Annotated in this window: 46 protein-coding genes, 2 pseudogenes and 1 riboswitch; of the genes and pseudogenes, 29 read left to right on the top strand and 19 right to left on the bottom strand. The window is 72.7% G+C overall.

Going from position 1 to position 49,704, the window contains the following annotated elements:
- Positions 1-210: 210 nt before the first annotated feature.
- The 5 genes from ACFVTC_RS00675 to ACFVTC_RS00655 all read right to left on the bottom strand — a co-directional run bounded on the left by ACFVTC_RS00675 (position 211) and on the right by ACFVTC_RS00655 (position 3,951).
- The gene (locus ACFVTC_RS00675; RefSeq protein WP_390122487.1) at positions 211-885 is read right to left on the bottom strand and encodes an urease accessory protein UreF; all 675 of its coding nucleotides are present in this window, start codon (positions 883-885) and stop codon (positions 211-213) included.
- Positions 885-2,606, bottom strand: a complete 1,722-nt coding sequence (locus ACFVTC_RS00670; RefSeq protein WP_390122485.1) for an urease subunit alpha — start codon at positions 2,604-2,606, stop codon at positions 885-887. Before ACFVTC_RS00670 ends, ACFVTC_RS00675 begins: the two co-directional genes overlap by 1 nt.
- On the bottom strand, positions 2,599-2,910 hold the full coding sequence (locus ACFVTC_RS00665) for an urease subunit beta (RefSeq protein ID WP_168526983.1): 312 nt from the start codon (positions 2,908-2,910) through the stop codon (positions 2,599-2,601). The genes ACFVTC_RS00670 and ACFVTC_RS00665 overlap by 8 nt, the downstream gene beginning before the upstream one ends.
- Before the next feature lie 16 nt (positions 2,911-2,926).
- Entirely contained in the window at positions 2,927-3,229 is a 303-nt protein-coding gene (locus ACFVTC_RS00660) for an urease subunit gamma (RefSeq protein WP_101408483.1), read from the bottom strand.
- 443 nt (positions 3,230-3,672) lie between these two features.
- Positions 3,673-3,951 carry a type II toxin-antitoxin system Phd/YefM family antitoxin gene (locus ACFVTC_RS00655; RefSeq protein WP_390122480.1) on the bottom strand — a complete coding sequence of 93 codons (279 nt, stop codon included), beginning with the start codon at positions 3,949-3,951 and terminating at the stop codon, positions 3,673-3,675.
- 344 nt (positions 3,952-4,295) lie between these two features.
- Here ACFVTC_RS00655 and ACFVTC_RS00650 point away from each other — a divergent pair, with 344 nt between their 5' ends.
- The 3 genes from ACFVTC_RS00650 to ACFVTC_RS00640 all read left to right on the top strand — a co-directional run bounded on the left by ACFVTC_RS00650 (position 4,296) and on the right by ACFVTC_RS00640 (position 6,273).
- Positions 4,296-4,952 (top strand): ATP-dependent Clp protease proteolytic subunit, encoded by a 657-nt coding sequence (locus tag ACFVTC_RS00650; RefSeq protein WP_390122478.1) that lies wholly within the window; start codon positions 4,296-4,298, stop codon positions 4,950-4,952.
- A gap of 7 nt (positions 4,953-4,959) precedes the next feature.
- The gene (locus tag ACFVTC_RS00645; protein ID WP_390122477.1) at positions 4,960-5,265 is read left to right on the top strand and encodes a hypothetical protein; all 306 of its coding nucleotides are present in this window, start codon (positions 4,960-4,962) and stop codon (positions 5,263-5,265) included.
- A 345-nt stretch (positions 5,266-5,610) separates the two neighbouring features.
- Positions 5,611-5,796: riboswitch (cyclic di-AMP (ydaO/yuaA leader) on the top strand.
- A 3-nt stretch (positions 5,797-5,799) separates the two neighbouring features.
- Positions 5,800-6,273 (top strand): C40 family peptidase, encoded by a 474-nt coding sequence (locus tag ACFVTC_RS00640; RefSeq protein WP_390122475.1) that lies wholly within the window; start codon positions 5,800-5,802, stop codon positions 6,271-6,273.
- A gap of 59 nt (positions 6,274-6,332) precedes the next feature.
- On the opposite strand, the gene ACFVTC_RS00635 is transcribed toward ACFVTC_RS00640, so the two are convergent.
- Positions 6,333-7,004 carry a LysE family translocator gene (locus ACFVTC_RS00635; protein ID WP_390122473.1) on the bottom strand — a complete coding sequence of 224 codons (672 nt, stop codon included), beginning with the start codon at positions 7,002-7,004 and terminating at the stop codon, positions 6,333-6,335.
- A gap of 117 nt (positions 7,005-7,121) precedes the next feature.
- Here ACFVTC_RS00635 and ACFVTC_RS00630 point away from each other — a divergent pair, with 117 nt between their 5' ends.
- Complete coding sequence (locus ACFVTC_RS00630; RefSeq protein ID WP_390122471.1) at positions 7,122-8,033, top strand: LysR family transcriptional regulator; 912 nt, start codon at positions 7,122-7,124, stop codon at positions 8,031-8,033.
- A 35-nt stretch (positions 8,034-8,068) separates the two neighbouring features.
- Here the strand turns inward: ACFVTC_RS00630 and ACFVTC_RS00625 are convergent, their stop codons facing one another.
- Complete coding sequence (locus ACFVTC_RS00625) at positions 8,069-8,527, bottom strand: ATP-binding protein (RefSeq protein WP_390122469.1); 459 nt, start codon at positions 8,525-8,527, stop codon at positions 8,069-8,071.
- Positions 8,528-8,739: 212 nt separating this feature from the next.
- Between ACFVTC_RS00625 and ACFVTC_RS00620 the strand changes: the two genes are divergently transcribed.
- Both ACFVTC_RS00620 and ACFVTC_RS00615 read left to right on the top strand, forming a co-directional pair.
- Positions 8,740-9,597 carry a helix-turn-helix domain-containing protein gene (locus ACFVTC_RS00620; RefSeq protein ID WP_390122467.1) on the top strand — a complete coding sequence of 286 codons (858 nt, stop codon included), beginning with the start codon at positions 8,740-8,742 and terminating at the stop codon, positions 9,595-9,597.
- 12 nt (positions 9,598-9,609) lie between these two features.
- A complete protein-coding gene (locus ACFVTC_RS00615) occupies positions 9,610-9,834 on the top strand; it encodes a DUF397 domain-containing protein (RefSeq protein ID WP_390122465.1) in 225 nt (74 codons plus the stop codon).
- A gap of 12 nt (positions 9,835-9,846) precedes the next feature.
- On the opposite strand, the gene ACFVTC_RS00610 is transcribed toward ACFVTC_RS00615, so the two are convergent.
- Positions 9,847-10,980, bottom strand: coding sequence for an 8-amino-7-oxononanoate synthase (locus ACFVTC_RS00610; RefSeq protein ID WP_390122463.1), 1,134 nt, complete (start codon positions 10,978-10,980; stop codon positions 9,847-9,849).
- A 163-nt stretch (positions 10,981-11,143) separates the two neighbouring features.
- On the opposite strand from ACFVTC_RS00610, the gene bioB reads away from it, so the two are divergent.
- The 4 genes from bioB (at position 11,144) to ACFVTC_RS00590 (ending at position 15,124) form a co-directional block, all read left to right on the top strand.
- Positions 11,144-12,367 (top strand): biotin synthase BioB, encoded by a 1,224-nt coding sequence (gene bioB, locus ACFVTC_RS00605; RefSeq protein WP_390122461.1) that lies wholly within the window; start codon positions 11,144-11,146, stop codon positions 12,365-12,367.
- Positions 12,360-13,640, top strand: a complete 1,281-nt coding sequence (locus tag ACFVTC_RS00600; RefSeq protein WP_390122459.1) for an adenosylmethionine--8-amino-7-oxononanoate transaminase — start codon at positions 12,360-12,362, stop codon at positions 13,638-13,640. The genes bioB and ACFVTC_RS00600 overlap by 8 nt, the downstream gene beginning before the upstream one ends.
- A 1-nt stretch (position 13,641) precedes the next feature.
- Positions 13,642-14,352 (top strand): dethiobiotin synthase, encoded by a 711-nt coding sequence (bioD, locus tag ACFVTC_RS00595; protein ID WP_390122457.1) that lies wholly within the window; start codon positions 13,642-13,644, stop codon positions 14,350-14,352.
- A 73-nt stretch (positions 14,353-14,425) separates the two neighbouring features.
- On the top strand, positions 14,426-15,124 hold the full coding sequence (locus ACFVTC_RS00590) for a class I SAM-dependent methyltransferase (protein WP_390122456.1): 699 nt from the start codon (positions 14,426-14,428) through the stop codon (positions 15,122-15,124).
- A gap of 113 nt (positions 15,125-15,237) precedes the next feature.
- Here ACFVTC_RS00590 and ACFVTC_RS00585 read toward each other — a convergent pair whose 3' ends face one another.
- Together ACFVTC_RS00585 and ACFVTC_RS00580 are read right to left on the bottom strand one after the other, a co-directional pair.
- Complete coding sequence (locus ACFVTC_RS00585) at positions 15,238-15,612, bottom strand: fic family toxin-antitoxin system, toxin component (protein ID WP_390122454.1); 375 nt, start codon at positions 15,610-15,612, stop codon at positions 15,238-15,240.
- Positions 15,613-15,616: 4 nt separating this feature from the next.
- Positions 15,617-15,880 carry a toxin-antitoxin system HicB family antitoxin gene (locus tag ACFVTC_RS00580; RefSeq protein WP_168526998.1) on the bottom strand — a complete coding sequence of 88 codons (264 nt, stop codon included), beginning with the start codon at positions 15,878-15,880 and terminating at the stop codon, positions 15,617-15,619.
- A 148-nt stretch (positions 15,881-16,028) separates the two neighbouring features.
- Between ACFVTC_RS00580 and ACFVTC_RS00575 the strand changes: the two genes are divergently transcribed.
- The 9 genes from ACFVTC_RS00575 to mug all read left to right on the top strand — a co-directional run bounded on the left by ACFVTC_RS00575 (position 16,029) and on the right by mug (position 26,869).
- Positions 16,029-16,994 carry an ABC transporter ATP-binding protein gene (locus tag ACFVTC_RS00575; protein WP_390122452.1) on the top strand — a complete coding sequence of 322 codons (966 nt, stop codon included), beginning with the start codon at positions 16,029-16,031 and terminating at the stop codon, positions 16,992-16,994.
- A 7-nt stretch (positions 16,995-17,001) separates the two neighbouring features.
- Positions 17,002-19,569: an FtsX-like permease family protein gene (locus tag ACFVTC_RS00570; protein WP_390122450.1), complete on the top strand. Its 2,568-nt coding sequence runs from the start codon at positions 17,002-17,004 to the stop codon at positions 19,567-19,569.
- 58 nt (positions 19,570-19,627) lie between these two features.
- The gene (locus tag ACFVTC_RS00565) at positions 19,628-20,518 is read left to right on the top strand and encodes an LLM class F420-dependent oxidoreductase (protein ID WP_390122448.1); all 891 of its coding nucleotides are present in this window, start codon (positions 19,628-19,630) and stop codon (positions 20,516-20,518) included.
- 294 nt (positions 20,519-20,812) lie between these two features.
- Positions 20,813-21,238, top strand: a complete 426-nt coding sequence (locus ACFVTC_RS00560) for a GNAT family N-acetyltransferase (RefSeq protein ID WP_390122446.1) — start codon at positions 20,813-20,815, stop codon at positions 21,236-21,238.
- 206 nt (positions 21,239-21,444) lie between these two features.
- Entirely contained in the window at positions 21,445-22,773 is a 1,329-nt protein-coding gene (locus tag ACFVTC_RS00555; RefSeq protein ID WP_390122444.1) for a hemolysin family protein, read from the top strand.
- The gene (locus tag ACFVTC_RS00550) at positions 22,770-23,783 is read left to right on the top strand and encodes a hemolysin family protein (protein ID WP_390122442.1); all 1,014 of its coding nucleotides are present in this window, start codon (positions 22,770-22,772) and stop codon (positions 23,781-23,783) included. The genes ACFVTC_RS00555 and ACFVTC_RS00550 overlap by 4 nt, the downstream gene beginning before the upstream one ends.
- A 220-nt stretch (positions 23,784-24,003) precedes the next feature.
- A complete protein-coding gene (locus ACFVTC_RS00545) occupies positions 24,004-24,786 on the top strand; it encodes an SGNH/GDSL hydrolase family protein (RefSeq protein WP_390122440.1) in 783 nt (260 codons plus the stop codon).
- 86 nt (positions 24,787-24,872) lie between these two features.
- Positions 24,873-26,315 carry an adenylosuccinate lyase gene (gene purB / locus ACFVTC_RS00540; RefSeq protein WP_390122437.1) on the top strand — a complete coding sequence of 481 codons (1,443 nt, stop codon included), beginning with the start codon at positions 24,873-24,875 and terminating at the stop codon, positions 26,313-26,315.
- Positions 26,312-26,869 (top strand): G/U mismatch-specific DNA glycosylase, encoded by a 558-nt coding sequence (gene mug / locus ACFVTC_RS00535; protein WP_390123714.1) that lies wholly within the window; start codon positions 26,312-26,314, stop codon positions 26,867-26,869. The genes purB and mug overlap by 4 nt, the downstream gene beginning before the upstream one ends.
- Before the next feature lie 110 nt (positions 26,870-26,979).
- On the opposite strand, the gene ACFVTC_RS00530 is transcribed toward mug, so the two are convergent.
- Positions 26,980-27,705 (bottom strand): ABC transporter permease, encoded by a 726-nt coding sequence (locus tag ACFVTC_RS00530; protein ID WP_390122435.1) that lies wholly within the window; start codon positions 27,703-27,705, stop codon positions 26,980-26,982.
- Positions 27,706-27,707: 2 nt separating this feature from the next.
- Positions 27,708-28,643, bottom strand: a complete 936-nt coding sequence (locus ACFVTC_RS00525) for an ABC transporter ATP-binding protein (protein ID WP_390122433.1) — start codon at positions 28,641-28,643, stop codon at positions 27,708-27,710.
- Between the two features lie 108 nt (positions 28,644-28,751).
- Between ACFVTC_RS00525 and ACFVTC_RS00520 the strand changes: the two genes are divergently transcribed.
- The 3 genes from ACFVTC_RS00520 (at position 28,752) to ACFVTC_RS00510 (ending at position 31,944) form a co-directional block, all read left to right on the top strand.
- The gene (locus tag ACFVTC_RS00520; protein WP_390122431.1) at positions 28,752-29,900 is read left to right on the top strand and encodes a sensor histidine kinase; all 1,149 of its coding nucleotides are present in this window, start codon (positions 28,752-28,754) and stop codon (positions 29,898-29,900) included.
- Between the two features lie 124 nt (positions 29,901-30,024).
- On the top strand, positions 30,025-30,687 hold the full coding sequence (locus ACFVTC_RS00515) for a response regulator (RefSeq protein ID WP_390122429.1): 663 nt from the start codon (positions 30,025-30,027) through the stop codon (positions 30,685-30,687).
- A 99-nt stretch (positions 30,688-30,786) separates the two neighbouring features.
- Entirely contained in the window at positions 30,787-31,944 is a 1,158-nt protein-coding gene (locus tag ACFVTC_RS00510) for an ROK family transcriptional regulator (RefSeq protein WP_390122427.1), read from the top strand.
- A 156-nt stretch (positions 31,945-32,100) separates the two neighbouring features.
- On the opposite strand, the gene ACFVTC_RS00505 is transcribed toward ACFVTC_RS00510, so the two are convergent.
- Together ACFVTC_RS00505 and ACFVTC_RS00500 are read right to left on the bottom strand one after the other, a co-directional pair.
- Positions 32,101-32,862, bottom strand: a complete 762-nt coding sequence (locus ACFVTC_RS00505) for a GntR family transcriptional regulator (RefSeq protein ID WP_390122425.1) — start codon at positions 32,860-32,862, stop codon at positions 32,101-32,103.
- Between the two features lie 250 nt (positions 32,863-33,112).
- The gene (locus ACFVTC_RS00500; protein WP_390122423.1) at positions 33,113-33,997 is read right to left on the bottom strand and encodes an RNA polymerase sigma-70 factor; all 885 of its coding nucleotides are present in this window, start codon (positions 33,995-33,997) and stop codon (positions 33,113-33,115) included.
- Positions 33,998-34,256: 259 nt separating this feature from the next.
- Between ACFVTC_RS00500 and ACFVTC_RS00495 the strand changes: the two genes are divergently transcribed.
- A complete protein-coding gene (locus ACFVTC_RS00495; RefSeq protein WP_390122421.1) occupies positions 34,257-35,087 on the top strand; it encodes an alpha/beta fold hydrolase in 831 nt (276 codons plus the stop codon).
- A gap of 120 nt (positions 35,088-35,207) precedes the next feature.
- Here ACFVTC_RS00495 and ACFVTC_RS00490 read toward each other — a convergent pair.
- Positions 35,208-35,993, bottom strand: a pseudogene (locus ACFVTC_RS00490) (DMT family transporter); the annotation flags it as partial.
- Between the two features lie 47 nt (positions 35,994-36,040).
- Between ACFVTC_RS00490 and ACFVTC_RS00485 the strand changes: the two are divergent.
- The 3 genes and pseudogenes from ACFVTC_RS00485 to ACFVTC_RS00475 all read left to right on the top strand — a co-directional run bounded on the left by ACFVTC_RS00485 (position 36,041) and on the right by ACFVTC_RS00475 (position 41,250).
- Positions 36,041-37,546: a PLP-dependent aminotransferase family protein gene (locus ACFVTC_RS00485; protein WP_390122419.1), complete on the top strand. Its 1,506-nt coding sequence runs from the start codon at positions 36,041-36,043 to the stop codon at positions 37,544-37,546.
- Positions 37,547-37,779: 233 nt separating this feature from the next.
- A pseudogene (locus tag ACFVTC_RS00480) lies at positions 37,780-39,379 on the top strand (alkaline phosphatase D family protein).
- Between the two features lie 389 nt (positions 39,380-39,768).
- A complete protein-coding gene (locus ACFVTC_RS00475) occupies positions 39,769-41,250 on the top strand; it encodes a GNAT family N-acetyltransferase (RefSeq protein ID WP_390122418.1) in 1,482 nt (493 codons plus the stop codon).
- Positions 41,251-41,338: 88 nt separating this feature from the next.
- Here ACFVTC_RS00475 and ACFVTC_RS00470 read toward each other — a convergent pair whose 3' ends face one another.
- Complete coding sequence (locus tag ACFVTC_RS00470; RefSeq protein WP_390122416.1) at positions 41,339-42,814, bottom strand: trans-sulfuration enzyme family protein; 1,476 nt, start codon at positions 42,812-42,814, stop codon at positions 41,339-41,341.
- 81 nt (positions 42,815-42,895) lie between these two features.
- Between ACFVTC_RS00470 and ACFVTC_RS00465 the strand changes: the two genes are divergently transcribed.
- Together ACFVTC_RS00465 and ACFVTC_RS00460 are read left to right on the top strand one after the other, a co-directional pair.
- The gene (locus tag ACFVTC_RS00465) at positions 42,896-43,402 is read left to right on the top strand and encodes an Lrp/AsnC family transcriptional regulator (RefSeq protein ID WP_390122414.1); all 507 of its coding nucleotides are present in this window, start codon (positions 42,896-42,898) and stop codon (positions 43,400-43,402) included.
- 63 nt (positions 43,403-43,465) lie between these two features.
- On the top strand, positions 43,466-45,157 hold the full coding sequence (locus tag ACFVTC_RS00460; protein ID WP_390122412.1) for a DUF885 domain-containing protein: 1,692 nt from the start codon (positions 43,466-43,468) through the stop codon (positions 45,155-45,157).
- A 120-nt stretch (positions 45,158-45,277) separates the two neighbouring features.
- On the opposite strand, the gene ACFVTC_RS00455 is transcribed toward ACFVTC_RS00460, so the two are convergent.
- Complete coding sequence (locus tag ACFVTC_RS00455; protein WP_390123712.1) at positions 45,278-45,799, bottom strand: rhodanese-like domain-containing protein; 522 nt, start codon at positions 45,797-45,799, stop codon at positions 45,278-45,280.
- Between the two features lie 130 nt (positions 45,800-45,929).
- Between ACFVTC_RS00455 and ACFVTC_RS00450 the strand changes: the two genes are divergently transcribed.
- Entirely contained in the window at positions 45,930-46,376 is a 447-nt protein-coding gene (locus tag ACFVTC_RS00450; protein ID WP_390122410.1) for an Lrp/AsnC family transcriptional regulator, read from the top strand.
- A gap of 9 nt (positions 46,377-46,385) precedes the next feature.
- Here ACFVTC_RS00450 and ACFVTC_RS00445 read toward each other — a convergent pair whose 3' ends face one another.
- Together ACFVTC_RS00445 and ACFVTC_RS00440 are read right to left on the bottom strand one after the other, a co-directional pair.
- Entirely contained in the window at positions 46,386-49,388 is a 3,003-nt protein-coding gene (locus ACFVTC_RS00445; RefSeq protein WP_390122408.1) for an AAA family ATPase, read from the bottom strand.
- Positions 49,385-49,704 (bottom strand): hypothetical protein (locus tag ACFVTC_RS00440; protein ID WP_390122406.1); only part of this gene is annotated, 320 nt, incomplete at its 5' end. The genes ACFVTC_RS00440 and ACFVTC_RS00445, both read right to left, overlap by 4 nt.

Raw genomic sequence — 49,704 nt, 5'->3', positions numbered from 1 at the left:
TGCTGGGGGGGGGGGGGGGTCGGGGGGGGGGGGGGGTGGGTGGGGGGGGGGGGGTGGGGGGGGGGGGGGGGGGGGGGGGTTGGGCGGGGGGGGGGGGGGGGTTGGGGGGGGGGGGGGGGGGGGGGGGGGGGGGGGGGGGCCCCCCCCCCCCCCCGGGGCAGGGCCACCAACGCCCACCCCCACTCCCACCCCACCCCCACCCCCACCCCCCTACGACGCGAACAACCGCACAGCCCAAGCGGCATGCGCCTCCGCACTGATCTCCAGCAGCGGAGCACCCCCCGCGGGCAACGCGTCGACGCCGTCGGCCACCACGCGCCGCGCCACCTCGGCCGCCCGCTGAGCGACCAGGTCCAACTCCGGCGCCAGCCGGGCCAGTACCGCCGTCGCATCGAAGGGATCCAGGCTGAGCAGCCGCACGGTCGCCGTCGCCGGCCCGCTGACACTCTCGTACACGGAGCAGTACGCCGCGTCCTGGGGCCCGAGTCCGGCGCCCCGTGCCGCCACCCCGAGCACCACGGGCTGATGCGCCCCCTTGGGGAACTTCCCCGCCAGCGCGTCGAGTTCCTCGGACGGCCAAGCCGCCCGCGCCGCCCGCATCAACTGCCGTCCGAGCCGCCGCGCGGCCCCGCGCAGGGCGGGCGACGGCGTCCGGGCGTCCGCGGCCGCGTCCAGTGCAACCGGGTCGACGCCGAGCGCCGCCGCCGCGGCGAGGGCGGCCGACACCAGCCCCGTCGTGTGCAACCGCCCGCGGCAGAAGTCCTCCAGGCTCGCCGCCCCGCTGATCCGCCCGGCTTCGACCGCCGCCTCGGCCCCGCCGGAGTGGGCGTGCCCTCCGGCGGGGAAGCGGCCGTCCGCCAGGACGAGAAGTGCCGCGCGGGACATCAGAAGAGGAAGTAACGCTGGGCCATGGGCAGTTCCGCGACCGGTGTCGCCTCGACGAGCTCTCCGTCGATGTGCACGGCGAAACTGTCGGGATCGACCTGTACGCGCGGCCGGGCGTCGTTCTCCCGCATGTCGGCCTTGGTCACCCCCCGGGTCGAGTCGATCGCCATGAACCTCTTGCTCAGCGAGAGCCGTTCCGGCAGCCCGTCCTCGATCGCGAGCGGTGCCACGAAGTTGAACGAGTTCGCGGCGGGCGCCCGTCCGATCGCCCCGAACATCGGCCGGGGCAGAATCGGCTGCGGCGTCGGAATGGACGCGTTGGCGTCGCCCATCTGCGCGTACGCGATCTGCCCGCCCTTGATGACGAGGTGCGGCTTGACGCCGAAGAACGCGGGCTCCCACAGCACGAGGTCGGCGAGCTTGCCGGTCTCGACGGAGCCGATCTCGCGGGCGAGTCCCTGCGCGAGCGCCGGGTTGATCGTGTATTTGGCGACATAGCGACGTACACGGTGGTTGTCCGCGTGTCCGTCGCCCGGCAGGGACCCGCGTCGGCGCTTCATCACATGGGCCGTCTGCCAGGTTCGCAGGACGACCTCGCCGACCCGGCCCATCGCCTGCGAGTCGGAGGAGATGATCGAGATCGCGCCGAGGTCGTGCAGGATGTCCTCGGCTCCGATGGTGGACGGCCGGATACGCGACTCGGCGAAGGCCAGGTCCTCGGGAACGGCCGCGTTGAGGTGGTGGCAGACCATCAGCATGTCGAGGTGTTCCTCGGCGGTGTTGACGGTGTACGGCCGGGTCGGGTTGGTGGAGCTGGGCAGCACGTGCGGCTCGGAGACCACTGTCATGATGTCCGGTGCGTGGCCGCCGCCGGCACCCTCGGTGTGGTACGCGTGGATGCCCCGGCCGCCGATCGCGGCGAGCGTGTCGCCCACGAACCCCGCCTCGTTCAGCGTGTCGGTGTGGATGGCGACCTGGATGCCGGTGCGGTCGGCGACGGTCAGCGCGGCGTCGATGACGGCGGGCGTGGACCCCCAGTCCTCGTGCAGCTTCAGTCCGAGTGCGCCACCGCGGATCTGCGAGAGCATCGCGTCGTGCGAGACGGTGTTGCCCTTGCCGAGCAGTCCGAAGTTGAGCGGATACCCCTCCATCGATTCCAGCATCCGGGCCAGATGCCAGGGGCCGGGGGTGACGGTGGTGGCCTTGGAACCCTCGGCGGGACCGGTGCCGCCGCCCACCAGGGTCGTGATGCCGGAGGCGAGTGCCTCGTCGGCGATCTGGGGGCAGATCAGGTGGACGTGCGCGTCGATGGCGCCCGCGGTGACGATCCGTCCGTTGCCCGCGATGATCTCGGTCTCAGGACCGATGACGAGGTCGGGGTGGACGCCGTCCATGGTGTCGGGGTTGCCGGCCTTGCCGATGCCGGTGATCCGGCCGTCGCGGATGCCCAGGTCGGCCTTGACGATCCCCCAGTGGTCGATGATCACCACGCCCGTGATGACGGTGTCCGGAGTGCCTTCCGCGCGTGTGGCGCGCGACTGGCCCATGGACTCCCGGATGACCTTGCCCCCGCCGAACACGGCCTCGTCTCCGGCGCGCCCCGGGCCGCCGGAGCGGTCCTCCTCGATCTCGACGAGCAGGTCCGTGTCGGCGAGGCGGATGCGGTCGCCGGTGGTGGGGCCGAACAGATCGGCGTAAGCGCCGCGGGAGAGATCAGGCATCGAGGGCACCTCCGGTCTCACCGCGCAGGCCGGGTACGACACGGGCACCGGCGAGCGGTACGAGTTCGACGTCGACGGGAATCCCCGGCTCGAAGCGCACGGCGGTGCCGGCGGCGACGTTGAGCCGCTTGCCGCGCGCGGCGGCGCGGTCGAACTCCAGGCCGGGGTTGGCCTCGGCGAAGTGGTAGTGGGAGCCGACCTGGACGGGTCGGTCGGCCGCGTTGAGGACGGTCAGCCGGGTGACCTCGCGGCCTTCGTTGAAGGTGACGGGCCCCTCGGCGAAGAGGATCTCTCCGGGAATCACGGTGTTCGCTCCCCCGTCAGACGATCGGGTCGTGGACGGTGACGAGTTTGGTGCCGTCCGGGAAGGTCGCCTCGACCTGGACGTCGTGGATCATTTCGGGGATGCCCTCCATGACGTCGTCGCGGGTGAGGATCTTGCGTCCGGAGGACATCAGCTCGGCCACGGTGCGGCCGTCCCGGGCGCCTTCGAGGATGTGCGACGTGATGAGGGCGACGGCCTCGGGGTGGTTCAGTCTCAGTCCGCGGGCCCGGCGCTTCTCGGCCACGTCGGCGGCCACGTGGATCAGCAGCCTCTCTTGCTCGTGCGGGGTCAGTTGCATGGCGTCCCACCTCACAGTCCTCGCTCCGGACCGTGCGGGGTCCGGTGGCCGCAGCCACCAAAACCCCTGGTGGCATGGATGCGCACGCTAGTTGGCCGTCGTTTCGTGGACGTTAACCGGCCTGTGGTCCACATCTGCCGTCGCGCGGGGCGACCCCCGGACCCGCCCGGGGTCCGGTGACCGGTGGACCCCGCCGATCTTCACTCGGAGCGCGCGCCTCGGCGGAGCGGCGCGCCGGGTCACGGCAGGCGCCGGGCCGCTCGGTGTTCCGGGCTCCGGTCCGCCCCGCGACCGACGGACGGCCGCCTCGAGGGCCGGCCCGGTCCGCGGCGGACACCTTCCGGAGCCGGGACCGTATACGGCGCGCCCCCTCGGCCCGCGCGGGTCGACACCGCGTACGGCGTACGGCTGTCGGCCGGCGTGCGCCCCCGATCGCCCTTCCTCTACGAGACGTTGGGTCCCTGATGCTCCGCGGCGATCCCGAAGCGCCGGTGCTCCCGCGGCGCGGACGTGGCCTCGCGGACGCGGGAGAGGGAGCTGACCACCTGTTCCCCGGCGGACTCCCGCAGCTCTTCGAGCCGCTCCAGGTCGGCGGCGGAGACGAGGGCGACGAGCGGCTTCCCGTGACGCGTCACGACGACACGCTCGCCCCCGTACACCACCCGGTTGATCAGGTCGGCGAGCTCAGCCCTGGCTTGCGTCACCGGAATCTCGTAGGCCATGCCCACCAGCTTAGACCGGACCCCTGACACTCTCCCGAAACGGACGATGTCCACCGGTTCTGCCGAGAACGACGTCCGCCGACGCGACGCCCCCGTCCCACGTCCGGCCCGGATCGCCGGCGCCGCGCCCGTCCCGGATCGCCGGCGCCGTATTCGCGGAGCGTCTCCCACCCGTTCTCCCCTCTTCTCCCTCTTCTCCCTCTTCTCCGTCTTCTCCGCCTTCTCCGTCTTCTCCGCCGGAGCTTTTTCGCTGTCGGCCGATTCCCTCGACACGATCTGTACGTCCTGTACATTTTTCACAAGGAGCGACCGCACAGGGGAGTCGCCCGGAGGAGGCGCCAGACATGTACGAACCGTCCGCCCGCCACGCCCCGCCCGGGTTCACCGAGCGCACGATCACGGGACACCGGACCCTCGATCCGTACTCCGAACTGCTCGGCGATCGGATCGTGTTCCTCGGGACGAAGATCGACGACACGTCCGCGAACGACGTGACGGCCCGGTTCATGCACCTCGAACACCAGGCCCCGGAGCGGGACATCTCGCTCTACGTCAACTCCCCCGGCGGCTCGTTCACCGCGATGACGGCCATCTACGACACGATGCGCTTCGTCTCCTGCGACGTGGAGACCGTGTGCCTGGGGCAGGCCGCGTCGGTCGCCGCCGTCCTGCTGGCCGGCGGCACCCCGGGCAAACGGTTCGCCCTGCCGGGAGCCCGGATGTCGATCCGTCAGCCCCCGCTCCCCCGACCGGTACAGGGCCGGGCGAGCGATCTGGTCCTCCAGGCAGCGGAGTTGACCCGCACTCGAAGGCTGCTGGAGGACATGCTCGTCCGGCACACGGGGCAAAATCCCGAACAAGTCGCCGCCGACATCGAGCGGGACACGATTCTGGACGCGCAGGCCGCGCTGGCGTACGGGCTGGTGGACGGGATCATCCCGAGCCGCAAGAACTCGCGCACCGCGCCCGGTGCGAGGAACGCCACACCCGACGCGAGGTGATCCGCCGATGGTGCCCGAACTGCCTCCGCTGCCCGCACTGACGCACGCCGAGGCCGAGCTGATAGACCGCTACCTCGACGTGGTCGACCTGGTCGGCCGCATCAACCCGGCCCGGCCGGGAGACACCTATCGCGGGCTGCGCGCCGCCCAGGCACTCGTGGGCAAGGCGACCGCGCTGCGGGACGCCTTGGCCCTGATGCACCAGCGGGGCGAGAGCGAGGTGCACGCGCCGACCCTCGCGCAGGCCCTGCGCGTCCTCGACGGCGAGCGGCGGACCGCCCGCGTCACCCTGCCGCCCGACTCCGGCGGTTGAGGCATCCAGAACCGGGCCGCCGCTCACACCGATCCGTGGAGCGCCCGGCCCGCGTTTCAAACGGACCAGTCGACGTACCCCCCAACGGCGTAGACGCGCGTCCTTTCGGGTGGCCCCGAAAGTTGCGCAACACGCGTAGCCAAAAGGCGGAATGAAGCCTTCCGGTGCTGGTAAGAGCGTTGCCGACGTCCCCAACACCCCTCGAACAGAGGAGTGTCCACCCGAACGGGTGAGTGGTGAGTAACCCCACAAATCATCGGTTCCGCTCGGATTTTCCGACATCCATGCGTGAAGATCCCTTCCGACGACAAGCCCCCGCCACACCGGCGGGGCGGTCCGGGCGGACGCCGAGTCCTGCCGCCGCCCGGATGACCGGTCGACAGATGTGCATCGGCAGGAGTGGAGGACCCAGCAAGACGGGCCGCCGGAGAGATCCGGGCGGTCCTTGGGGTGAAGCCGCGTAAGCGGCCGGGCTACTTCGCCAGCCCGAATCCGACAGGTCATCCTTCACAGGCGGTTGACGAAGGGTTGCGCATGACTGCGCTCAATCGTGTCCCGTCGCTGCTGACCCGGGCCGGTACGGCCTCGGCTCTGACCATCGCCGCCGTGGGCGGCAGCCTGGTGGTCCCGGGCGTCGCAGCCGACGCCGAGGCGGCCACACCGGCGACGAGGGCACTCCAGGTCGCGGCATCCAAGAAGGGCGCCCCGTACAAGTACGGTGCCACCGGGCCGCGGCGCTTCGACTGCTCCGGGCTCACGCTGTACTCGTACAAGAAGGCGGGCAAGAAGCTGCCTCGTACGGCCGCGGGGCAGTACAACAAGAGCCACCACATCTCCGCCTCGCACCGCAAGGCCGGCGACCTCGTGTTCTTCCACTCGGGCCGGAACGTGTACCACGTCGGCATCTACGCCGGGAAGGGAAAGATCTGGCACTCCCCGAAGAGCGGGGAGGTCGTGAAGCTCCAGAAGATCTGGACGAAGAGCGTCTGGTACGGCCGGGTGAGCTGACCCGAGCGAGGGGCGGCGGTGCCGGGCCGCCGCCCCTCGCGGCACGAACCCGGGGGCTCTCAGGCCGTCAGGGGCTCCAGGAGGAGCACCAGGCCGAGCACCGTGAGCGCGCTCCCGGTGACCGCCACCACGGCGCGGGCCGCCCGCGGCCCGCGCAGCCACCGGCCGAGCCGGTCGACCAGCAGGGCGACCGCCGGGAACCACACCAGGGCGACGGCCACCACGATCAGGGCCAGCACCAGGGTGCGGGGCATCGCGGGGCTGCCCGCGGGCACGAACTGCGGCAGCAGGCTCAGGAAGGTGATCGGCGCCTTCGGGTTGAGCGCGTTGGTGACGAAGCCCTGGCGCAGCGGACGCTTCCCGTCCCCAGGGCCGCCGGCCACGTCCTCGCCGGACGGCGTCCCGCCGGACACCTCCGGGCGTCCCCGGTCCGGCTCCCGGTCCCGCCGCCGTCGCAGGCCGTCCAGCGTCCGTAGCCCCAGGTACAGCACGTAGGCGCCGCCGAGGAGCTGCAGCGTCCGGAACAGCGCGGGCACGGCCGCGAGGACGGCGGCGACACCGGCGACGGCCAGCGCCGTGTGCAGGAGAAGCCCGCCCGCGACCCCGAGCGCGCACGCCACCCCGGCCCGGCGGGAGACGAGGGCGTTGCGCACGACGACGGTGAAGTCCGCGCCGGGCATGGCGACCATCCCCGCGGCCACTCCGGTGAAGGCGATGAGCTGTGCGTCCATGGCCGCCAGGCTGCCCGGCCCGGACCTTCAGCGGGTATGTCGAATATCCTGGGTCTGTCTTAAGCAATCCTTTGGACCCGGCCCCCGCCGCGGGTCCCCGGACCCGGGAGCCGTTCGATGTACGACCCGACACGGCTGACCGCCCTGGTGGCGGTGGCCGAGGCGGGATCCATCACCCGGGCGGCCGAACGCCTCGGCTACAGCCCGCCCGCCCTCTCCCAGCAGCTCGCCAAACTCGAACGGGAGGCGGGCGCGCCCCTGCTGGTGCGCTCCCATCGCGGGACACGGCTCACGGACGCGGGCGAACTGCTCGTGACGCGGGCGCGGCGGGTGCTCGACGAGATGGAGCGGGCCCGGCACGAACTGGCCCGGCTGACCGGCCTGTCGGGCGGCACGCTGCGGCTCGGCACCTTCCAGACGGCGGGCATCCATCTGCTGCCGCCGGTGCTCAGCGCCTTCCGCCGGGCCCACCCCGACGTGGAACTCACGGTCGCGAACTACGAGCCTCCGGACGGTGTCTCGGCGGTCGCGGCGGGCGAGGTGGATCTCGCGCTGACGCACACCTACGAGCCGGCGGACCCGGTGCCCCTCCCCTCGTCGGTACACGCGGAGCCGGTGCTGGTCGAGGAGCTGGTGCTCGTGACCGCTCCGGGACACGTCCTCGCGGACGGTGCGGCCCGGCTGCCGCTTTCCGGACTCGCCGGACAGCCGCTGATCAGCATGGCCCCGGACCATCCGCCCCGGCAGGGCGTGGAGGCCGCGCTGGCCCGGGTCGGGGCCACCCCGGCCGTGCGGGTCGAGAGCCCCGGGTACGCCCTGGTGTGCGCGCTGGTCAGCGCGGGGCTCGGGGTCGCGGTGGTGCCGGAGATGGTGGCAAGGACGGCGGCGACCCCGGTGGGGCTGCGGCTGCTGGAACCGGGAGATCTGCGCCGTACGATCTCCGTCGTCCACCGGACCGACCGGCAGGCACCCGCGGCCGAGGCGTTCCGGGCCCTGCTGCGCGGTGCGTTCGGGCGTGCCACGCGGTAGGGACGCCCGGCCCGGCCCGCCAACTGATCTTTTCCTCAGGGCTCTTGCGGGCCCCCGGCCACCACCGGCTGGGCCGGCACCGTCCACGGCAACTCGATGGAGACCGTCTTGCCGCCCTCCCGGGTGGGGCGTACGAGAACCCTGCCGCCGCACTCGGCGGTCAGCCAACGGATGATCACCATCCCGCGCCCGTTGTCCTGTTGGACGGCTGCGGGCAGACGTTTCGGAAAACGCGGATGGCTGTCGGTGACGCCGATCCGCAGTTGTTCGTCCCGGTCGAGCCGGACGTCCACCGTGAAGGTGGGCGACTGGCCGAAGGTGTGCTGGACGGCGTTGGTGGCTAGTTCGGACACGATCAGGCGTACGGTGTCCGCGGCTTCGGCGTCACACGGCAGGCCCCATTCGGCCAGCACGTCGACGACGAAATTCCGGGCCGCGGAGACCGAGGCGGGATCGCTCGGCAGAGTGACGGATGCTTCCTGGTGATCTGCCATGACGACGTCGTCCCTTTCCCACGGGACCGGAGTCCGACACGGAGCGGATGGTTCGAGTACGGTCCCGGACTGGTGCTTCGCGCCAGACTGCCATCACTGGGCCGGTCACGGGCACGATCCACCGAGATATGCATATATCTGTCGCTCGAAGCGGTGAACTCTGCGACGGCAGACCGTATTTGGGCGGCTCGGAAGGAGTAAGGAGTACGGCCATGCAGCACGGTCCCGCGGTACGCCGCCGCAAACTCGGTGCCGAACTGCGCGCGCTGCGCGCCGGTGCGGGCCTCACCAGTGGTGAGGCGGCCCGTCTCGTCGGCTGGCACCAGTCGAAGGTCAGCCGGATCGAGACGGGGATCAGCGGGGTGAGACCGGCCGACGTGGAGCGCCTCCTGGACGCGTACGGGGTGGGGGAACCCGGGTTACGGGAGCTCCTGCTCGGACTGGCCGGGTCCGAGGGCAATGGGCGTCATCACTGGTGGCACGCCTATCGGGGGGTCCTGCCGCCCGCCTACCGGGACTTCATCAGTCTGGAGTCACAGGCCAGCGGTATGCGCACGCTGGAGACGTCCGTGGTACCGGGGCTGCTCCAGACGCCGGAGTACGCGCGTGCGGTGACGCGGGCGGCCGTGGGCGGACTCGAGGACGACAAACTGGACGCGCTCGTCGAGGTGCGCCTCGCCCGGCAGGACGTTCTGCGTTCGGATCCGCCGCTGGAGCTGACCGCGGTCCTGGACGAGGCCGTGCTGCGTCGTGAGGTCGGCGGTCCCGAGGTCATGGCCCGGCAGCTGACCCGGCTGCGGGAGGCTGCGGCTCTCCCCCAAGTGCGCCTTCAGGTACTGCCGTTCGCCGCCGGCGCGCACGCCGGAGTGACCGGACCTTTCGTTATTTTCTCATTTCCGAACACAACTGATCTGGACGTGGTTGTTCTCGACCACTTGACGAGTAGCCTCTACCTCGAGCGGAAAGAAGACCTTCAGGCCTACACCAAGGTCTTCAACACCCTTCGGTTCCACGCCCTTTCACCCGAGGACTCGTTGGACTACATCGCCGCGATAGGTGACGGCGCGTAAGGAGGCACCCCCATGACCGCACTGCCTCGGTACGTACCTCTCAGTACTTCGATCCCTGATGTGCGCTGGCTGCGCAGCAGTCGCAGTACAGGAATGAACAACTGCGTCGAGACCGCACGACCGGGCCCCGGCCCCTGGGCCGGACTCGTCGCGGTGCGCGACTCCAAGAACGAGGCGGGCCCCGCCCTGCTGTTCACCCCTGCCAGCTGGAAGGGGTTCATCGCCGGACTGGACTGACCGCCGCCTCGTTCACCGGTTCTCCGAGACCACCCGTACCGCCTGCTCGATCTCGGCGTCGGTGAGATCCGCGCGAGCGGTCAGCCGCAGCCGGGAGATGCCGTCGGGCACGGACGGGGGGCGGAAGCAGCCGACGGCGAGCCCCGCCTCCCGGCAGTCCGCCGCCCACCGCACGGCCCGCTCGGGGGACGGCGCGCGCACCGAGACCACGGCGGCGTCCGGCCGTACGGCCTCCAGGCCCTCGGCGGTCAGCCGGGTGTGCAGCGCCGTCGCCACCGCGCGGGCCCGGTCGGCGCGCGCCGGCTCGCGGCGCAGCAGTCCGAGTGCCGCGAGGGCCGCGCCCGCCGCGGCCGGTGCCAGACCGGTGTCGAAGATGAAGGTGCGCGCCGCGTTGACCAGGTGGTCGATGACCGGTGCGGGCCCGAGGACGGCGCCGCCCTGGCTGCCGAACGACTTGGAGAGCGTGACGGTCACGACGACGTCCGGAGCCCCGGCGAGCCCCGCGGCGTGCGGAGCGCCCCGGCCGCCCCTGCCCAGCACCCCGAGTCCGTGCGCGTCGTCGACGACCAGCGCCGCCCCGTGTGCGCGGCAGGCGGTGGCCAGTCCGGCCAGCGGCGCCGCGTCGCCGTCCACCGAGAAGACCGTGTCGGAGACGACGACAGCGGGTCCCTCGTGCGTCCCGAGCGCCTTGCCCACGGCGTCGGGGTCGGCGTGGGCGACGACCTGCGTGGCGCCGCGGGCGAGCCGGCAGCCGTCGATGAGCGAGGCGTGGTTGCCCGCGTCCGAGACGACGAGCGAGCCGTGCGGAGCGAGCGCGGTGACCGCGGCGAGATTGGCCGCGTACCCGGAGGAGAAGACGAGCGCCGCCTCGAAACCGCAGAAGTCGGCGAGTTCCCGTTCGAGTTCGGCGTGAAGTCCGGTAGTGCCGGACACGAGCCGCGATCCGGTGGCACCGGCTCCCCAGCGATGGGCGGCGGCCGCGGCCGCCGCCGTGATCTCGGGGTGGCGGGCGAGTCCGAGATAGTCGTTGCTCGCCAGATCGAGCAGCGTCGAGTCGGCGGGGCGCGGGCGCAGGGTGCGGACGAGTCCGGCCTGTCGGCGCTGGTACGCCTGCTCGTCGATCCATGCGAACGGCGATCCGGCCATGCTGGCGCCTCCGGGCCCTGGGGGTGGTGGTTTTGTAGGCAGTGCACAGACCCTAGCGGGACGGCCCGGCACCCAGGATGTGGCAATACCCACACGTCGAACCGACTCTGTTGTGCGATCTCTCCTTGGCCGCACCCGCTCGGATACGTCAGGATCGGATCTCATGGACCTGCTGAACACGCTGGTGGACAAGGGGCTTCGGCGCGAGCTGCCGACCCGTGACGAGGCGCTGGCCGTGCTGGCCACGTCCGACGACGACGTGCTCGACGTGGTGGCCGCGGCCGGCAAAGTCCGCCGGCACTGGTTCGGTCGTCGAGTGAAGCTCAACTATCTGGTCAACCTGAAGTCCGGGCTGTGTCCCGAGGACTGCTCGTACTGCTCGCAGCGGCTCGGCTCCAAGGCCGAGATCCTCAAGTACAGCTGGCTCAAGCCCGACCAGGCCTCGCAGGCCGCGGCGGCGGGGCTGGCCGGGGGCGCCAAGCGGGTCTGCCTGGTGGCCAGCGGCCGCGGTCCGACCGACCGCGACGTGGACCGGGTCTCCGACACCATCAAGGCGATCAAGGACCAGCACGAGAACGTCGAGGTGTGCGCCTGCCTCGGCCTGCTCTCCGACGGTCAGGCCGAGCGGCTGCGGGAGGCGGGAGCGGACGCCTACAACCACAACCTCAACACGTCCGAGGGGACGTACGGGGACATCACGACCACGCACACGTACGCCGACCGGGTGGACACCGTACAGAAGGCGCACGCGGCCGGTCTGTCCGCCTGCTCCGGTCTGATCGCGGGCATGGGCGAGAGCGACGAGGACCTCGTGGACGTCGTCTACGCGCTGCGCGAGCTCGATCCCGACTCCGTTCCGGTGAACTTCCTGATCCCCTTCGAGGGAACCCCGCTCGCCAAGGAGTGGAACCTGACACCCCAGCGGTGTCTGCGCATCCTGGCGATGGTCCGCTTCGTCTGCCCGGACGCCGAGGTCCGCATCGCGGGCGGCCGTGAGGTCCATCTGCGCACGATGCAGCCGCTCGCCCTCAACCTGGCCAACTCGATCTTCCTCGGCGACTACCTGACGAGCGAGGGCCAGGCGGGCAAGGCCGACCTGGAGATGATCGCGGACGCCGGGTTCGAGGTCGAGGGCGCGGGCGAGGTGACGCTGCCGGAGCACCGGGCCGCTGCGGGCGCCGGCTGCGGCGCGCACACGGACGCGGACGCCGGGTGCGGGTCCCACGGGGACGCCGGGTGCGGGTCGCACGAGGGCGGTGGGTGCGGGGCGCACGCGGGCGGCGGTGTGTGCGGCTCGGCGCGGGTCGAGGTGCCCGCCGAGGCGCGTACGGATCTGGTCGCCGTGCGCCGCCGGGGTGCCGGAACGGATCTCGCGCCCAATGCCTGATCTGTCCCTGCGGGAGCTGCTCGATCTGGACCGGCGCCACGTCTGGCATCCGTACGGGCCCATGCCGGGCCGGCAGGAACCGCTCGTCGTGGAGTCGGCGAGCGGGGTGCGGCTGCGGATGGCGGACGGCTCCGGTGATCTGGTCGACGGCATGTCGTCATGGTGGTCGGCCATCCACGGCTACAACCACCCGGTGCTGAACGACGCGGCGCGCGGCCAGTTGGAGCGGATGAGCCATGTGATGTTCGGCGGGCTCACGCACGAGCCCGCCGTGCGGCTGGCCAAGCGCCTGGTCGACATCTCCCCCGAGGGTCTGGAGCACGTCTTCCTCGCCGACTCCGGTTCGGTCTCGGTCGAGGTCGCCGTCAAGATGTGCCTCCAGCACTGGCGTTCGCTCGGCCGCCCGGCCAAGCGGCGGCTGCTGACCTGGCGGGGCGGCTACCACGGGGACACCTGGCAGCCGATGTCGGTGTGCGACCCCGAGGGCGGGATGCACGAGCTGTGGCAGGGCGTGCTGCACCGCCAGGTGTTCGCCGACGCCCCGCCGGCCGCATACGAGGAGTCGTACGCCGCGCACCTGCGCGACCTGATCGGGCGCCACGCCGACGAGCTGGCGGCGGTGATCGTGGAGCCGGTGGTGCAGGGAGCGGGCGGCATGCGCTTCCACTCCCCCGCGTATCTGCGGGTGCTGCGGGAGGCGTGCGACGCGCACGACGTGCTGCTGGTGTTCGACGAGATCGCGACCGGCTTCGGCCGTACGGGGACGCTCTTCGCGGCGGAGCACGCGGGCGTGACGCCGGACGTGATGTGTGTGGGCAAGGCACTGACCGGCGGTTATCTGACCATGGCGGCGACGCTGTGCACGGCCCGGGTGGCCGAGGGCATCTCGCGCGGCGAGGTCCCGGTGCTCGCGCACGGCCCGACCTTCATGGGCAATCCGCTGGCCGCCGCGGTGGCCTGCGCCTCGATCGACCTGCTGCTCGGGCAGGACTGGCAGACCGAGGTCAAGCGGATCGAGGCGGGGCTGCGGGAGGGGCTGGCGGAGACCTCCTCGATGCCGGGGGTCCGGGACGTGCGCGTGCTGGGCGCGATCGGTGTCGTCCAGCTCGACCACGAGGTGGACATGGCGGCGGCGACGGCCGCCGCCGTGCGCGAGGGCGTGTGGCTGCGGCCGTTCCGCGACCTCGTCTACACGATGCCGCCGTACGTCACCGGTGACGAGGACGTGGCACGGATCGCCCGCGCGGTCCGCGCGGCGGCGCGGGAGGGATGACATGACGGTCCTGGTGATCACGGGAACGGGCACGGAGGTGGGCAAGACGGTCACGACGGCCGCCGTCGCCGCCGCCGCCGTCGCCGACGGACGGTCCGTGGCCGTCCTCAAGCCCGCGCAGACGGGGGTGGGTCCGCACGAGCGCGGGGACGCCGACGAGGTGGCCCGGCTCGCGGGCGCGGTGACCACCCTCGAACTCGGCCGCTACCCCGAGCCCCTGGCCCCCGCCACGGCCGCGCGGCGGGCCCGGCTGGCTCCGGTGCGGCCCGGGGAGGTGGCGGACGCGTCGGCCAAGCTGGCCGTCGAGCACGACCTCGTGCTGATCGAGGGGGCGGGCGGTCTGCTCGTCCGCTTCGACGACGAGGGCGGCACGCTGGCGGACGTGGCGGCGCTGCTGGACGCGCCGGTGCTGCTCGTCGTGGCGGCGGGACTCGGCACCCTCAACACGACCGAGCTGACCGCGCGTGAGATCCGGCGCCGGGGCCTCGGCCTGGCCGGGCTCGTCATCGGCAGCTGGCCCGACTCCGCTGACCTGGCGTCCCGTTGCAACCTCGCGGACCTGCCGGTGGTGGCCGAAGCGCCGCTGCTGGGCGCGCTGCCCGCGGGGGCCGGCGCCCGGCCGCCCGCCGAATTCCGCGCCGCGGCACCGGCTTGGCTGGCACCGGCACTGGGCGGCACCTGGAACGCGGACATCTTCGGCGGATCCTGCTGAGAGGTCACCGAAGGGTGTGACGGACCTCCACGGGGACAATCACGGTAGGTGCCGTCCTCCCGCGAGGTCCGTCATGGCGTTCGGGCCGGCCGCCTCCGGCAAGGTGTCACGGGATCCGGTGCACCACCCGCTGTTCGCCCGGTACTACGCCCGTGTCAGTGTGGCCGCCGAGACCCGGACGGGCATGGGCGGCGTACGCGACCGGCTGCTCCCGGGGCTCTTCGGCCGGGTCATCGAGATCGGCGCGGGCAACGGTCTGGACTTCGCGCACTGTCCGGAGACCGTCTCCGAGGTCGTCGCGATCGAACCGGAGCGGCGGCTGCGGCGGTTGGCCGTTCAGGCGGCGCTGCGCGCGGAGGTCCCCGTCGACATGGCGCCGGGCGTGGCGGAGGCGCTGCCGGTCAAGAGCGATGCCTTCGACGCGGCGGTGGTCTCGCTGGTGCTGTGCGGCGTGCGCGATGTGCCGCGGGCCCTGGCGGAGCTTCGGCGCGTGTCGCGGCCCGGTGGCACCCCGCGGTTCTTCGAGCACGGCACGGGGGGCGGACGCGTGATGGCGGCCGCCCGGCGCGGCCTGGACCGTACGGTGTGGCCGCGGCCGGCCGGCGGCTGTCATCTGGCACGTGACCCGATCGCCGCGCTGCGCGCCGCCGGGTTCGAACTCGGCCCGTACCGGCGGCTCCTGATGCCCGAGAAGGGGCCGCGGCTGCCCACCTCGTACCGTGTGCTGGGCTTCGCGCACCGGCCCGACGTCCTGGGGACCGGAGCGTCATAGGGACCGGTGTACACGGAGGCGGGCGTGTCCCAGCGGCCGGCGCGTCACAGGCTCCACTGGCGCAGTTCCTGTGCGATGTCGTGCGAGGCGCGCGTGTCCCAGCGGCCGGCGCGTCACAGGCTCCACTGGCGCAGTTCCTGGGCGATGTCGTGCACGCTCGCCTCGCCGCCCTTCACCAGGCGGGCGAGTTCGCGCACCTGCTCGGGGGAGGTGACGACCTTGAGGCCGCTGGCGACGAGATAGGCGTACGCGACGGCGGAGGCGAACATCGCGTTGGAGCGTTCGAGCGCCGGGACGTGCAGCAGGAGCTGGAGCAGTGCGGCGGCGCGGGCGTGCGGGCTGTCGTAGACGGGAATGCCGAATATCTCCGCCTCGTGCCGGCTGACGGCGGCGACGAGGGCTCCCCAGTCGGTGACCTGGGGGTCTCCGGGCGTCTTCTGTTCGGCGATCATGAGAAGCCAGGCAAGGTCGACTCTGAGACTGCTCAAGGGATCAACGACGACCTTCGCGGGAGCCTTGGCGGGTGCCTTCACGGGCGCCTTCGCGGTCCGCGCCGAATTCCTCGGCGAAGACGGATTCGTACTGCTTCATGAAGTCGGAGGCGGCGTCGACGAAGGTGTGCCCCACCTCACCGGTGTCCTGTCTGACCAGCTCCTCGATGTAGCGGTTCACGCTCATGCCGCGCGCCAGGGCCCGCTCGCGGGCGGCCCGCGCCGTGCCCTCGTCCACCCGCACGTTCAGTTGGGTCTTCGCCATACTTCGAAGCTAGCGCCGAAGTGCTAGCGCCCGCAAGGGCCGGAGGACGGACGGCCCAATAATCCGGAGGGACACCCCCTGTGGGCCGGATCACATTACGCTCTGCCGGGACACGGATGCCGGGACATCGACCACCCAGGAGGCGGCCTTGCCCACATCAGCTGCGGAGCACGCCGTCGGCCAAGGGGACGCCGACGGGATCGCGGCCCGCGCCCGCGGCCTGACGAAGGCGTACGGCTCGGGCGAGACGGCCGTCCTCGCCCTCGACTCGGTCGACGTCGCCATCGCGCGCGGCCGCTTCACCGCGGTCATGGGCCCTTCGGGCTCCGGGAAGTCGACGTTGATGCACTGTCTGGCGGGGCTCGACACCGTTTCGGCCGGACAGGTGTGGCTCGGCGACACCGAGATCACGGGGCTCAAGGACCGCGAGCTGACCCGGTTGCGCCGGGACCGGATCGGGTTCATGTTCCAGTCGTTCAACCTGATCCCGACGCTCAGCGCGGCCGAGAACATCACGCTGCCGATGGACATCGCGGGTCAGCGGCCCGACCGGAAGTGGCTCGACCAGGTCATCGACACGCTCGGGCTGCGCGACCGGCTCAAGCACCGTCCCGCACAGCTCTCCGGTGGCCAGCAGCAGCGCGTCGCCTGCGCGCGGGCGCTCGCCTCGCGCCCCGAGCTGATCTTCGCGGACGAGCCGACCGGCAATCTCGACTCCCGCGCCGGTCTGGAGGTCCTCGGCTTCCTGCGTGAGGCGGTCGACGAGCTCGGCCAGACCGTCGTCATGGTCACCCACGATCCCGGCGCGGCCGCCCACTCCGACCTGGTGCTCTTCCTCGCGGACGGGCGGATCGTGGACGAGATGGCACGGCCGACGGCGGAAGCGGTGCTGGAGCGCATGAAACGCTTCGACACGGTCCGCGCGGGCTTCGCGGACTCCGCACCCGGCGAAGGGGACCCCCACCTCCGGAAGGGCGACGCGGATGGCGCGGGGGGCGTTCCGCCCCAGGCGGGCGCCGACCGCGCGGCATCCCCCGGGGCGGACTCCGGGGCGGACTCCGGCGGTGTGACGGCCGACGGCGGCACCGGCCACGTATCCCACGACAAGGACTGAGGCGGCCGTGCTCAAGGCGACTCTGCGCAGCTTCCTCGCCCACAAGGGGCGGCTGCTCCTCTCCGCGCTGGCCGTCGTGCTGTCCGTGGCGTTCGTCGCCGGCAGCCTGATCTTCTCGGACACGGTCACCCGTACCTTCGACCGGCTCTTCGCCTCCACCTCGGCGGATGTGACCGTGTCGCCCAGGAACGACCTCGACTCACAGATCCCGACCGGCGCCACCCCGACCCTGCCCGCCTCGCTCGCGGACCGGCTGGCGAAGGTCGACGGCGTCGCGGCCGCCCATGTCGACGCGGCCGTCGAGAACCTCACCATCGTCGACCGCGGGAACGAGTCGGTCGGGCCGACCTCGGGCGCACCGACCATCGCCACCAACTGGCAGCCCAGTGAACGCAGTCCGGTGAAACTGACCTCCGGTCACGCTCCGCACGGCGCCGGCGAGGCGCTGCTCGACGCGGACACCGCCGACCGCAAGCACGTCCGCATGGGCGACACCCTGACGGTGCAGGCGCAACCCGGCACGTTCGAGGTGCGGATCGTCGGCATCGCCACCTTCACCACCACCAACCCCGGTGCCGCGCTGCTGTTCCTCGACACCCCGACCGCGCAGACCAGGCTGCTGGGCAGCACCGCGGCCGCCACGAGCATCTCGCTGGACGCGGCGCCCGGTGTCGACGACGCCGTGCTCAAGCAGCACGTCGCGGCCGAACTCGGCACGAGGACGTACGACTTGAAGACGGCCGACGAACAGGCCAAGGACGCCGCCGCACAACTGGGCGGCTTCCTGGACGTCATCAAGTACGTGATGCTCGGCTTCGCCGGGATCGCCGTGCTCGTCGGTGTCTTCCTCATCGTCAACACCTTCTCGATGCTCATCGCCCAACGCACCCGCGAGCTGGGCCTGTTGCGTGCGCTGGGCGCGGACCGACGGCAGGTGCGACGGTCGGTGCTGACCGAGGCGCTGCTGCTCGGGCTGGTCGGCTCGACACTCGGTCTGGCCGCCGGGATCGGGCTCGCCCTCGGGCTGATCAAGCTGATGACCGCGTTCGGGATGAACCTGAAGTCGACCGAGATGGTGATCGGTTGGGGGACCCCCGTCGCGTCCTACGTCGTCGGGGTGGGCGTCACCTTCGTGGCGGCGTACCTCCCCGCCCGCCGCGCGGCCGGGGTCTCCCCGATGGCGGCCCTCGCGGACGCCGAGGTCGCGGGACTGGGAAGGCCGATGCGGGTACGGGGGGTCGCGGGCTCGGTCGTGGGGCTGGCGGGCGTCGCCGCGCTCGGCGGGTGCGTCGCGGCGTCGAAGACCTCGACGGCCGGCTCACTGCTGGGACTCGGGGTCGTACTGACCCTGGTGGCGACGGTGATCGCGGGCCCGCTCCTGGTCCGACCGGTGATCAAGGTTCTCGGCGGGGCCTTCCCCGCGCTGTTCGGGTCGGTCGGCCGGATGAGCCAGCGCAACGCGCTGCGCAATCCCCGGCGCACCGGTGCCACCGCGTCCGCCCTGATGGTGGGCCTGGCCCTGGTCGGCGGGATGTCCGTGGCGAGCGCCTCCATGAGCAAGTCCTTCGACCAGCAGATCGACAAGACGCTGGGCGCCGACTTCGTCATCCAGAACAGCAACTTCGTGCCGTTCTCGCCGGAGGTCACCGACAAGGTGCGGGGCACGGACGGCGTCGCTCTCGTGGTCCGCCAGCGGTTCACCCCGGTCGCGGTGCGACTGCCGGACGGCAAGCGGATCAAGACGACCGCCGCGGGCTACGATCCACGGCTCGACGACGTCGCCCATCTCACCTACGCCCAGGGGGACACCGCGGCGGCGCTGGGCGCGGGGCATCTCGCCATGGACGCGAAGTTCGCGCGGGAGCACGGGGTTCGGGTGGGCAGCACGGTCCCGGTCGAGTTCCCCGCCGGGCGGCACGCCGAGCTGACGGTGGCCGCGCTCACCGACCAGGAGTCCGCCGAGGGGTTCGGCATGCAGGGGGGCCTGTACGTCGGTTTCGGCACGATCGAGAAGTACGTGCCGGGCGGACAGGACTCCACGCTGTACGTGAACGCGGCTTCGGGCACGGGCGCCGACCGGCTGCGCCCCCTGCTGGAGAAGACGCTCGAGCCGTATCCGCAGGTACAGGTGCGCGACCAGGCCGACTACAAGAAGCTGGTCCACGACCAGATCGCGGTACTGCTCTATCTCGTGTACGCGCTGCTCGGACTCGCGATCGTCATCGCGGTGCTCGGTGTGGTCAACACCCTGGCACTGTCGGTCGTCGAGCGCACCCGGGAGATCGGACTGCTGCGCGCCATCGGCCTCGGCCGCCGCCAGTTGCGCCGGATGATCCGCCTGGAGTCGGTGGTGATCGCCGTGTTCGGCGCGGTCCTCGGTCTCGTGCTGGGACTGGTCTGGGGCGTCTGTGTACAGCAGGTGCTCGCGCTCCAGGGCCTGACGGCGTTCGCCGTTCCCTGGGCCACCATCGCCGCGGTGGTAGTGGGTTCGGCCGTCGTGGGCATCGTCGCGGCACTGCTGCCGGCGCTGCGGGCGTCGCGCATGAACGTGCTGGCGGCGATCGCGCACGAGTGAGGCGCGCGGGTCCGCTCCGACCCCTTGGCGACAAGTCGCCCGTGAGTGAGGAGAGTTCGTGCCTTCGTCCGTGCGCCCGTTCCGTTTCGGTGTCAACCTGCTCTCCCCCGCGCCCGCCGACGCGTGGCGCGCGAAGTGCCGCCGGGCCGAGGAACTCGGCTACGACGTGATCCTGGTCCCCGACCATCTGGGCATGCCCGCTCCGTTCCCGTCCCTGGTGGCCGCGGCGGAGGCCACCGCGCGCCCGCGTCTGGGCACCTTCGTGCTCAACTCCGGTTTCTGGAACCCCACGCTGCTGGCGCGCGAGGTGGCCGGCACGGACGCCCTCACGGGCGGCCGTCTCGAACTCGGGCTCGGTACCGGGTACATCCGGGCGGAGCACGACGCGGCGGGCCTCCCCTGGGGCTCCGCGGGAGAGCGCGTCGACCGTCTCCTGCGCACGGTGGAGGAGCTCGACCGGCTCCTCGGCCCCGACGGACACCGGCCGCGAGCCGTGCAGAAGCCCCGCGTGCCGCTGCTGATCGGCGCGAACGGCGACCGGATGCTGCGGCTGGCCGCCGAGCACGCGGACATCGTCGCGTTCACCGGAGCGCGCACCACGCCGGGCGGGGCGCTGGAACCGCTCACCGCCGAGGAACTCGACGAACGCGTCGCCGTGTACCGGGAACACGCCGCGGTACGCGCGGCACCCGCCGAGTTCAATCTGCTGATCCAGATCGTCGCCGTCACCGACGACCCCCGCGCCGCGGTCCGGCCCTGGCTCCCCCGCCTACCGGGGCTGACCGAGGACCGGGTCCTGGAGCTGCCGATCGTCCTGGCGGGCACGTCGGAGCAGGTGGTGGAGCGGGTGCGGAGGCTGCGCGAACGGTACGGGTTCTCCTACCTGACGGTGCTGGAGCCGAACATGGAGGTGTTCGCGCCCGTCGTGGAGGCGCTGCGCGGAACGTGACGCCGGCGACCGGCGCGCGGCCAGGGCGCGCCGCGGGCCTGTTCCCGCGATCCGCCCTCGGCCGCATCCTGTGACCCGTCCTCGCGGCGTGGGCCGCGACCTGTCCGTCCTCGCGGCGTGGGCCGCGGCCTGTCCGTCCTCGCGGCGTGGGCCGCGGCCTGTCCGTCCTCGCGCCGTGGGCCGCCGCCTGCCCTTGTGGCCGTCCTGCGGCCTGCCCTCGGGGCCGTCCGGATCATGGCGTCCCAGATCGTGGAATTCCGGGTCGCCCCTCGGGGCGCGTGATGGGATCGGCGCATGACCGACCTGATGATCCGGCCCGCGACGCCCGAGGACCTCGACGCCGTGCTGGCCTTCTGGAAGGCCGCCGCCGAGGGCACGAGCATCACTGACGACCGGGACGGCGTGGAGCGGCTGGTCGCCCGTGACCCCGAGGCGCTGATCCTCGCCGAGCGGGAGGGAGAACTCGTGGGGACGGTGATCGCGGGTTTCGACGGCTGGCGCTGCCATCTGTACCGCCTGGCGGTCCGTCCCGGGCGACGGCGGCTCGGGATCGGCTCGGCGCTGCTCGCCGCGGCCGAGGAGCGGTTCGTACGGCTCGGGGGGCGGCGCGGGGACGCGATGGTGCTGCGACGGAACGAGACCGCGCAGCATGCGTGGCGGGCGGCCGGGTACGCGCCGGAGGAGGCATGGCGACGGTGGGTGAAACCGCTCGTCGGCTAGGACCCGCCCCCCGGGGGAGGGACTCTTTGCTCATCCTTTACCATTGGAGGATCGTCAGATCACCACATCCTCCAATGGCTGCGTCGGCTCGGCCGGCTCAGTCGGTTCAGTGAAAGGTGTGAGCGTCCGCCCATGGGCGAACCTCCCGGTACCCGACATCGCGCGATCCCCCCGACCCTGGCCGATCATGGGACGGAGGTGACCCGATGACCGAAGTACTCCTCCTGCTGGTGGCGGTACTGCTCTCGCTGGCCTGCGGCGCCTTCGTCGCGGCGGAGTTCTCGCTGACCACGGTCGAGCGCAGCGAGCTGGAGCGTGCCGTCGAACGCGGCGAGCGCGGCGCCGCGGGCGCCCTCAAGGCCGTACGGAACCTCACCTTCCAGCTCTCCGGCGCCCAGCTCGGCATCACCGTCACCAATCTGGTCGTCGGCATGCTCTCCGAGTCGTCGATCGCCAAGCTCATCGCCGGGCCCCTGGAGTCGGCCGGGATCTCCCCCTCCGCGTCGATGTCGGTGGCCCTGGTCATCGGTACGGCGCTGTCGACCCTCTTCCTGATGGTCGTCGGCGAGCTGGTGCCCAAGAACTGGGCGATCTCCGCGCCGCTCGCCGTGGCCAGGCGGGTGGCGACGCCACAGCGCTGGTTCAGCGCCGCGTTCCGCCCGTTCATCACGCATCTCAACAACACCGCGAACCGTGTCGTACGCCGTTTCGGCCTCGAACCCGCCGAGGAGCTCGCCTCCGCGCGCGGGCCCCAGGAGCTGGTGGCCCTCGCCCGGCACTCCGCGAAGCAGGGCGCCCTGGAGGCGGACACCGCGGAGCTGTTCGTGCGCACACTGAACCTCGCCGACCTGTCCGCGGAGAACGTGATGACCCCGCGCGTCCAGGTCATCGCGCTGGACCTCCAGGCGACCTGCGAGGACGTGGCGAACGCGACGCGGGCGACCGGCCTGTCCCGCTTCCCGGTGCACCGCGGCAGTCTCGACGCCGTCGTCGGCATCGCGCACATCAAGGACGTCCTGGCACTGCCCGCCGAACGCAGGGTCCGCACCCCCGTCTCCCAGATCATGCGCGAGCCGCTGTTCGTACCGGAGTCGCTGACCGTCGACCGGCTGCTCGACCGGCTCTCCGGCAAGCGCACCATGGCCGTCGTCATCGACGAGTACGGCGGCACGGCCGGGGTCGCCACCCTCGAGGACATCGTCGAGGAGGTCGTCGGTGAGGTCCGCGACGAGCACGACCCCCACGAGACCCCGGACCTCGCACCGGCCGACGCCGACAGCGAGGGGCGCAGCCTGTACTCGGCCGACGGGGCGGCCCGCACGGACCAGCTGGCCCGCCTCGGGCTGCGCGTCCCGGACGGCCCGTACGAGACACTGGCCGGCTTCCTCGCGACCGAACTCGGCCGCATTCCGGCCGTCGGGGACAGCGTCGAGGTCGCCGGGTGGCAGCTCCAGGTGGTGGACGCCTCGGGGCGGCGGGCCGCACGGGTGCTGCTGCACGCACCGCTCGACCACCACGAGGAAGGGACGCGATGACCGCCGTACAACTGCTGATCGGCCTGGCGACGCTGGTCGTGAACGCATTCTTCGTGGGTGCCGAGTTCGCGCTGATCTCGGTGCGCCGCAGCCAGATCGAGCCCCATGCCGAGCGGGGCGACCGCAGGGCGAGCAGTGTGCTGTGGGGCCTGGAGCACGTGTCCGCGCTGCTGGCGGCCGCGCAGCTGGGCATCACCCTGTGCACGCTGGTCCTCGGCATCGTGGCCGAGCCCGCGATCGCCCACCTGCTGGAGCCGGTGTTCCACGCCGCGGGCGTGTCGCAGGGCGCGGGTCACGCGGTCTCGTTCGTGATCGCGCTCACCCTGGCGACGTATCTGCACATGCTGTTCGGCGAGATGGTCCCGAAGAACATCGCGCTCGCGGAGCCGGTGCGCACCGCGCTGGTGCTCGGGCCGCCCCTGATCGGACTCTCCCGCGCCCTGCGTCCGGTGATCTTCACCGTCAACGCCTTCGCCAACAGCCTGCTGGCACTCCTGCGGGTCGAGACGAAGGACGAGGTCGCGGCGGCCTTCTCCGACGACGAACTGGCCCGGCTGGTCAAGGACTCCGGAGCGGCCGGGCTCATCGACGACCGCGCCCAGGAGCGGCTGCACGACGTCCTGGAGCTCGGGCGCCGGCCCGTGCGCGACGTCGTCCTCCCGCTGGAGGGCGTCGTGTACGCGAGTGTGGGCGTCACCCCCGAGGGGCTGGAGCGACTGTCCGCCGAGTCCGGGTTCTCGCGCTTCCCGGTGGTGGACGAGGGGCGCCGCATCGTCGGCTATCTGCACGTCAAGGACGCGCTGGACGCGGTGCCGCGCGACGTGCCGTTCCAGGTGGCGGACATGCGGTCCATCGCGCGCGTCCGGGAGAGCACCCCGCTGGACGACGTCCTCACCGCGATGCGGCGCAGCCGGACGCATCTCGCGGCGGTCATGGGCAGCGACGGACGTCTCTCGGGGCTGGTGACGATGGAGGACGTGCTGCGGGAGCTGTTCGGTCAGGTGGTGTGACGCCTCGGCCGGTCGGCGCGGGGCGGGCGGACGGGCGGACGGGCGGACGGGCGGACGGGCGGACGGGCGGACGGGCGAGGGTGCCCACGCGTCGTACATCGGGGGCCGTGCGACGGGAGCCGTGTGACGGGGGCCGACGCGCTGGGCCCGCCCGTCGGCCCCGCACCCGGGAGGCCCGACCGACCGACGAGTATGCGCGCGGGTTACCATCTTTTCCGCCATGCAGACGAATGCCACCTACACCAGTCTTGTCGCGGTCGGCGACTCCTTCACCGAGGGCATGTCGGACCTGTTGCCCGACGGCTCGTACCGCGGCTGGGCCGACATCCTGGCCGGCCGGATGGCCGCGCTGACCCCCGGCTTCCGCTATGCCAACCTCGCGGTGCGCGGCAAGCTCATCGGGCAGATCGTCGCCGAGCAGGTGGACGTGGCCGTCGCGATGCGGCCCGACGTGATCACCCTGGTCGGCGGCCTCAACGACACCCTGCGCCCCAAGGTCGACATGGGGCGGGTCCGCGGGCTGCTCGAGGAGGCCGTGGAGCGGCTCGCCCCCGCCTGCGAGCAGCTCGTCCTGATGCGCAGCCCGGGCCGCAACGGCCCGGTGCTCGAACGGTTCCGGCCGCGCATGGAGGAGCTCTTCGGTCTCGTCGACGACCTGGCGAAGCGGCACGGCGCGCTGGTCGTCGATCTGTACGGGGCGCCGTCGCTCTCCGATCCCCGGATGTGGGACGTGGACCGGCTGCACCTGACGGCCGACGGGCACCGCAGGGTCGCCGAGGCGGTCTGGCAGACCCTCGGCCTCGCGGCGGAGGACCCCGACTGGCACGCGCCGGTGCCGCCCACGGCGCCGCCCGGCTGGACGGCCCGCCGCACCGCCGACGTCCGCTTCGCCAGGCAGCACCTCCTGCCGTGGATAGGCCGACGGCTCACGGGCCGCTCGTCGGGCGACGGGCGCCCGGCCAAACGGCCGGAGCTGCTGCCGTACGAGGGTCCGCCGGGGTAGGCGTTCCGTTCCGGGGCGCTTTCGTAGCTTCCTCCGACAAACCCCCCGGCGCCGACCTGCAGGAACCGCCAGTAGAATCCGTACACGTGACTGTCGCGCCCGCAAAGCCCCGTATCCCCAACGTCCTCGCCGGACGCTATGCCTCCGCCGAGCTCGCCACGCTCTGGTCCCCCGAGCAGAAGGTGAGGCTGGAGCGTCAGCTCTGGCTCGCCGTGCTGCGGGCGCAGAAGGACCTCGGGATCGAGGTGCCGGACGCCGCCGTCGCCGACTACGAGCGGGTTCTCGACCAGGTCGACCTGGCGTCGATCGCCGAGCGCGAGAAGGTCACCCGGCACGACGTGAAGGCGCGGATCGAGGAGTTCAACGACCTCGCCGGGCACGAACAGGTGCACAAGGGCATGACGTCCCGGGACCTCACCGAGAACGTCGAGCAGTTGCAGATCCGGCTCTCGCTCGAGCTGATGCGCGACCGCACGGTGTCCGTACTGGCGCGGCTCGGCAAGCTCGCCGGCGAGTACGCCGAGCTGGTCATGGCGGGCCGCTCGCACAACGTCGCGGCGCAGGCGACCACCCTCGGCAAGCGTTTCGCGACCGCCGCCGACGAGCTGCTCGTCGCGTACGGCCGGGTCGAGGAGCTGCTCGGCCGCTACCCGCTGCGCGGCATCAAGGGCCCGGTCGGCACGGCGCAGGACATGCTGGACCTGCTGGACGGGGACGCGGCGAAACTCGCGGACCTGGAGCAGCGCGTGGCCGGACACCTCGGTTTCTCGCAGGCTTTCACCTCCGTCGGCCAGGTCTATCCGCGGTCGCTGGACTACGAGGTCGTCACCGCGCTGGTGCAACTGGCGGCCGCCCCGTCGTCGCTGGCCAAGACGATCCGGCTGATGGCCGGGCACGAGCTGGTCACCGAGGGCTTCAAGCCGGGCCAGGTCGGCTCGTCCGCCATGCCGCACAAGATGAACACCCGCTCCTGCGAGCGCGTCAACGGTCTGATGGTCATCCTGCGCGGCTACGCTTCGATGACCGGTGAGCTGGCGGGCGACCAGTGGAACGAGGGCGACGTCTCCTGCTCGGTGGTGCGCCGGGTCGCGCTGCCCGACGCGTTCTTCGCGCTCGACGGTCTGCTGGAGACCTTCCTCACCGTTCTCGACGAGTTCGGCGCGTTCCCCGCCGTCGTCGCCCGCGAGCTCGACCGCTACCTGCCGTTCCTCGCCACCACCAAGGTCCTCATGGGCGCGGTGCGGGCCGGCGTCGGCCGCGAGGTCGCGCACGAGGCGATCAAGGAGAACGCGGTCGCCTCCGCCCTCGCGATGCGCGAGCAGGGCGCCGAACGCAACGAGCTGCTGGACAAGCTCGCCGCGGACGAACGCATCCCGCTCGACCGCGCGCAGCTCGACGAGCTGATGGCCGACAAGCTGTCCTTCACGGGCGCCGCCGCCGACCAGGTCGCCGTCGTCGTCGGCCGTATCGAGGAGATCGTGAAGCAGCACCCGGAGGCCGCGGGCTACACGCCGGGGGCGATCCTCTGACGCGGCTGACCCCCGCGGACCTGGAGGCCGCCCGCGACCGGCTCGTGCCGGATGTCGTCGCGGACGGCCTCGACGTTCTGTTCTGCGGTATCAACCCCGGTCTGATGACGGCCGCCACGGGCCATCATTTCGCCCGACCCGGCAACCGGTTCTGGCCGGTGCTCCACCTGTCGGGCTTCACACCCCGTCTGTTGAAGCCCTCGGAACAGGACGAACTGCTGTCGTACGGGCTCGGCATCACCAACGTGGTGGCGCGGGCGACGGCGCGGGCCGACGAACTGACCCCGGACGAGTACCGGGAGGGCGGCCGGCTGCTCGTCGCGAAGGTGGAGCGGCTGCGGCCGCGCCTGCTCGCGGTGGTGGGGGTGACCGCGTACAGGTCGGCGTTCGGCGAACGCCGGGCGGCGATCGGCCCGCAGGAGCGCACGATCGGGTCCAGCCGGGTGTGGGTGCTGCCGAATCCCAGTGGGCTCAACGCGCACTGGACGGCCGCGACGATGGCGGAGGAGTTCGGACGCCTGCGGTCGGCCGCCGCCGGGGACCGGCACGGTTAGTCGCCGGGTCACGCGTCCCGGCGGCGTCGACTCGCCGCGTCACGCGCACCAGTCACGCGCCCCGGTGTCACGCGCCCCGGTGTCACGCGCCCCGGGTCACACGTCCCGGGTCACGCGTCCCGGCGGCGCACACTCCACGCGCCCGCGAGCAGTGCGCCGACGGCCCACAGCGCGGTCACCCCGAGCCCGGCCCAGGGTCCCGGGCCGCCGTCCGCCGATTCGTGCAGTACCGCCTGTCCCGCCCTGTCGGGCAGGAAGTCGGCCACGGTGCCCGAGGCTCCCCCGACGACGAAGGAAACGATCAGGAGGAACGGGACGAGGATGCTCAGGGTGGCGACACCGCTGCGCAGAACGGCCGCGAGCCCCGCGGCGAACAGGGCCATCAGCGTAAGATAGACGGCACAGCCGACGACGCCGCGCAGTTCCTCCCCCGTGCTCAGCCCGCTCGCCCTGTCTCCCAGCACCGAGGTGCCCACGGCCAGGCTCGCACCTCCTGTGACCAGACCGGTCACCAGTGCAGGTCCGGCGATCGCCACCGCCTTGGCGAGGAACCACCGCACCCGGTCGGGGACCGCGGCGAGCGAGACGCGCAGGGCGCCGCCCCGGAACTCGGCCGAGACCGCCTGCGCGCCGAAGGTGATCGCCGCGATCTGCCCGAAGCTGACGCCGAAGAACACCGAGAACAGCGGGTCGAAGTCCTGGTCCCCCGAGTCGTCGAGGCCGGCCAGCGCCGAGAAGGCCGTGGTGGCCAGGAGGACGGCGACGAGTCCCCCGACGAGCGACCGCAGCGTACGGATCTTGATCCACTCGGCGCGGAGCGCGGGTACGAACGCCATGGTCATGCCTCCTGAGGCTGCGTCGGGGCCGGTCTGCCGGCGAACTCCGTCTCGTTCGCGGTCAGATCCAGGTATGCCTGCTCCAACGTCGCCTCCTCCGCCGCGAGTTCGAGGATCGGCAGGTTCGCGGCCGCCGCGAGGCGCCCGATGTCGTCCACGCGGGCGTCGAGGGCGGTCCAGCGTCCGTCCTCCCCCTGGACCGCCTCGATGCCGTGCCGGGACAGCAGGTCGCCCAGCGCGGCCCCTTCCGTGGTGCGCACCCGTACCCGGGGCTGTACGCGCGCGTCGATGAACTCGCGCATGGGCGTGTCGGCGAGGAGCCGGCCCCGGCCGAGGACGACGAGGTGGTCGGCGAAGGACGCGGTCTCGTTCATGAGGTGGCTGGACACGAGGACCGTGCGGCCCTCCCGGGCCATCCCGCGCATCAACTCCCGGATCCAGATGATCCCTTCGGGGTCGAGCCCGTTCGACGGCTCGTCCAGCAGCACCACGGGCGGGTCACCGAGGAGCGCGGCGGCGATGCCGAGGCGCTGGCGCATGCCCAGGGAGTACGTCCTCACCCGGCGCCGCGCGACCGACGCGAGTCCCGCCTCCTCGAGGACCTCGTCCACACGCCGTTCGGTGACGCGGTTGCTCGCGGCGAGCGCGCGCAGATGGTCGCGGGCGGTCCGCGATCCGTGCGCGGCCCCCGCGTCGAGCAGGGCACCCACGAGCCGCAGCGGCTCGTGGAGGCCGGCGTAGGCGCGGCCCCCTATACGGGCGCTGCCGGACGTCGGCCGGTCCAGGCCCAGGACGAGCCGCATGGTGGTCGACTTCCCGGCGCCGTTGGGGCCGAGGAATCCGGTGACGCGGCCCGGGAGGACACGGAAGGTGAGGTGGTCCACGGCGCGTCCGCCGCCGTACTCCTTGGTCAGGTCTTGGACGTCGATGCTGGTCATGGGATCAGCTTGGCCGTCGCTGACCGGCCGTCACCTCCCCCGCGGGTGGCGATCGTCTCCCCCGCCCGGGGGAGGCCGACCGCCCGTGCCGCCTGGCACGATGGCGCGATGGCCCGCCTTCTGCGCCCGCTGTGCCGGGGGACGACGTACACCCGCCTGCTGCATCTGTGGGTGCCCATGCTGTTCGTCAGCGTGTGGCTGTTCATCGACATGTCGAAGCCCTGGGTACCCGCGGCGCTGCTGATCCCGCTGGGGCTGATCCCGGCCGTGCGGCGCGGCGAGGGCGTGCAGGCGCGCCACATGCTGGCGCGCGACAGCGAGGACTCGGCCATCTCGGTCACGCCCTCGGCCACGTGGCGGGACAGATGGCGGACCGTGCTCTGGCTGGAGGCGCGGATGGTGATGAGTGTGGCGGTCTCCGTGCTGTCCGTCTGGGCGCCGGCGATCGCCGTCGACGTGCTCAGGGCGGCGTGGAGCCCGGTCGACGGCCCGGTCGTGTCGGTGTCCCATCCGCACTGGGCCTACGCGCTCCTCGTCCCGTTCCCGCTGCTCGCCCTCTACGGAGGGGTGGTCGGCCTCGGCGAGCTGACCACGGCCGTCGCGCGCCGTCTTCTCGGTCCGTCCCCCGCCGAGCGGCTCTCCGCCCTGGAGGAGCGCACCGAGCAGCTTCTGGAGCGCACGCGCATCGCCCGTGAGCTGCACGACTCGATCGGTCACGCGCTGACGGTGGCGGTGGTGCAGGCGGGCGCCGCGCGGGCGGCCGGCGACCCCGCGTTCACCGACCGGGCCCTCGGTGCCATCGAGGACACCGGCCGGGCGGCCCTGGAGGATCTCGAACGGGTACTCGGTGTGCTGCGGGAGCCGGGGCGGCCGGCGAGCGGCAGACCGACGCTGACCGAGGCCGACCGGCTCCTGGACTCGGCGCGCGCCTCGGGGGCGGCGGTGGACGCCGAGGTGACGGGTCCGCTGGAGACCGTGCCGGGGCCGGTGTCCCGCGAGGGGTACCGCATCCTGCAGGAGTCGCTCACCAATGTGCTGCGGCACGCGGGCGGTGTGCCGGTCCGGGTGCGGATCGCGGTCGACGGCGGCAGCCTCGGCCTCGAGGTCCGCAGTCCGCTGAACGGAGAGGTACCGGGGCCGGGCCGCGGCAGCGGTCTGCGCGGGATACGGGAGCGGGCGGCGCTGCTCGGCGGACGGGCGCGAACCGGACCCGACGCGGGTGACTGGCAGGTGCGCGTGGACCTGCCGCTGCGCTGATCCCGGTCGGCATCCACTGAACCGTGCCGGACGGCACCGGCCGCGCACAGTGCTCCGGTAGTGCTCCGGTCGGTTGCCGGGCCGCGCCCCTGACGGTCCGTAGGACGTGATCTACGCTGGCCCGATGCCGGTCACCGTTCTCCTCGTCGACGACGAACCCCTCGTACGGGCCGGGCTGCGCGCCGTTCTGGAGTCGCAGCCGGACATCGAGGTGGTCGGGGAGGCGGCCGACGGCGCCGCGGTGATCCCCCTGGTACGGCGGCTGCGGCCGGACGTGGTCGCCATGGACGTCCGCATGCCCCTCATGGACGGCATCGAGGCCACCCGGGCGGTGCTGCGGACCGTCAGCGATCCACCGAAGATCCTCGTGGTGACGACGTTCGAGAACGACGAGTACGTCTACGAGGCGCTGCGCGCGGGTGCCGACGGATTCCTGCTGAAGCGGGCACGGCCCGCCGAGATCGTGCACGCCGTACGGCTGGTCGCCGAGGGCGAGTCCCTGCTCTTCCCCGCGTCCGTAAGGCAGTTGGCCGCCGCGTACGGGAACGGCACGGGCAGTCCCGCGGCACGGGCGGCCATGGAGCGGGCCGCGCTGACCGAGCGGGAGACGGACGTGCTGCGGCTGATGGCGCGAGGGCTGTCGAACGCGGAGATCGCGGCGCGGCTGGTGGTCGGCACGGAGACCGTGAAGTCGCATGTCAGTGCCGTACTGGCGAAACTGGGCGCCCGGGACCGCACTCAGGCGGTGATCGCGGCGTACGAGTCGGGGTTCGTGGCCCCGGGCTGAGAACGACCCGCCGGTGACGAAGGGGTCCCCGGCCCTCGCCGCAGCGCGCCGCGCCGAGTACGATCCGGCCAACACGCGCGCTAGCTGGGAGGACGGACGTTGGGGCGGTTGACCGGCGGGGACCCTTCTCTGCTGCGAAGGATCAATTCCGCGGTGGTGCTGCACGCGCTGCGGGCCACCGACTGCGCGACCCTCACCGAGGTCACCCGGGTGACGGGGCTGTCGCGACCCACGGTCGAGGGCGTCGTCGAAGGGCTGATCGAGGCCGGACTCGTGGTCGAGAAGGCGGCCGAGGAGGGCGCCGCCCGGCGCCAGGGGCGCCCGGCACGCCGGTTCAGGTTCCGGGCCGAGGCGGGTCATCTGCTGGGGCTGGAGATCGGTCCGCACCGCGTCAGCGTGCTCCTGGCCGATCTGGACGGACGCGTCCTGGGCGCGCTCTCCAAGGAGGTCGACGAGACGGCGCCGGCGGACGAGCGGCTCGACCGGCTGCGTACAGCGGTCGCCGAGCTGCTGCGGCGGGCCGGCATCGCCCGCAGCTCACTGCGCGCGGTGGGCGTGGGGAGCCCCGGGATCGTCGAGGCGGACGGCACCGTACGGCTGGGCACGGCGTTGCCGGAGTGGACGGGGCTGCGGCTGGGCGAGCGGCTGAGCCGTTCCTTCAAGTGCCCGGTGCTGGTGGAGAACGACGCCAACGCGGCGGCGGTCGCCGAGCACTGGAAGGGTTCGGCGACCGAGTCGGACGACATGGTGTTCGTGCTGGCCGGGCTGAGCCCCGGCGCGGGTTCGCTGATCGGCGGTCGGCTGCACCGGGGATACGGGGGCGCCGCCGGAGAGATCGGGGCGCTGCATCTGCTGGGCAGCGAGGCGACCCCCGAGACGCTGCTGTCGACCACGGACGAGCCGCTGCACCCGCTCGACGAGCAGGCCGTCGCCGAGGTCTTCGCGCTCGCCAAGGGCGGCGACCAGCGGGCCCGCGCGGCGGTCGACCGCTTCATCCAGCGGCTCGTGCACGACGTGGCGGCCCTCGCCCTCGCCCTCGATCCCGAACTCGTCGTGATCGGCGGCTGGGCGGCCGGCCTGGACGGCGTACTGGAGCCGCTGCGGCGCGAGTTGGCCCGCTACTGTCTGCGGCCGCCCAAGGTGACGCTCTCCCTCCTGGGCGACGCCGCCATCGCGACGGGTGCACTGCGGCTGGCCCTCGACCATGTGGAGGAGGAGCTGTTCGCGGTGGAGGGGACCGTGACGGCACGCCGCTGAGGGTCGCTCGGCGTCGCCCGGCCCGACGCCGGGGACCGCACGCCGGGCCCCACGCCGAAGACCGGTCGGCGAGGCCCGGTTGACGAAAAGCCGTCGCGCCCCGGAGTGTCCGGGGCGCGACGGCTACGGCTCGGCGGCAGCCCGAGCTTCAGGAATTCAGGAGGCCCGGCGCTCCGGGTCGTGGTGGATCTCCACGCCGCCGGAGTCCCCGAAGGTCAGCCGGCAGGTGTCCGCGCGGTACGTGGCCACGGAGACCGCCGCGGTACGACCCCGCGCGTGGAACCGGGTCGTGACGACCAGGACGGGTGCTCCGGGCAGGCGGTCCAGCTCCTTGGCGTCGTCCGCGCGGGCCGAGCCGAGCTCGACGGCGCGGTCCTGGCCGTCGAGGTCGAGGCGCTGCAGTTCGCGCAGCACGGCACGCGCGCGTGCCGCCCCCGCCGGCGCGTCTATCGCCGAGAGGTCGGGCACCGAGGACGCCGGGACGTAGAGCAGTTCGGCGGCCACCGGCTGGCCGTGCGTACCCCGGGAGCGGCGGATGGTGTGCACCTCGACGTCGTGGCCCGTCCCCAGGGCGTCGGCCACCGAGGCGGGCGGAACCGCCGTCGCGCAGTCCGTGGGCTGCCAGGCGTCACCGACCGCCCCCGGCCACACGTGCTGCTCGGATCCGACGGCCACGCCCACGCGCGGCGGGGCCACCGTGGTGCCCACTCCGCGGCGCCGCTGCAGACGCCCTTCCAGCTCGAGCTGTTCGAGCGCCTGGCGCAGAGTGGCCCGGGCGACCCCGAACCTGGCCGCGAGATCGCGCTCGTTCGGCAGGATCTCCCCCACCGAGAACTCGGAGTCCAGTGCCTCACTGAGCACTGTCCTGAGATGCCAGTACTTAGGCTCCGGCACCGTTTCCAGCTGCGTGGTCCCCACCCTGTCCTCCGCAATCGCCGTGGCCCGGCGGCGTTTAGCGCCCTTGTTTATTAAAGGTTCCTGCACTATCTCTGCGACCATAAAGCCGCCCTCACCCTTGGTCAAGACCAATCCTGGATCCCTTACGCATTGCATAGGCGGGTGCCGCGGAGCGTTCACGGACCGTTCGCGCCGGGCGATGTTCGTGACATGACGCCGAAAGCCCCCGTCCGCAGAACGGGGGCTTTCGGCTGGTAAGGGGCCGCTGCGACTACTGGTTGCCCAGGGACACCAGCTTCTCCGGGTTGCGCACGATGTAGACGCACTCGATCCGGCCGTCCACGACGTCGAGTTGGAAGACGCTGTCGGGCTTGTCCCCGGACAGCGCCAGTACCGCCGCGCCGCCGTTGAGCTCCAGGAGGCGGAAGGAGAGGTCGGCGGCGCCCTTCCGTGCGGCGCCGAGGAGGAAGCGGCCCACCTTGTCGGCCGTTTCGATGACCCGCAGCGGCGCCTTGGACAGACCGCCGCTGTCGCCGACCAGCCGGACGTCCGGGGCCAGCAGGGACATGAGCCCGGCCAGGTCCCCCTCCGCCGCCGCGGCGAGGAACCGTTCGGTCAGATCACGGCGTTCGGCCGGGTCGACCTCGTAGCGCGGGCGCCTTTCCCCGACGTGCTTGCGGGCCCGCCCGGCGAGCTGGCGCACCGCCGGCTCGCCTCGGTCCAGAACGGCGGCGATCTCCGCGTACGGAAAGCCGAATGCCTCCCTGAGCACGAACACCGCGCGTTCCAGGGGGGACAGGGACTCCAGGACGACGAGGACGGCGAGCGAGACGGAGTCGGCGAGCACGGCCCGCTCGGCGGTGTCCGCGACGGCGTCCCCGAAGTCGGTGACGTACGGTTCGGGGAGCCACGGGCCCACGTACGCCTCGTTGCGCGACTGCACCTGGCGCAGCCGGTCGATGGCGAGCCGGGTGGTGACGCGCACCAGGTAGCCGCGCGGTTCGCGGACCTCGCTCCGGTCCGCGCCCGACCAGCGGAGCCACGCCTCCTGGACCACGTCCTCCGCGTCGGCCACCCGCCCCAGCATGCGGTAGGCGACGCCCATGAGGACGGAACGGTGTTCTTCGAAGACCTCGGTCGCGGTGTCGGTGGTCACGGCTCCATCCCAGCCGACGCGTCCCGTCCTGTCCAGGCGGCACGTGCCTGTGCCCCGCGCGGAGCGACGGGAGGGTGATCCGTGCGCATGCGGGGGGGAGTTGACGGGCGTACGAGGGGTGGGCGCGGCGTGAGGGCGGGGCACGCGCGCGGGTGTCGCGCGGTTCCCGGCCTTCGGGGGCTACCCGCCGGTAGCAGTTGCTGACAAGCTGTCTACGACGTCGGATCCGACAGCGTGCCACCAGACGAGGAGCAGCATTATGTCCGCCACGGTCTCCTTCAACCTCCCCTCCGCGCACGGCCCGAAGACCGTGACCATGTCCTACGCGCGCGTGGGCACCGGCGAACCGCTGCTCCTGCTGCACGGCATCGGTCACCACCGGCAGGCCTGGGACCCGGTCGTCCACATCCTGGCCGCCGAGCGCGAGGTGATAGCCGTCGACCTGCCCGGATTCGGCGCGTCCCCGGCCCTGCCCGACGGGCTCACGCACGGCCTCGGCACGGTGGTCCCCGTGCTCGGCGCGCTGTGCGAGGCGCTGGAGCTCGACCGGCCGCATGTGGCGGGCAACTCGCTGGGCGGACTCCTGGCCCTCGAACTGGGCCGCGAGAAGCTCGTACGGTCCGTCACCGCGCTGTCGCCCGCCGGTTTCTGGACGACGGCCGAGCGGCGGTACGCGTTCGGAGTGCTGATGGCGATGCGGCAGGGTGCGCGACGCCTGCCGCTTCCGGCGGTCGAACGTCTCTCGCGCTCCGTGGTCGGGCGGGCCGCCCTGACCAGCACCATCTACGCCCGGCCCGGCCGCCGTTCACCCGAGGCGGTCGTCGCCGAGACCCTCGCGCTGGCCCACGCCGAGGGATTCGCCGAGACACTGCGGGCCGGTATCGACGTCCGGTTCACCGACGACGTCCCGGGACTGCCCGTCACCGTGGCCTGGGGCACCCGGGACCGGCTGCTGGTGCGCCGTCAGGGGATCCGCGCCAAGCGGATCATTCCGCGGGCCCGGCTGGTACGGCTGCCCGGCTGCGGGCACGTCCCGATGAACGACGACCCCGCGCTCGTCGCCCGCGTCATCCTGGACGGCAGCCGCTGAACACGGCGCGCCGGCGGCAGGGGCGCGTTTCCCGGCACGGATCCCCCGTGCTCCGGAGCCCAGGGCCACTCCCGTACCGACCAGCACGCTGCCGACGGCCTGCGCGGCACCGTACGTGCCCGTACCGACGAGCGGCGCCGTCCAGGCCGCCACGACGGGGATGAGGCCGGAGAAGAGCGTGGCGCGCTCCGCGCCGATGCGCTGCACGCCCATGTACCAGGCCACGAAGCCGACCACCGTGACCACCACCGCCTGCCACAGCAGCGCGGTGGCCTCGGCGGCGTCGGGCGGCCGCAGCCATCCGCGCCCGCCGGCGAGGATCCCGGCCGCCGCGGACTCGAACGCGGCGATCCCGCACACGGTGGCCGACAGGAGCCGTGGGCCCAGGGGGCGCAGCACCGGCACGGCGAGGACCGCGAACCCCACCTCGCCTGCCAGCGCGCACACGGAGCACACGATGCCCGCGCCGTCGGTACGGCCCCAGCCCTGGACCGTGCAGGCGCCGAGCGCGACGAGCGTCGCCCCGTACAGGACCCGGCGCCGCGGGCGGCGCCCCTCGGCGAGGGGGAGCAACACGGCCACGACGACCGGCGCACAGCCCACGAAGACCCCTGGGACGGCCGGTTCCGCCGTGCGTTCCGCCGCGAGCACCGCGAGGTTGAAGCCGACCATGCCCACGGCCGCGAGCAGCGCCAGCCGGCCCCACTGCCGGGGCGCGAGCCGGCGCAGCGGTGCCGTGCCGTTGCGGCCGGCCAGGGGCAGCAGCAGCGCGCAGGCGAGCCCGTAGCGCAGGAACTGGCCCCCCGCGTACGGGTAGTGGCCCAGGACGCTGTTGGCGGTGAAGGAGCCTCCGACGAGGACACAGGCGAGGGCGGCGAGCAGCGACCCCCTGGTGGTGGCGTTCATGTCGGTGACGCTACGAAGCGCCGTGGTCCGGTTTAAGGTCCACTTCCATGACGTCATCGGGGACCAGTCCCGGCGAGCCGGACGACGCCGCCGCGGGTCCCCCGGCCGCCTCCGCCGCGAGCGGCCCCGGCCCGGCGGCCCCCGCCCTGTGGAGCGCCGCCTGGGAACTGCTCCTGCCGGCCGCTTCGGCGCCGGCACGCGCGCGTGGCCGCGCGCTTCAGGCCGCGCTGCGGGAGGCGGTCCGTGCGGGCCGGCTGGCGCCGGGCACCCGACTGCCGTCCAGCCGCGAACTGGCCGTCGATCTCGGTGTGTCGCGGGGACTGGTCACCGAGACGTACGAGCAGTTGACCGCTGAGGGGTACCTGCGCAGCGACCGGGGCGCGGGGACCTGGGTCGGCGACGCCGTCCGAGCGGGCCGCCCGGCCGCCCGTGATCTCGCCCCGCGGCCGACCGGGCCCGGCGCCGACTTCCTTCCCGGGACACCGGACCTGTCCCTGTTCCCGCGCGCCGCCTGGGCCGCCACCCAGCGCGGGGTGCTCGCCGAACTGCCGCACCACGCACTGGGTTACCCGGATCCGCGTGGTCTGCCCCGGCTGCGCACCGCCGTGGCGGAACTGCTCGTGCGACGCCGCGGCGTGGTCGCGGAACCGGAGCGCGTGGTCGTGGTGTCCGGTGTCGCGCAGGCGATGACGCTGCTCGGATTCGTGCTCCGCGCGCGCGGGCTGCGCGCCGTCGGCGTCGAGGACCCCGGCAGTCCGGAGCACGACGCCCTGTACGCCTCGGCGGGGGTCGGCACCGTACCGCTGCCCCTGGACGGGGAGGGGCTGGCCATGGGACCGCTGCGCGCGTCGGGCGTACGGGCGGTGGTGACGACGCCCGCCCATCAGTTCCCTTCGGGGATCGCGTACTCCGCGCGGCGCCGCGCCGAACTCCTCGACTGGGCGCGCTCGGTGGAGGGACTGGTGATCGAGGACGACTACGACGGGGACTTCCGCTACGACCGCGCTCCGGTAGGGGCGTTGCAGGGGCTCGATCCCGAGTGTGTCGCCTACACGGGGTCGGTCAGCAAGTCGCTCGCGCCCGGTCTGCGGCTCGGCTGGCTGCTCGTACCGGCGTCACTCGCCCCGGAGGTCGTCGCGCGCAAGCGGACCATGGATCTGGGGAACCCCGTCGTCGACCAGGCGCTCCTGGCGCGTTTCGTGGAACGGGGGCACTACGACCGGCAGTTGCGCCGTTGCCGGCGCGCCTACCGGGAACGGCGGGACGCCCTCGTCGCCGCCCTCGCGGAGTACTTCCCCGGCACGGAGGTGTCCGGGATCGCGGCGGGTCTGCATGTCATCGCCGCGCTGCCCGAACGGTACGGGCCTCGGGACGACTTCCTGCTGCGGGCCGGCGCGGCCGGGGTGGCGGTGCGTCCGCTGACGGACTACGAGCGGGCCGTGAGGGCGGGCGGCGTGCGTCTGGTCCTCGGTTACGCGCACCGGTCGCCCGCGCTGATCCGTGAAGGGGTACGGCTGCTGGCGGAGGCGGTACGGGCCGAGCCGGCCGGGTGAGCGGCCGGGTGGGGAACCTACGGGGGAACGCGTGACGGGCCCGGCTCACCCACCCGCGCGGGCCCGGCTCACCCACCCGTACGGACGCGCGAGGACGCGCATGCGGCTCGGAAGGTCGCCGCCGATTCCGTTGCCTGCGGGGTCAGTTGTTCACCCGCGGTTTCCGTACCCGCTGCGGCGCACCAGTAGTTGTGGCCTTGCAACCGGCCGGATCCGTCCCTGGAGGCGCATTCATGTCACACCGTCCGCAAGGCCCCCTACCGCTCCCCGGCCGCCGCAGCGTGCTGCGCGGCACGCTGGCCGCCTCGGCCGCGCTGACGCTGCCCACCGCGCTCGGCGCGGCCCCGGCGCTGGCCCTTTCCGGGCGGCCGAAGGCCGGCTGGGGCGTCCAGGCCGGTGACGTGACCGCGGACTCCGGTCTGGTGTGGGTCCGTTCCGACCGTCCGGCCCGGATGATCGTCGAGACGTCCGCGACGGAGTCGTTCCGCAACCCGCGCAGATGGCACGGGCCCTCGCTCGGCGCGGACACGGACTTCACCGGTACGACACGGCTGCACGGGCTGCCCGCGGGCGAGCAGATCCACTACCGCGTCCTGCTCGCCGACGCCGACGACCCCCGGCGTACCGGCGAGCCGGTGACGGGCACCTTCCGCACCGCGCCCGCGAAACGGCGTCGGGACGTGCGGTTCGTCTGGTCCGGTGACCTGGCCGGACAGGGCTGGGGCATCAACGAGGCGATCGGCGGCTACCGGATCTTCGACGCCATGGCGAAGGTCGACCCGGACTTCTTCCTGGGCAGCGGCGACAACATCTACGCCGACGGCCCGATCGCGGCCACCGCGGCGCTTCCGGACGGTAGCGTCTACCGGAGCCTCACCACCGAGGAGAAGTCGCACGTCGCGGTCACCCTGGCCGACTACCGGGGCAACTTCCGCTACAACCTGCTGGATCCGGCGCTGCGCCGCTTCAACGCCCAGGTGCCGAACGTCATCCAGTGGGACGACCACGAGGTCCGCAACAACTGGTACCCCGGAGAGGTCATCGGGACCGGCACGCCCTACCCGCCCGGTACGGCACTCGACGACCTGGCGGTCCGCTCCCGGCGCGCCTTCTCCGAAGTACTTCCCGATCTCGACGATCAGCGGGCGCCCGGACGGCAGGATCTACCGGACCGTCCACCACGGCCCGCTGCTGGACGTGTTCGTGCTGGACATGCGTACCTACCGGAACGCCAACTCGGCAGACGACCAGACCACGGACCCGCAGGGCATCCTCGGACGTGCGCAATTGGAGTGGCTCAAGCGCGAACTGGCCGCCTCGCGCGCGGTGTGGAAGGTCATCGCCAACGACATGCCGCTCGGGCTGGTCGTGCCCGACCCGGGTGAGGGCAAGCCGAACTTCGAGGCCGTCGCCCAGGGCGACCCGGGCGCTCCGCTCGGCCGCGAACTGCAGATCGCGGAACTGCTGCGGTTCGTCAAGCACCGGAGGATCACCGGCACGGTGTGGCTGACGGCCGACGTGCACCACACCTCGGCACAGCACTACCACCCGTCGCGAGCCGCGTTCAAGGACTTCGAGCCCTTCTGGGAGTTCGTCTCCGGACCGCTCAACGCGGGTGCGTTCCCGGCGAGCGCCCTCGACGGCACCTTCGGACCGGACCGGGTCTTCGTCAAGGCGCCCACGGCCTCCAACGTCTCGCCGGCCGAGGGCTACCAGTTCTTCGGCGAGGTCGACATCGACGGCGACAGCGGGGAGTTGACGGTGCGTCTGCGGGAACAGGACGGCGGCGTGCTGTTCACCCGGGTGCTCCAGCCGGGACGTGTGGGTCAGTAGCTCCACGGCCTCCCCCGACTCCCGTACCCTCGACCTGTCGGGTCGCGCACCGGAGTCATCCCCCGGTGCGCGCCCGCGTGGCCGCACTCGCCGGCGCGTGCTTCGCCGGACGCCCACGCGGTCCGGGAGGCGTGGTGATCCCGTCTCATCCCGCGCGGACGGCTGACCGACGTGGCTCGTCCGAAGTGGTGACACGGGCTCGTCGGCTCCGGGCCGCACCGGCGCCGCGGGAGGGCGCCTGACCAGGCGCGAAACTCAGGTGCTCCGAAGGAGGCAAAACAACCGCAAAAAGAACTACAAAAGGGATAGAAGGACACTTTACCGATCAGTCACAGACCGTTCGTGATCACGCAACACCACTCCTTCACAGTGGCTCCATGACTCCAGACATGTCTGATGTGACCCGTGCGAGGCACGGTCGTCCCGTTCACCACTGGCGGCGGGACCTCGTGGAGCTCGCCGCACTGTTCACAGCCGTCGCGGTCGCGGACGCCGTCGCCAACCTGATCGGGCACGGCCCGGACGGGGCGGCCCTGCTGGTGATCTCGGCCGCCGCCCTGGTCGCCACGGCCGGATTCCACACCTGGTGGGCACGCCGCCACGGTCACGCTCCCCCGCCGGGCGATACCGGTGCCCGGACGCTCGCCGACGGGCGGCGGTCCGGGCGGCCCGAGGAGACCGGGAGGACCGGGGGAGCCGAGCAGTCCGGGACGACCCCGGAGACCGCCCCCGGGGCGACGGTGCTGTGGCGGATGCGGACGACGGTCAAGGACGAGCCCGGTTCGCTGGCCGCGCTGTGCACGGCGCTGGCGCACCTGCGGGTCGACATCCTCAGCCTGCAGACACACCCGCTCGCGGAGGGAACGGTGGACGAGTTCCTGCTCCGCGCGCCCGCGGGACTGGCCGCGCCCGAGATCACCCGCGCGCTCTCGCTGGCGGGCGGCTCCGGCACCTGGATCGAGCGCGCCGACGCCCACGACCTGGTGGACGCGCCCACCCGCGTCCTCGGCCTGGCCACGCGAACGGCCCTTGACGCGGCGGAACTTCCGCTGGCCCTCCGGCAGTTGCTCGGTCGGTGCACCATTCGTTCACTGCCCGCCAGGTCTCCTGGATCGGGCCGGGCGGAAGAGGGCGCGCCGGTCGAGGGAGCGCTGGAAGACACGGAGATGCGGTTGCGCGCACCGGAGGGTGGAGTGATCACGGTGGAGCGGCCGTACCTGCCGTTCACGCCGACCGAGTTCGCGCGGGCGCGGGCCCTGGTCGAACTGGACGCGCGCCTGGGTCCGCGCATCCCCCGGGGCCAGGACATGCTGACGCTGCCGGAGGGCAACGAGATCACCGTCCGCCGCGTCGACGTGTCCGACCTGGCGGCCGCGAAGGCGATGCACGAGCGCTGCTCGTCGCGCACGCTGAACATGCGGTACCACGGGCCGGTCGGGGACGCGGACCGCTATCTGAACCACCTGCTCAGCCCGCGCTTCGGCCGCACTCTCGCCGTCCGGACACCGTCGGGGCGCATGGTCGGGCTCGGCCACCTCCTCTGGGACGGTGACGAGACCGAGATCGCGCTGCTCGTCGAGGACGACTGGCAGCGGCGCGGTATCGGTGGCGAACTGCTCGGCCGTCTGGTGGCGATGGCGGTCGAGGCGGGGTGCGACAGTGTGTACGCCGTCACGCAGTCCTCCAACACCGGGATGGTCGCCGCGATGCGCGGCCTGGACCTCCCTCTCGACTACCAGATCGAGGAGGGCACCCTCGTGATCACGGCACGCCTGGGCACGACACCGGCGGCGTCCCCGCTCCCGTACGCCCAAGGGCAGGAGCAGGGTCGGCACGCGTCGCCGCGCGGTGAGCGGGTCACGCGGGACTGAGGCCGCGACAGGTCACGCACGCGTCACCGGTTCACGTTCCGTCTGCGTCCCGGGAGGCCCTGGGCACCTCGCCCGGGGCCTCCCCCGGTCAGCCGGTGGCCGAACCCGCGTGTGCCTCCCGCGGGTTCCGGCCCTCTCCCTCCGCCACGCGTGCGTCGGTCGCGCGTCCCAGGGCGCCGTCCAGGTCGGCCCACAGGTCCTCGACGTCCTCCAGTCCCACCGACAGGCGCAGCAGACGGTCGCTCACGCCCGCACCGCGACGGTCGCCCTCGGCGACGATGCGGTGGCTGATGGACGCCGGATGCTGGATCAGGCTGTCGACGCTGCCGAGACTGACCGCGGGGGTGATCAGACGGACTCCGGCGATGACCTCGTGCGGGTCCCCGTGCACCTCGAAGGCGATCATGGCGCCGCCGATCCGCGGGTAGTGGACGCGGGTGACGCGCGGGTCGGCGGCGAGCCGGCCGGCGAGTTCCGCGGCGCTCGCGGACGCGGCCGTCACCCTTACCGGCAGGGTCGCCAGCCCCCGCAGCAGCAGATATCCGGCCAGCGGGTGCAGGACGCCACCGGTGGCGAACCGCACCTGGCGCAGCCGCCCGGCGAACTCCTCGTCGCAGGCGACCACTCCGGCCATGACGTCCCCGTGCCCGCCCAGGTACTTGGTGGCGCTGTGCAGGACCAGGCGCGCTCCCTGCTCCGCGGGGCGTTGCAGCACCGGCGTGGCGAAGGTGTTGTCGGCGAGCAGCGGTACGGAGCCGCAGGCGTGTGCGACGGCGCGCAGGTCGACCTCGGCGAGCGTCGGGTTGGCCGGGGACTCGACCATGACCAGTCCGGTGTCGGGGCGCAGGGCGTCCTCGATGCCCGCCGGGTCGACCCAGGTCACCTCGGAGCCGAGCAGCCCCGCCGTGAGCAGGTGGTCGCTGCATCCGTACAGGGGCCGCACGGCGACGACGTGACGCAGGCCCATCGCGTTGCGCACGAGCAGGACCGCGCTCAGCGCGGCCATACCGCTGGCGAACGCGACCGCGCTCTCGGTCCCCTCGAGCCGGGCGAGGGCGGTCTCGAAGCGCGCGACGGTCGGATTGCCGAGGCGCCCGTAGACGGGCGGGCCCTCCGGTTCGGCGCCGTCGGCCGCGAACGCGTCGATGCGGGCGGCTTCGCCCCGGCTGTCGTACGAGGGATAGGTGGTCGACAGGTCGATCGGTGCGGCGTGCAGCCCGCTGCGGGCGAGATCCTCCCGCCCCGCGTGCACGGCCTCGGTGGCGAGGGCGCGGGTACGGGATTCGCCCCGCGGGTCGGCGATCCCGGTGCCGACGGCGCCGGTGAGACCGGTGGGACCGGTACCGCCGACACCGGCAGTACCCGGTGTACGGGCGGTACCCGGTGTACCGGCAGTACCAGATGTCCTGGCCGTGGCAGGTGTACCGGCAGCACCAGGTGTACCGGCAGTACCGGCGTCCGGCCCGTAGCCGTCCGGGGTCGTCCCGCCGCGCCCGCTGCCGCTGCCGCTGCCGCTGCCGGAACCGATACCGGTGTCGCGTGTGCCGCGTATGTCCGCGTGCATGTCATCTCCGCCGAAGTCCATGCACAGCAGCCTGAACACCGGCCGGGGTCATGGCACCAGAACCCGTGTTACGTTCGGGCCATGGCCGATTCCGTCGTACTCGATCCGGTGGATCTTCATCTGCTGCGTCTGCTGCAGAACGACGCCCGGACGACGTACCGCGATCTCGCCGCGCAGGTCGGAGTCGCGCCCTCGACCTGCCTGGACCGGGTGACACGGCTGCGCCGCGCGGGAGTCATCCTCGGCCATCAACTGCGGCTCGATCCGGCGAAGCTCGGACGGGGCCTGGAGGCGCTGCTGTCCGTGCAGGTCAGGCCGCACCGCAGGGAACTGGTGGGGCCGTTCGTGGACCGGATCAGGGCACTGCCGGAGTCCCGGACGGTCTTCCATCTCACCGGCCCCGACGACTACCTCGTGCTGGTCGCGGTCGCGGACATGACCGACCTGCAGCGGCTGGTTCTCGACGAGTTCACCTCGCAGCGTGAAGTGGCCCGCGTGGAGACCCGGTTGATCTTCCAGCAGTGGGACTGCGGTCCTCTTCTGCCCCCAGCCGCGCCGGGCGCGACGCCCACAGCGAAATCGGGCTGATGCGGACCAAAAGCACGCGATGACGGGCTGACGCGGCCCCTGTTCCCGTATGAGGATGTCGGCATGTCAGAGACGAAGAACCCGCTGCCCCGCGAGGTCGCCGACGCGTACGTCGACGACCTCATCGCCCTCGACCCGGTCCTCGGTACGTACCTCGGTGTGAAGGAGAGTGCCGGCCGGCTCCCGGACACCTCGCCCGCGGGACAGCGGGCCCTCGCGGACCTGGCGCGGGCGACCCTCGACCGCCTCGACGAGGCGGAGCGGCGGCCGGGCGCCGACAGCGACACCGAGCGCCGTTGCGCACGGCTGCTGCGCGAGCGGCTGACCGCCGAACTGGCCGTCCACGAAGCCGAGGAGGGACTGCGGGCCGTCGGCAACATGCACACCGCCGCGCACGCCGTCCGGCAGGTCTTCAGCATCGCGCCGACCGGGACGGACGAGGACTGGGCCGCGATCGCCGAGCGGCTGCGCGCCGTGCCGGCCGCGCTGGCGGGGTACCGCGAGTCCCTCGCCCTCGGCCTGGAACGCAAGCTCTACGCGGGTCCACGCCCCACCGCGACCTTCGTCGACCAGCTCACCGAGTGGTCCGCCCCGGACGAGCACGGCCGTGCCTGGTTCGAGGACTTCGTGACCGCGGGCCCCGACTCACTGCGCGACGAACTGGACACCGCCGCGCGGACGGCCACCCGGGCCCTGGTGGACCTGCGCGACTGGATGCGCGACGTGTACGCGCCCACCATCCAGGGCGCGCCGAACACGGTGGGCCGGGAGCGGTACGCGCGCTGGGCACGTTACTTCAACGGTACGGACCTCGATCTCGACGAGGCGTACGCGTACGGCTGGGCCGAGTACCACCGGCTGCTCGCCGAGATGAGGACCGAGGCCGAGAAGATCCTGCCCGGTGCCGGGACGCCCTGGGTGGCCCTCGCGTACCTGGACGAGCACGGCAGGCACATCGAGGGCGTCGACGAGGTCCAGACATGGCTGCAGGGTCTGATGGACCAGGCGATCGACGCCCTGGACGGCACCCACTTCGAACTCGCCGAGCCGGTACGGCGGGTGGAGTCGCGGATCGCGCCGCCGGGCGGTGCCGCGGCTCCCTACTACACCGCGCCGTCGTCGGACTTCTCCCGGCCCGGCCAGACCTGGCTGCCCACGATGGGGCAGACCAGGTTCCCCGTGTACGACCTCGTCTCGACCTGGTACCACGAGGGCGTACCCGGCCATCACCTCCAGCTCGCGCAGTGGGTGCACGTCGTCGAGGACCTCTCCCGCTACCAGGCGACCGTGGGCCTCGTGAGCGCCAACTGCGAGGGCTGGGCGCTGTACGCGGAGCGGCTGATGGACGAGCTGGGCTTCCTCGCGGACGCCGAGCAGCGACTCGGCTACCTGGACGCGCAGATGATGCGGGCCGCCCGGGTGATCGTCGACATCGGTATGCACCTCGAGCTGGAGATCCCGGCGGACTCGCCCTTCCACGCCGGCGAGCGCTGGACGCCCGAACTGGCGGAGGAGTTCTTCGGCGCGCACAGCAGCCGGCCCGCGGACTTCGTCGAGAGCGAGCTGACCCGCTATCTCTCGATCCCCGGTCAGGCCATCGGCTACAAGCTCGGTGAGCGGGCGTGGCTGCAGGGCCGCGCGAACGCGCAGCGGCGTCACGGGGACGACTTCGACGCGAAGGCGTGGCACATGGCGGCCCTGTCGCAGGGTTCCCTGGGCCTGGACGACCTGGTGGACGAGTTGTCCCGGCTCTGACCGCCCCCGACGGCAGCCGGGCACGGACGCACGGCGGCCCGGTCCCCACGGCCGGGTCCCGCCGCCGGGGCCCGGCCGCCGTCGGCGGTCTCCCTTCGGTCCGGCTGATCCGACCCCGGTTCAGCAGCCGCAGTCCTCCGCGTCCACGGGCGCGGTCAACGGGTCCGGCCCGCGCCGCTCCCGCCCCTCCCAGGTCTCGAACTCGAAGCCCTCACGCACCCAGTACTCGAAGCCGCCGAGCATCTCCTTCACCTGGAAGCCGAGTTCGGCGAGGGCGAGGGCGGCGCGGGTCGCGCCGTTGCAGCCGGGTCCCCAGCAGTAGGTGACCACCGGCACCGATCTGTCGAGGAACCGCTCGGCCTGTTCGGCGACGAGCGCGGTCGGCAGATGGATCGCACCCGGCACATGCCCCTGGTCCCACGACTGGGTGGAACGGGAGTCGACGACGACGAATCCGGGGTCCCCGCCGGCGGCGAGCGCGGAGGCGACGTCGGACACGTCGGCGTGGAAGGCGAGGCTCGCGCCGAAGTGGGCGACGGCCGCGGCCGGAGAGGCCGGGGCGACACGCAGTACGGCGTTCGTCACGGCCGGCGGGTCACTCGTCATGGATGCCACGGGTGTCGTGGGCGTCACGGGCGTCATGGGCGTCACGGGCGTCACGGGCGTCATGGGCGTCATGGCCGAAAATCTACGGGCGGTGATCCCGCTCCTGAAGCGGCGATCCACGGCAACCCTCTTGATCCGCCGGGGATCTCCCTGCTATTCCTCGCTCATGACCACGTATTCCCCGGACACCACCGACTGGCGCATCCTCGACGTCCTCCAGCGTGAGGGGAGGGTCAGTTTCGCCGAGCTGGCCCGTGCCGTCTCGATGTCCGCGAGCGCGGTCACCGAGCGGGTGCGGCGGCTGGAGGAGGCCGGCGTCATCCAGGGGTACGCGGCCGTCGTGGCGCCGGAGAACATCGGCCTGCCGATCCTCGCCTTCGTCCGGCTGCGCTACCCGAACGGCAACTACAAGCCGTTCCATGATCTCGTCGACTCGACGCCCCAGATCCTCGAGGCCCACCACGTCACCGGCGACGACTGCTTCGTGATCAAGGTCGCGGCCCGCTCGATGAGTCACCTCGAGGAGCTCTCGGGCAGGATCGGCACGCTGGGCTCCGTGACGACGAGCGTCGTCTACTCCTCGCCGTTGCCCCGGCGCCCTCTGGGGCACTGACCCGGCGTCTCAGTCCTGGGCGCCCCGCTGCCGTACCACCGATCCCGTTCTCCCCTTCACGACCTCCAGCTGGGCGTGGATACGGCGCCGCAGGTCGGCGACATGACTGACGATGCCGACGCTGCGGTCACGCTCCCGCAGCGAGTCGAGCACGTCGAGGACCTCGTCGAGGGTCTGGTCGTCGAGGCTGCCGAAGCCCTCGTCGATGAAGAGCGTGTCGAGCCGCACCCCGCCGGCCTCGTCCGTGACGACGTCCGCGAGGCCGAGGGCCAGCGCCAGCGAGGCGAAGAACGTCTCGCCCCCGGAGAGCGTCGCCGTGTCCCGCTCCCGGCCGGTCCAGGCGTCCACGACGTGCAGTCCGAGCCCGCTACGGCCGCGGCCCGCTCGGTCGTCGGAGTGGACGAGGGTGTAGCGCCCGGAGGACATGCGCTCCAGCCGTACCGTCGCGGCAGCGGCGACCTGTTCCAGGCGGGCGGCGAGGACGTACGACTCCAGGCGCATCCTGCGTTCGTTCTCCGCCGAGGTGCCCGCCGCCAGCCCCGCCATGCGTGCCACCCGGTCGTACTCCTCGCGCAGCGGTCCCAGGCGGCGTACGAACGTGGTCGCGCGCGCGGAGAGCCGGTCCAGTTCGGCGCAGCGCCGGGCGGCCGCGTCCTGGGCCGAGGAGGCGTCCCGCAGCCGCCGGGCGCCGGACTCGGCGGACTGTTCGGCCGCCCGCAGGTCGACGGCCGGCCGCTGGGCCGCGGCGGTCGTGTCCGCCTCGGCGAGTACGGCGCGGACCGCGGCCTCCTCCGACTGCCAGGCGTCGAGGCGGCGTTGCAGCTCACGGTGGGCCGCGTTGTCGAGCAGCGCCGCGGCCGCGGCCTGCGGTGTGGAGAACCCGGCGCGGAAGGCCGCGTCGGCCAGTCGCGCGTCGGCGTCCTTGAGCCGCTGTGCGGCGTCCTCGGCCACCCGTACGGCCTCCGCTGCCTCGGTGAGCAGGGCGGCCCGTCGCTCCAGTTGCGCGGCGCGCGCGGCGACACTCTCGGCGGCGCCCCGGGCCTGCGTCAACTCCTCCTCCAGCGAGGCCCTTTCACGGTCGAGGGTGTCACGGTGGGAAACCCGGGCCGCGGCCCGCAGTTCGGCCTTCTGCCGGGCGGCGACCCGTCGTCCGTGTTCGAGTTCGGCCTGGGCGAGACGCTCTCGGGCGGCGTGCAGCCCGGAAGCGGCGGCGCGGGCCTCGCCGTGCTCCCGCTCCAGTTCCGCTTCCTGCTCGGCGAGTCGGTCGGTCGGTGTGTCGCCCGCCTCGGCGGAGGCCGCGGCCAGCGCCTCGCGTACGACACCGAGGCGGCGCTCGTCCTCGGTCGCCTCCTCGTCGGCGCGCTGGTGGACGGCGAGGGCGCGCTCCTCCGTCTCCCGGTCGACGTGTCCGGCGATCTTCCTGGCGGGCGCCGGGTGTTCGGTGGCGCCGCAGACGGCGCAGGGATCTCCGTCGACGAGTCCGGCGGCGAGTTCCGCGGCGATGCCGTTGAGCCGCTGTTCCTTCAGGTCGAGCCAGCGAGCGCGTGTGTCCGTCGCGTGCGCGCGGGAGGCGAGGGCGCGCTCGTGGGCGTCGTCCGTGTCCCGGGCGAACTGGTCGCGCTCGCGGGCGGCCCGCAGCCGGACCCGCGCGGGGTCGCGCCGCACGGCCAGCTGCTCGGCGCGGGTGGCGGCCTCCTGCGCGCGCTCGATGCGCTCCTGGAGTCCGGCGCGGGTGGTCTCCCAGGTGGCGAGCCAGCTCTCGGCGTCCTGCAGGACGTCCTCGTCGGCGCGCTCCTGGCGGTCCAGGCCGGCGCGCTCCTGGGTGAGTTCACCGAGCCGGCGCTCGGCCCGGCGGGCCGAGGCCAGACCGCCCAGTTCCTCGGCCGCCCTGCGCGCGTCCGCCGCGAGCCCGGGTGCGCCGGCGTCGGCGAAGGACGCCGGGAGAGCGGCACGCGCGTGCGCCTCGGCCATGACGGCACGCCGGTGCTCGGCCTCGCCGGTGTCGCGCAGGTCGAGTGCGGGTGCCACCGTCTCGGCCTTGCGGCCCCGCTCCATGCGTGTCAGTGCCTCGCGGTGGGAGTCCGAGCGCTCCTCCAGCCGCGCGGCACGCTCCCGCGCCTCGGTGAACCTGCGCTGCAGCCGGGCCACTTCCCGCACGCCGTCGAGTTCGCGGTCGGCGGCGGCCTGCGCCGACTCGGCGGCCGAGACCGCGCTGTGCGCGACGGTCAGCCTCTCGCGGGCCGTGCCGCGGGCGACGGCGGCCCAGGCGAGGACGGCCTCGGCGAGGCCCGGGTCGCCGGGCGCGAGGTCGGGCAGCGGCACCTCGGCGATGTCCCCGGCGGCCTGCTGCATGCGGTGGGCGTCGGCGAGCAGCGCGGCGTCCCCGTCGCGCACCTCGGCCTCGGCTCCGCGCCGGCGTTCGGTGAGGCGCTTCTCGACCTCGGCGAAGCGGTGGGTGTCGAAGAGGCGGCCGAGGAGCTTGCCGCGGGCCTCGGCGTCGGCCCGCAGGAAGCGGGCAAAGTCGCCCTGGGGCAGCAGTACGACCTGACAGAACTGTTCACGGCTCATGCCGAGCAGCTGGGTGATCTCCTCGCCGATCTCCTGGTGGGAGCGGCTGAGGTCCTTCCAGGAGGCCGCCGGGCCCTCGTACTCGCGCAGCCAGCTCTGGGCCTTCTCGGTGGTCGTGCCCGTGCCGCGTTTCTTCGGACGGGCCCAGGGCGGCTGCCGGGTGATCTCCAGTCGGCGTCCGGCGACGGTGAGTTCGAGGCGGATCTCGGTGCGGGTGGCGGGGGCCGCGTGGTCGCTGCGCAGGGTGAGTCCCTGGCCGCTCTGGCGGGCGCCCGGGACCGCTCCGTACAGCGCGTAGCAGACGGCGTCGAGGACGGACGTCTTGCCCGCGCCCGTCGGTCCGTGCAGCAGGAAGAGTCCGGCGGCCGACAGTTCGTCGAAGTCGACCTTCTGGGTGGTCCCGAAGGGCCCGAAGGCGGTGATGTCCAGACGGTGCAGCCTCATCGGCCCCCCTCGTGGTCGTCGAAGCGGTCCGCGTCGCGGCAGTCCACGTCGCGGCAGTTCCCCTCAGGACGGTTCCCGTCGAAACGGCCCCCGCCGAAGCCTCCCCGGTCGGTGCGCACGGTGCTGGGACGGGCGGTACTGGTGGGGCGAGCGGTGGTGAGACGGGCGTCGGAGGGACGGGCGGTGGTGAGACGGGCGTCGGAGGGACGGGCGGTGGTGAGACGGGCGGTGGTGAGACGGGCGGTGGTGAGACGGGCGGTGGTGAGACGGGCGGTGGTGAGACGGGCGGTGGTGAGACGGGCGGTGGTGAGACGGG

Origin of the sequence: Streptomyces sp. NPDC057950 (genome assembly GCF_042887295.1) — a bacterium.
GTDB classification, from domain to species: Bacteria; Actinomycetota; Actinomycetes; order Streptomycetales; family Streptomycetaceae; genus Streptomyces; species Streptomyces kaempferi.
Note: the sequence above shows the minus strand (reverse complement) of the source record. Positions and strands in the feature narration are given on the sequence as shown.

Bases quoted from the DNA above. Each gene is read 5' to 3' on its own strand.
- ACFVTC_RS00635 (WP_390122473.1), bottom strand. From the start codon at position 7,004: ATGGACGCACAGCTCATCGCCTTCACCGGAGTGGCCGCGGGGATGGTC.
- ACFVTC_RS00545 (WP_390122440.1), top strand. From the start codon at position 24,004: ATGCAGACGAATGCCACCTACACCAGTCTTGTCGCGGTCGGCGACTCC.
- ACFVTC_RS00465 (WP_390122414.1), top strand. From the start codon at position 42,896: ATGGCCGATTCCGTCGTACTCGATCCGGTGGATCTTCATCTGCTGCGT.
- ACFVTC_RS00625 (WP_390122469.1), bottom strand. From the start codon at position 8,527: ATGGCAGATCACCAGGAAGCATCCGTCACTCTGCCGAGCGATCCCGCC.
- ACFVTC_RS00610 (WP_390122463.1), bottom strand. From the start codon at position 10,980: ATGGCCGGATCGCCGTTCGCATGGATCGACGAGCAGGCGTACCAGCGC.
- ACFVTC_RS00590 (WP_390122456.1), top strand. From the start codon at position 14,426: ATGGCGTTCGGGCCGGCCGCCTCCGGCAAGGTGTCACGGGATCCGGTG.
- ACFVTC_RS00530 (WP_390122435.1), bottom strand. From the start codon at position 27,705: ATGGCGTTCGTACCCGCGCTCCGCGCCGAGTGGATCAAGATCCGTACG.
- ACFVTC_RS00615 (WP_390122465.1), top strand. From the start codon at position 9,610: ATGACCGCACTGCCTCGGTACGTACCTCTCAGTACTTCGATCCCTGAT.
- ACFVTC_RS00655 (WP_390122480.1), bottom strand. From the start codon at position 3,951: ATGGCCTACGAGATTCCGGTGACGCAAGCCAGGGCTGAGCTCGCCGAC.
- ACFVTC_RS00520 (WP_390122431.1), top strand. From the start codon at position 28,752: ATGGCCCGCCTTCTGCGCCCGCTGTGCCGGGGGACGACGTACACCCGC.
- ACFVTC_RS00495 (WP_390122421.1), top strand. From the start codon at position 34,257: ATGTCCGCCACGGTCTCCTTCAACCTCCCCTCCGCGCACGGCCCGAAG.
- ACFVTC_RS00450 (WP_390122410.1), top strand. From the start codon at position 45,930: ATGACCACGTATTCCCCGGACACCACCGACTGGCGCATCCTCGACGTC.
- ACFVTC_RS00675 (WP_390122487.1), bottom strand. From the start codon at position 885: ATGTCCCGCGCGGCACTTCTCGTCCTGGCGGACGGCCGCTTCCCCGCC.
- ACFVTC_RS00470 (WP_390122416.1), bottom strand. From the start codon at position 42,814: ATGCACGCGGACATACGCGGCACACGCGACACCGGTATCGGTTCCGGC.
- ACFVTC_RS00580 (WP_168526998.1), bottom strand. From the start codon at position 15,880: ATGGCGAAGACCCAACTGAACGTGCGGGTGGACGAGGGCACGGCGCGG.
- ACFVTC_RS00620 (WP_390122467.1), top strand. From the start codon at position 8,740: ATGCAGCACGGTCCCGCGGTACGCCGCCGCAAACTCGGTGCCGAACTG.
- ACFVTC_RS00475 (WP_390122418.1), top strand. From the start codon at position 39,769: ATGTCTGATGTGACCCGTGCGAGGCACGGTCGTCCCGTTCACCACTGG.
- ACFVTC_RS00645 (WP_390122477.1), top strand. From the start codon at position 4,960: ATGGTGCCCGAACTGCCTCCGCTGCCCGCACTGACGCACGCCGAGGCC.
- ACFVTC_RS00560 (WP_390122446.1), top strand. From the start codon at position 20,813: ATGACCGACCTGATGATCCGGCCCGCGACGCCCGAGGACCTCGACGCC.
- ACFVTC_RS00640 (WP_390122475.1), top strand. From the start codon at position 5,800: ATGACTGCGCTCAATCGTGTCCCGTCGCTGCTGACCCGGGCCGGTACG.
- ACFVTC_RS00660 (WP_101408483.1), bottom strand. From the start codon at position 3,229: ATGCAACTGACCCCGCACGAGCAAGAGAGGCTGCTGATCCACGTGGCC.
- ACFVTC_RS00670 (WP_390122485.1), bottom strand. From the start codon at position 2,606: ATGCCTGATCTCTCCCGCGGCGCTTACGCCGATCTGTTCGGCCCCACC.
- ACFVTC_RS00460 (WP_390122412.1), top strand. From the start codon at position 43,466: ATGTCAGAGACGAAGAACCCGCTGCCCCGCGAGGTCGCCGACGCGTAC.
- ACFVTC_RS00515 (WP_390122429.1), top strand. From the start codon at position 30,025: ATGCCGGTCACCGTTCTCCTCGTCGACGACGAACCCCTCGTACGGGCC.
- ACFVTC_RS00550 (WP_390122442.1), top strand. From the start codon at position 22,770: ATGACCGCCGTACAACTGCTGATCGGCCTGGCGACGCTGGTCGTGAAC.
- ACFVTC_RS00455 (WP_390123712.1), bottom strand. From the start codon at position 45,799: ATGACGCCCGTGACGCCCACGACACCCGTGGCATCCATGACGAGTGAC.
- ACFVTC_RS00485 (WP_390122419.1), top strand. From the start codon at position 36,041: ATGACGTCATCGGGGACCAGTCCCGGCGAGCCGGACGACGCCGCCGCG.
- ACFVTC_RS00650 (WP_390122478.1), top strand. From the start codon at position 4,296: ATGTACGAACCGTCCGCCCGCCACGCCCCGCCCGGGTTCACCGAGCGC.
- bioB (WP_390122461.1), top strand. From the start codon at position 11,144: ATGGACCTGCTGAACACGCTGGTGGACAAGGGGCTTCGGCGCGAGCTG.
- ACFVTC_RS00445 (WP_390122408.1), bottom strand. From the start codon at position 49,388: ATGAGGCTGCACCGTCTGGACATCACCGCCTTCGGGCCCTTCGGGACC.
- ACFVTC_RS00525 (WP_390122433.1), bottom strand. From the start codon at position 28,643: ATGACCAGCATCGACGTCCAAGACCTGACCAAGGAGTACGGCGGCGGA.
- ACFVTC_RS00600 (WP_390122459.1), top strand. From the start codon at position 12,360: ATGCCTGATCTGTCCCTGCGGGAGCTGCTCGATCTGGACCGGCGCCAC.
- bioD (WP_390122457.1), top strand. From the start codon at position 13,642: ATGACGGTCCTGGTGATCACGGGAACGGGCACGGAGGTGGGCAAGACG.
- ACFVTC_RS00555 (WP_390122444.1), top strand. From the start codon at position 21,445: ATGACCGAAGTACTCCTCCTGCTGGTGGCGGTACTGCTCTCGCTGGCC.
- ACFVTC_RS00630 (WP_390122471.1), top strand. From the start codon at position 7,122: ATGTACGACCCGACACGGCTGACCGCCCTGGTGGCGGTGGCCGAGGCG.